The organism is Cupriavidus sp. 01L46, assembly GCF_056399905.1.
On the sequence record NZ_JBFTSF010000016.1, the window covers coordinates 1 to 47,710 of the forward strand.

Sequence of the window (47,710 nt, forward strand, 5' to 3'; positions counted from 1 at the left end):
AACTTGGCCTTGTGCGGCCGGTGTTACAGCCGGATGCCTATCGGCCTCCGGGCATTCTTCGCGCGACGGCCCGAGCGCCGCCCTTGGCATGATCGGCTTCGCCTGATCGCCCGCGCGCTGTACGGGCGCGCGCCCATGCCACGGGCGGACTACCGGTCCGCCCCCGTATCGCCCTGAACACCATGAATCCGATCCTTCGCGCCGGCACCGCGGGTGCCGCCTTGCTGCTTCCCTCGTTTGCGTTCGCCTGTGCCACCTGCGGCTGCTCACTCAGCGCCGATGCCGCCATGGGCTACTCCACAATGCCGGGCTGGCGCATCAGCTTCGACTACAGCTTCATCAACCAGAACCAACTGCGCCATGGGACAGGATCCGTCCCCGCCACGCAGGCTGCCGCAATCAACGACGCTGGCGGCGGCCAGGAGGTGGAGAAGCAGACAATCAACCGTTACTACAACCTGGGACTGAGCTACAGCCCGAATAGTAGTTGGAGCTTTAGCACTATTGTTCCCATCATTGACCGCAGTCACACCACGTACGGCAATGCGACTTCCGACCAGCTCACGCCGGACAACGTGAGTGGTGTGACCGCCAGTGGCCTGGGCGATATCAAGCTCATTGGCACCTACCAGGGATTCCTGCCCACCCGAAACCTGGGTGTGCAACTTGGCGTGAAGCTGCCCACGGGCGCCTACGGAGGCCAGAATGTCGCCACCGGCGCCACCGTGGGCCGCCGCCCGGTGTTCTTCTCGTCAGGCCCGAATGCGGCTGCTGGCCAGGCGCTCGACGCCAGCCTGCAGCCCGGTACCGGCAGCACCGACCTGATTCTTGGCGCGTACTATTACCAGCCGGTCAGCCAGAATTTCGATGCGTTCATCAACGGCCAATTCCAGGCGGCGGTGATGCAACGCCTGCACGACTTCAATGCGGACTATCGTCCCGGCAATCTCCTGACCGTGAGCACCGGCCTGCGCTACGTAGCCAACCCAAAGGTGGTGCCCCAACTACAGTTCAATTTCACTCGCAAGAGCGCAGACCAGGGTGCACTCGCCGATACCATCAGTACTGGAGGTAGCGTGCTCTACCTGAGCCCCGGGGTCACCGTCGCGGTGAGCGAGCACGTGCGCGTGTACGCCTTTGTGCAGAAGGCAATCTATAGCAATCTTCAGGGATATCAGCTCTTCCCTCGCTGGACTGGCAACTTGGGGGTGTCCTATGCGTTCTGATCTCTCGTCTCGTCGCGACTGGATCCGGAAGGCCGCCGCTCTTGCCTGCGGACCATCGCTTGCTGGCTGGCACGCATCGGCGAGCGCGGAGAGCCTGGCGGTGGGGCGGCCTGCGCCACCGCTGGCGCTGCGCACGCTCGACGGGCGTACCATCGATACGCGGGACCTGCATGGCCAGGTAGTCGTACTCACGTTCTGGGCGACGTGGTGCGGCCCGTGCCACACAGAGCTTCCTGTCTTGTCGGCCTATGCGGCGGCGCACGCCCGCGAAGGGCTGACCGTGCTCGGCTTCAGCCTGGACACGCCGGACTCGCTCGCCGATGTGCGCAAGATGGCTGCCAGCCTCGCCTTTCCGGTAGGGCTGCTGGGTAGTGCCTACGCGGGTGGCTACGGCCGGGTCTGGCGCCTTCCAGTGAACTTCACCATCGACCGCGCGGGGATCCTCGCCGATAACGGCTGGGATGATGCCAGCCCGGCCTGGACAGCCGAGCGGCTGGAGCAGGTCGTCACGCCTTTGCTGAAGCGGTAGCTGTCTGATCGAGATTAGCGCCAAGCGGTTATCCGTCCCACCATACCTTCACCCCATCCTCACCTCGATCTMGTCATAACGCCGCACCCGGTACACCACCATCGAGATCAGCCAGCTCAGCACGAACACGCCGATGATCACATAGCCGAGCATGCCGAAATGCGCGTTTAGCGCGCCGATCACGTCCCACAGCCCGCCTTCGAGCCCGAGCTTGTCGGCGATCAGCCCGAGTGCTTCGATGCCGCCGATGACGACCGCGACCACCACCGAGACCAGCGTGATGGTCATGTTGTAGTAGAGCTTGCGGATCGGCTTGGTGAAGGCCCAGCCGTAGGCGCCCAGCATCAGGATGCCGTCGGTGGTGTCCACCAGCGACATGCCGGCGGTGAACAGCGCGGGGAACACCATGATGGTCCAGAAGGGTACGCCCTTGGCGGCTTCAGCGGCGGACAGGCCGAACAGCGCGACCTCGGTCGCGGTGTCGAAGCCGAGGCCAAACAGCAGCCCCATCGGGAACAGATGCCAACTGCGGCTGGCCAGCCGGAACAGCGGGCGGAACAGCCGCGAGAGCACGCCGCGGTTGTTCAGCAGCAGGTCCAGGTCCTGCTCCTTGAGCGCTTCGCCGCGCTTGACCGCGCGGAAGGCACGCCACACGGAGATCAGGATCAGCAGGTTGAAGAAGGCCAGCAGGAACAGGAACAGCGCGGAGACGCTGGTGCCAATCATGCCGCCCACGGCTTTCATGTCGGCGAAGCGTGTTTGCAGCGCGGCGGCGGCAACCGCGATGCCGATCGACATCAGCGTGACCACGGTGGAGTGGCCGAGCGAGAAGAAGAAGCCGACCGTCACCGGACGCTTGCCTTCCTGCATCAGCTTGCGCGTGACGTTGTCGATGGCGGCGATATGGTCGGCGTCAACGGCGTGGCGCAGACCGAGCGTGTAGGCCAGCACGGCGGACGCCAGCAGCATGGGGTGGTCGCGGAACGCTGCCAGTGCCCACAGCCATGCCCCCACGTTGGCGGCGATCAGGAAGACATAGAGCGCAATGACCTTGCGGCGCACGTCGGCGTCTTGGTCGTTGAAGATGCTGGCTAGAAAGCGGAACATGAGCGGTCCGTGAAAGATCGGGGATTCTGAGTGGATGGACGCCAGGCCGGGACTCATGCCCGCCGGCGGCGCCCGCGAAACAACCTGCGCCAGCCAATCACCACGCCACTGACGCAGACTACCAGCCCGGCAACCGAAAGCAACCAGACCGTTGCGTCCCAGGCTGGGCGATGGCGCACTAGCCAGCCAAAGTCCCAGCTGTGCGCGGCATGGAACAGCCATCGGTAGGCGCGGCGGCTGCGGTCGCTGCGGCCCAGCAGGTTGCCGGTGTCCGGGTCGATGTACGCCCACGTCGCGCCATCGTCGTCAAAGCGCACGCGCAGCACCGGCAGCTTGCGCGGCTGGTGGTGGCTGTACCAGTAGGCGTCATCCTCGTGCAGCAGGTCGTGGCCGGCGACGGTGGCGTCCGGCATCAGCCGCGCGGCTGCCTGGGCCAGTGCCGCGGCCGTGAGCGCCAGCGGCGCGCCGGTGTCGGCGCGATAGGCTTGCGTCGTGGCCGCGGTCGCCACCAGCATGACCGGCACGCCGGCCTGCCAGGCCAGCTTGATTTCCCTTGGGGGCACGGCGGTGTTGGACAGCAGACCCGCCAGCGTCGCGCCATCGCCGGCGGGGAAGTGCGGCAGGGTTGCCCCGGCGTAGCGTTCCAGCGCTGGCTGCGCAAACGCCCGCCCCGCAAACCACTGGTTGGGGTTGACCGACAGCCAGCCGCTGGCCAGCCACGCCAGCAGGAACAGCGATGCGGCCAGCCCGGCGATATGGTGCCAGGCCATCCAGCCGTGATAGGGCGAGGTGCCGCGGGCGCTGCCATGCGCAAACCGGCGGCGCACGCGCAGCCGCAGCCAGCCTATCCAGACGCCGCTGACGGCCACGGCAATGCACACGCCGGAGGTCCACAGCACGACCTGCCGCCATAGCGGCGGGTCGGCCCGCACCGGCGTGAAGTACAGCCAGTGCGGCACCGAGCCGAGCCAGTTCCAGAACCGTTCGGCGCGGCTCGTGTCGCGCATCACCTCGCCGGTCCTGGCAGACACGTACAGCTCGGAGCCGGCCGCATCGTCCAGCGCAATGCGATGCAGCGGCCGCCAGGGATTGAGCCCGTTGGGCACGGTCCACTGGTCGCGCTCCGCGGTTTCCACCCAGCGCGCGCCCGCCGCACCGGAGAAACGGCGGGCGATAGCTTGCGCGGCGACGGCATCCACCTGCTCGATGCGCGCCGCGTCGCGGGCGGAGACGGTGTAAGGCTTGCCGTTCCAGTCGATCATCCGGTAGACCGGGTGCGCGCCCATCATCTCCAGGCGCAGGCTGCGCGGAAAGCGGGTGAGGCCCGCGCTGGCCATCGCGGCATCCGGCGTGATCCTTACCCCGGGCAGGTCCAGCGGCGGGAGCCCCGCGTGGCGCTCGGCGTCGGTTAGCGCGGGAAAGGCCACGTACATCATGACCAATCCCGAGAGAAACCACATGGCGATCAGCAGGCAGCCCGCGATCCCGGCCCAGCGGTGCACCAGGTAGAGCCAGCGGCGCGTGAAGCGCCAGCACGCTTCACGCCAGGACAGGGGTGTGCTTGCCATGCCGGGCCTAGAAGTAGAAGTTGGCCGACAGCTCGGCCGCGCGCGGCCGGCCCAGCAGCCACTGGCTGCCGCTGTTGCCGGAGGATTCGGCGTAGTCGCGGTTGAACAGGTTGTACACGCGCAGCGTCAGCGCCGTCTTGCGCGATACGCGCCATTGCAGCGAGGCATCCACCGCCGTGTACGACGGCATGGTGGTGGTATTGGCGTTGTTGGTGTAGCGCTTGCCCACGTAGCGCAGGCCGCTGCCTACCTGCCACTGCGGTGCGAAGGCCCACGTCAGCCACAGGTTGGCCGCCTGCTGCGCAACGCTGGTGGGCACATTGCCATTGCGCGAGACCAGCGCGCCGTTCACGCTTTCCGCGAAGTTGTCGTAGCGGGCGCGCAGCACGGTGCCGTTGGCTTCCAACCGCAACCCGCGCATGAGTTCCACGCTGACCGAGGCCTCCAGCCCGCGCGAGGATTGCTCGCCCACCTGCACCGCCAACGCCGGGTTGTTGGCGTCGCGTGTCAGCAGGTTCTTCTTGACGATCTGGTAGGCGGCAAAAGTCCACTCGCCGCGCTGGTTCCAGAACGATTGCTTGACCCCGGCTTCGATCTGCCGCCCGGCGGCCAGCTTGAAATCCTTCTGTGCGTCCGAGGTGGAGATCAGTGCGTTCAGCGGATCGGTGGCGGTGGCGTACTGCGCATACACCGACAGGGCTGGCGTGAATGCGTAGACGGTGCCCGCGCGCCACGTGACGTTGTTGAAGCTGCGGGTCCAGTCGTCGCCCGTGAGCAGGTTGCCGCGTTCCAGCTGGGCATGGTCCAGCCGCACGCCGCCAATCACCGACCATTCCCGGGTCAGCTTGAGGCGGTCCTCGCCAAACAGCGCGGCTTGCGTGGTGTGGGTGCGAAAGCGCGGCGACGTGACAACGCCTGGCGGGCTGAAGAACTGGCCCGGGTCGAACTGGTAGGCATTGACCGTGGATGCGCCGCCATAGGGCGAGTTGCTGCTATTGGTGTAGTTGATGCGGTTAACGTCGAACCCCACCATGGCGGTATTGGCCATGCCGAACAACTGGCCATCGATCTTCAGGTCGGCGCGGTTGCCCACCTGTTCCTGGTCGTGCAGGATCTCCAGGTAGTCGGTGCGGCGCACCTGGCCCGTCGCGGGCAGGAAGGTATAGGACTCGGCGTCGCGCCAGTGGCGCTGGCTGGTGAGGTAGTAGAACTGGTTGCGCACCGTGACCCGCTCGTTGGGCTGCCACTGCGCCGCGAGCCGGGTCCAGCGGTCGCGGTAGGTGATGTCGGCATCGCCAACGTTGTAGTTCTTCTTGCGCAGCGAGGTGTCCAGGCCGCCGCCCGCCAGCGGCGTGCCCAGGTATTGCATCGGGTGCTGGTCGGCATCGTCATAGGACAGCGTCAGGTTGAACTCGGGCGATACGTCTAGCCGCACCGCGGCCGACACCGCCAGGCTGCGCGAGTCGCCCCGGTCCACCCAGCCGCCGGAGCGGTTATAGCTGGCGTTGAAGCGGTAGGAGAGCGTCTCGTTGACTGCGCCGCCGCTGTCGAACGCCGCGCGTGCTGTTCTTTGCGTGCCGCCGGTGAGCTGCAGCTCGTTGGCGATCGGCGCGCGTATCGGCTTCTTGGGGATCACGTTGACCACGCCGCCGATCGCGCCTTCGCCAACCATGACCGAGGCCGCGCCGCGCAGCACTTCGATGCGGTCCACGGACCAGGTATCGAAGGGGAAGGTGACGGTGCCGGAGGCCACGTAGAGGCGCGTGCCATCGTACAACTGCATCACCGAGCCTTGGCCTGCGAAGCCGCGTGCCGCGAGCGCCGTGCCGCCGTTGCCGGGCGCGCCATTGGACGTGATGCCGGTGGCGCGGGTCACGGCCTCGCGCAGCGACAAATCGCCGCGTTCGCGAATGGTGTCGCCGGACAGGACTTCCACGCTAGCGGGCGTTTCCAGCGGGGTCAGGCCAAGGCGGCTGCCGGTGCTGGTGGGCTCGGACAGCGCGAGCCCGGGCGGCTGCGAGGCGCTGCTGACTACCACCGCCGGTAGCATCGTGCTGCCGCGCGACGGCTGCGATTGCGCTCGCTCCGAAGGTTGCGCATCGTCCGCCGCCCAGGCGGCATCGGCGCCGAGGCCGGCGAAGGCCCCCAGCGATAGCGCGAGCGCGCAACGATGCGCGAGCTGGCGCGGCTTGGGCGCATGACGACATTTGCGTGGCGTGACGGCCGCCGGCGAGGCGGTACGGGCAATGCGAGGGCGCGCGGACATGAACTTTCCATCATTGGCCGCGGGCGACCCCGCCCGGCGGCAATAAACGAACCAGCCGCGGACGAGCGCGCAGTGACTGCCAGACGCGTGGCCAGCCGTCTCACGCCTGGCCGCCCGTCCGCAGCCCCGGTGATSGGTCGAAGGCCGGTATCCGGGCTTGCAGGGGGACGCCTGCCGCTGGGGCGCGTCCGGGGTGCCGCCTTCCCGCGCGATGATGCGCAGTGGCTGCCGCGGCCTGTTGGCGCGGCGTGACACCTTTGTACCTGCTGACCGTTGCGGGGGCAGCACAGGATTAGCCGCGGCATGGCCGGCGGCGCACCTGTTTCCCGTTTAACCCCCGCCGCGCGCTGCGCGCCGGAGGCACCTTCGAACCCTTGGCAGTCCACTTGCAAGGCAATTGCAAGTCAATTGCAATTGCTGGGTGGAATGCGAGGCGCATTGTAGCCGTATTTGCGCTGCTTTCGGGGGCGGATGGCAGGCGTTTTCTTTGCACCGTGCGAGTGCGCTGGCGTTTCAGCCTGGCGCAACCTGTCGCCATTTTGGTGCTTCATGCGGCATTTTCTGCGCTTCGAGGCCTTTCGTGCCGTCCTGCCGCGCCTTTCGCTAAAGAAGGCGAGCCCGGCTCCGATATCCGGAGATGCCGCATGCCTCCTGCATGACTGGCGATTGCCCCGAGAAGCGAGTGCCATGAATCGTCTGACCCTGCGAAAAAAGCTGTGGATTCCCCTTGTGCTGGCCTGGCTCGGCCTGCTGTTGCTGACCGTGATGCATGCCTTCCAGACCCGCCAGCTGCAAATGGCCGATCGCCGCAGCGAGCTGGCTAATATCGTCGACATGTCGCTCTCGCTGGTGCGCGACTATGCCGAGCAAGCGCGCCAGGGCAAGATGTCCGAGGCCGATGCCAAGGCCCAGGCCACGGCCCGCGTCGCCGCACAGCGTTATGGCAAGGATGGCTACATCACCATCGTCGGCGCGGATTCCGTGCTGTTGATGCATCCCATCAACGCCAAGCTCAACGGCAAGAACATGAGCGACTTCAAGGACGCCAAGGGCAACGCCTTGTACGCCGATATCGCGGCCCGCGGCGCGTCGGCCGACGGCGCGGGCCACCTGGACTACTGGTGGCCCAAGCCGGGCAGCGACCAGCCCAGCCCCAAGATCGGCTACGTGGCGCGCTTCAAGCCGTGGGGCTGGGATCTGGTCGCCGGCACGTATATGGATGACGTGCAAGCGCAGTTCCGCGCCTCGCTCTATCAATCGCTGGGGCTGCTGGTGCTGCTGGGCATTGTGATTTCCGCGGTGGCTACGCTGCTGATCCGCAGCATCCAGAGCTCGGTGGGCGGCGAGCCCGCTACCGCCGCGGCCCTTGCCTTGCGCATGGCCAGCGGCGACCTCACGGCGCGCGTCGAAACTCACCCGGACGACCGCTCCAGCCTGATGTACGCCATTGGCCATATGCGCGACCAGCTCGCCGGCACGGTGGCGGGCATCCAGCAATCGGCCGATTCCATCACCTCGGCGGCCCAGGAGATCGCTTCGGGCAATAGCGACCTGTCGAGCCGCACCGAGCAGCAGGCGGCCTCGCTGCAGCAGACTGCCGCCAGCATGGAGCAGATCACCGCGACGGTGCGCCAGAATGCCGACAACGCCAAGGAGGCCAGCCAGTATGTGTCCGACGCCTCGCAGATCGCGCAGCAGGGCGGCAGCGTGGTCAGCCAGGTGGTGGACAAGATGCGCGGCATCACCGCCAGCTCGCGCAAGATCAACGACATCATCGGCGTGATCGACGGCATTGCGTTCCAGACCAATATCCTGGCGCTTAACGCCGCGGTGGAAGCCGCGCGCGCCGGCGAGCAAGGACGCGGGTTTGCGGTGGTGGCTGGCGAGGTGCGCAACCTGGCGCAGCGCAGCGCGGGCGCGGCCAAGGAAATCAAGACGCTGATCGTCGAGTCGGTGGGCCAGGTCGACAGCGGCTCGGCACTGGTGGAACAGGCCGGGCAGACCATGGCCGAGATCGTCAACGCGGTCGGCCGCGTGACGTCGATCATGGACGGCATCGCCTCGGCCACCGCGGAGCAGCGCACCGGCATCGAGGAGGTCAATCGCGCGGTCGCGCAGATGGACCAGATGACGCAGCAGAACGCGGCGCTGGTGGAGCAGGCGAGCGCGGCCGCCACGTCGCTGGAAGACCAGGCCGGCGCGCTGCACCATGCCGTGTCGGCCTTTCKCCTGTTGCCCGCCTGAGCGTTGAGCGCTGACCGGGCGCTCGGCGCGCCTGGCCCTACAGCAGCGATTTGCCCTGCGCGAGGATCTTGTCGCAGACCTGCTTGGTGACCTGCTCCTTGAGGCCGCCGCCGCTCAGGTCGAACTGCTTGCCATCGCTGCTGCTCAGGATGCCCTTGGCGCCGCTGGTATAGCCGGCGTCCGACGTGGGCGCGTTACCGCCGACCTTGCCCAGCAGCTTGTCTTTGACCGAGGCGGCGCCGCTGGCACCGCCAAGGTAGTTGTTCTTCACGCAGAACTCCAGGATCCCGGCGACATTGCCGGTACTGCCCGAACTCAGCGATTGCAGCGAGGGCATTCCACTCATTCCGCCCAGGCCGCTGCCCAGGCCGCTCAGGCCACCGGACGAACTCTCGGTGCCGCCCTGCGTGGCGCCTTTGAGCAGGTCCCCGAGCTGCGCATGCGCGGCTGCCACCGGTAGCAGCGCGGCGATCAGGATCTTCAGGGCGGTGGCGCGATAGTGGCTGGCGTTCATGCGGCATCCTTCTGGCGGGGCGGAAACAGTCTTCACTATAGTGCTTGCCGCAACGGCCATTGCCCTTCGCCGCAGTGACGCTTTCTTCTCTCCGCTCTAGCCGATTTGCATGACGCGCGCATTAAGCGACGCTTCGAGTATGCAACTGATTGTTCCGCAAGTCAGAATGTCGTATCAATGATACGAATTTTCCCAAGTGCATGTATCGATTTACCCAAAACCTGGTTTTGTCGTCTTTGCGTCACGGACTGTCGCTTCCGGCACCTGAGCCACCTGAGCCGCCTGAGGCAAGGCGCGCGCCCGGAACCTGCCTAGAACGAGCCGAAGGCGCCGCCGAGCGCGATGACCGCCGCCAGCGCCGCGATCGGGCCGATGATGCCAACCACCACGATATCGCGATAGCTTTCGCGATGCGTGGTGCCGCAAACCGCCAGCAGCGTCACCACCGCGCCGTTGTGCGGMAGGCTGTCCAGTGTGCCAGCGCCAATCACGGCGACCCTGTGCATCAGGGCCGGGTCGATGCCTGTTACCTCCGATAGCTGCAGGTAAGTGCCGCCCAGCGCCTGCAGGGCGATGGTCAGCCCGCCCGAAGCCGAGCCGGTCAGCGCGGCGAGCACATTGGTGGCCACCGCCAGCGATACCAGCGGACCGCCCTCGATCGACAACACCCATTCGCGCACCAGTGCAAAGGCAGGCAGGGCAGCCACCACCGAGCCAAAGCCCACCAGGCTGGCCACGCTGATTGCCGGCAGCACGGCGGCATTGGCGCCCGCGTCCATGCTCTCGCGCAGCTTGCCCAGGCGCTTGCGGTGCAATGCCAGCAGGCAGAGGATGGCCGCTGCCAGCGCCACCAGCACCGACCATACGCCCCCCAGCGCCGCCAGGCTGGTGCCGCCCCAGCGCTCGTTGGCCAGGTAGCTCGCGTTCCAGCGGGGCAACACCAGCAAGCTCATCGCCAGGTTCACGGCCACCACCATCACCAAGGGCAGGAACGCGCTCCACGCTGCCGGCCATTCGGCGCTGCGCGCGCCGTGGCGCGCTTCGGCGGGATCGAACGCGTTGGCCACCGTGGCGCGCTCGCGCACCAGTTCATCGCCGGCGGCGCGGTCGGCGGATTCCAGCGCCTCGTCGCCAAAGCCTTCGCCTGCGCGGCGCGCGGCGCGCTCCACGCGCGCGAGCCACCACAGCCCGATGGCCAGCATGATGGCGGACGCCAGCACGCCCAGGCCCGGCGCGGCAAACGGCGTGGTGCCGAAGAACGGCATCGGGATCGCGTTCTGGATGGCTGGGGTGCCGGGTAGGGCGGACATGGTGAAGGTGGAGGTGCCCAGCGCGATCGCCGCCGGCATCAGCCGGCGCGGGATCTGCGCGGCGGCGAACAGCGCTTGTGCCATCGGCGCCAGCACGAAGAAGGCCACGAACAGGCTGACACCGCCGTAGGTGACCAACGCGCCGGCCAGCACCACCGCCAGGATGGCGCGCGGGGGGCCGAGCTTGAKCGTCATCCATGCGGCGATGGCGTTGACGCAGCCGCTGTCATCCATCAGTTTGCCGAACAGCGCGCCGAGCAGGAACAACGGGAAGAACTGGGCAAGGAAGCCCGCGGCGCTGCCCATGAAGGTCTGGGTCCAGTGCGCCAGCAGGGGCTCGCCGGCCGTGGCCGCGGCCAGCAGCGACGCCGCCGGCGCCAGCACCAGGATGCTCCAGCCCCGGTAGGCCAGCCAGATCAGCAGGCCAAGGGCCAGCAGGATGCCAAGAAGGCCCATGGTGTCAGTGCTCCCGCAGCGGTTTTCAAGCCTTTACAGCATAGGTGACGCGGCGCAGCGAGCGGTGCGGCGATGCGCGCTATTGCGCCTGCCGCTCCAGCACCTCCCAGAGCGCCAGCAGGGTAGGGTTGCTGGCATGGGTGGCGCGATACGCGCAGATATCGAATGCCGAGCACCACGCGGCGTCTCCCGCCGGCACCAGCGTGCCCGCCGCGAGCGCATCGGCCGCGGTGGTGCGCGGCAGCCAGGCCACGCCGTGGCCCTCGCTGGCCATCTTCATCAGCAGGATTGCCATGTCGGCCTCATAGCAACGCTCCAGCGCGCGGCGTGGCGGCGCGTCTTCGAGAATCACCTCGACGATGCGGCCAAGCGTGGTGCTGGCCGTGTAGGCCAGGTGGGGAATCGGTTTGGCGCCGCTACTGCCTAGCGGGAACAGCGGGGCGCCGCGCGCATTGGGCGCGCACAGCGGCATCAGCACGTCGTGCCCCACCGTGAGGCTGCGGAATTTGTCCGGATCCAGCGAGACCGGCACCCGCGCATGGTTGTAGCCCAGCATCAGGTCGCAGTTGCCCTCCGACAGCGCCACCACGGCTTCGAGCACGTTGGCGGCCACGACCCGGGCATTGAACTGGCCGTAGCGCTTCTGGCATGCCTTGAGCCAGCCCGCCAGGAAGGTCAGCGACAAGGTATGCCCGGCGGCGATCTGGATGGCCTTGCCCGGCATGCGGCTTTCCTGGCGCAGCGTGGCACGTGCCTCCATCAGCAGCGTGAGTGCCTCGCGCCCGCTGGTGCAGAAGGTCTTGCCGGCCGGGGTCAGGTCCATGGGGAAGGTGTTGCGGTCGACCAGCACCGCGCCCGCCCAGTCTTCCAGCGAACGGATGCGCCGCGACAACGCCGACTGCGTGATATGCCGCAACTCGGCGGCGCGCGAGAAGCTGCGCGTCTTCTCCAGGACCAGCAGGTCGTCGATCCATTTCAGCTGCATGGGATGTGCCTTCGGAAGCGTCGGAACGGTGAGGGAAAGCTTGCCGCCAGCTTGGCCTGGCAAGGGCGCCAGGCCGTGGCCGCAATGCGTATTCCATTTTCGCATAGCTCTATGGCCGATCCGCATCCCGGTGGCCGCCKGGCGCGCCTAAAATCTGCGCTTCCCGTCAGTCAATATCGCCCCAAGGCGAAGCCAGATCCAGCATGACAGGGGCGCGCAAACAAGCCGGCAGCCAAAGCGGCTGGGCCCCGGAACGTTCCGACTCTACCTCGGCAGTTAACGTCTTCGACGCTATCCGGAGCAACCCTGATCATGTTTATCCCGTCGCTTTACCGTACCCGCCCGTTGCAGGGGCCAGCCCGTCTCTTCCGTGGGGGCAAGCGGGCACAAGCTGGCCTGCTGCTGGCGCTGGCCGCGGGCGCCGCTGCCACCACCACGCCAGCCGCCGCAGCGGATTACCCGGACCACGCGGTCCAGCTGGTGCTGTCCTTCCCGCCGTCCGGCGCCACCGATGTGCTGGCGCGCGCGGTGGGCCAGCGCCTGTCCACCGTGCTCAAGCAACCGGTGGTGGTGGACAACCGCCCCGGCGCCGGCGGGGCCATCGGCATGAGCTTCGCGGCCAAGGCCGCGCCTGATGGCTATACGCTTTACCTGGCCGCTGTCAGCAATGCCGCCATTGCGGCTGCAACGTATAGCAACCAGCCTGCCAGCCTCGCCCGCGATTTCGTGCCCATTGCCGGCATCGGCACCGTGCCGCATATCCTGGTGGTGCCGTCCTCGTTGCCGGTGCATTCGGTGCCTGAGCTGGTCGGCCTGCTCAAGGCGTCTCCCGGCAAGTACAACTTCGCCTCGCAAGGCTCCGGCACGTTGTCGCACCTGGAGTCGGAGCTGTTCAAGCTGCGAACGGGGGTGGACGTGRTGCACGTGCCGTACAAGGGCAGGCCTTTCGCGCTGCCGGACCTGATGGCGGGCCGGGCGAGCATGATGTTCGACAGCATTCCCTCGGCCCTGCCGCACGTGAAATCCGGCAAGCTACGGTTGCTGGCGGTGGCGTCCGATCACCGCCTGGGTTCCTTGCCCGATGCCCAAACGGTGACCGAGGCCGGCATCCGGGACTTCCGTGCCGACAACCTGTTCGGCCTGGTTGCGCCCAAGGGCACGCCGCCCCAGGTGCTCAAGCAGCTTTCCGCCGCGATGAAGGAGGTGCTGGCCTCGCCGGAGCTGGCCACGGCCATGGAAGCGCAGGGCGTGCAGATCAAGTACACCGCGCCCGAGCCGTTCGGCCGCATGATCGGCGACGAGATGCGCGCATGGGAGAAGGTGGCGCGCGCGGCCAACGTCAAGATCGAGTAGCCGCCGCGCAAGAACAAAACACAAACGCATCTGGCCGGCGCTGCCGTGCAAGCCGCTGGCCAGATTCCCCCAACCCTCCGAGTCTCGCAAAGCCATGACCAATTTCTGGAATTTCCCTTATCCCTCGCAACGCGTGCCCGTGCTGGCCGACAACGTGGTGGCCACCTCGCAGCCGCTGGCGGCCGCGGCAGGCCTGCGCATGCTGGCCCGTGGCGGCAATGCCGTGGACGCGGCGCTGGCCACGGCGATCGCGCTGACCGTGGTCGAGCCGTGCATGAACGGGATCGGCGGCGATGCCTTTGCGCTGATCTGGGACGGCAAGGAACTGCACGGCCTGAACGCCAGCGGACGGGCGCCGGCGGCGTGGACGCCCGAGTATTTCTCGCGCTACGCCAGCATGCCGCTCAACGGCTGGGACACCGTGACCGTGCCGGGCGCCGTTTCCGGCTGGCGCGCCACGTGGGAAAAATTCGGCAGCCTGCCGTTTGCCGAGCTCTTCGAGCCCGCGCTGGAATACGCGCGCAACGGGTTCCTGGTCTCGCACACCGTGCACCGCCAGTGGCAGGCGCAGGTGCCCGTGCTGATCGACAAGCCGGGCTTTGCCGACGCCTTCGCGCCGAACGGGCGCGCGCCGCTGCCGGGCGAGCGCTTCATCTGCACGGGCCAGGCACAGACGCTGGCGCGCATCGCCGAGACCAAGGGCGACGACTTCTATCACGGTGAGCTGGCCGGCCGCATCGCCGCGCATGCGCGCGCCACCGGCGGGCTGATCAGCGAGGCCGACCTCGCCGCTCATCGCGCGGACTGGGTCCAGCCGATCAGCATGTCCTATCGCGACCTGGAGTTGTTCGAAATCGGCCCGAACGGGCAGGGCATCGGCGCGCTGATGGCGCTGGGCATGCTGGAGCATTTCGATGTMGCGGCGATGGGCGTGGACTCCGCCGCCGCTATCCATGTGCAGGTGGAAGCCATGAAGCTGGCGTTTGCCGATCTGCACGAGTACGTGGGCGACCATACGGCAATGACCGAGGTGCAGGCCGCCCACCTGCTCGATCGCGGCTACCTGGCCAGCCGCGCCAAGGCCATCGACCCGGAGCGCGCGGCGGCGGCCGGCCCGGGCAGGCCCCACAGCGGCGGCACCGTGTACCTGACCACGGCGGACCGCAACGGCATGATGGTGTCGTACATCCAGTCCAACTTCAAAGGCTTCGGCTCCGGCGTGGTCGTGCCCGGCACCGGCATCGCGCTGCATAACCGTGGCTGGGGCTTCAACCTCAAGCCGGGCCACCCCAACCAGGTGTGCCCTGGCAAGCGGCCGTTCCACACCATCATCCCCGGCTTTCTGATGCGCAAGGGCGCGCCGCTGGCCAGCTTCGGCGTGATGGGCGGCTCGATGCAGGCGCAAGGCCACCTGCAAATGACCAGCCGGCTCGCGGATTTCGGCCAGAATCCGCAGGCCGCGTGCGATGCGCCTCGCTGGCGCGTGCTGGACGACAACGCCACCATCGCGGTGGAGTGGAATTGCCCGGCCGCCACGGTGGAAGGCTTGCGCGCGCGCGGCCACAAGGTGGACGTGGCGCCCCGGGGCAACCTCGAATTCGGCGGCGCGCAGATCGCGATGCGCCTGGAGGATGGCTACGCGGCGGCTTCGGACCATCGCAAGGACGGCTATCCGCTGGGGTTCTGAGCGCGCCCCTGCCTGCCGGCCGTCGGCACCGGAGTGGCGCGCGCGCCAGCCACGGCGCAAAAAAATACGCCGGTGCGTGGTCCAGGGCACATTAAACGGCCGTACCACGGGCCTACACTGGCGCCATCCCTTCGAGGAAGGCCGCCATGAACAAGCTAAGGTCCAGCCGTCTGCTCGATCGCATCTCGCCGTCCGTGCTGGCCGACCTGCGCCGCATGCGCGTCGCCGCCGAGGCCGAGCGTGCCCTGGCCGCACAGGCTGCGGCAAGTGGCGCGGGTGCCGGAGAATGCGGCAACAACCCGCTAAACGACGCTAATTATGTCGAAATGGCGTGCTACGACCCAAGGCGCGGCAAATTCGTGATGGAGCGCCGCAGCGCCGGCCCGCGCGTTAAATAGGCGCTCGCCCCGCCAATCTGAAGGCGGTGCCGCGCGCTCCAGGCCAGCGCCAGGCACGGCGGCGCTGGCGGTGGACTGCACGGCACCCCCCTCCAGCCTCCTTCTTCGGCTGGCGGCCGTGCCCATGGCCGGAGTTGGTATAATCGCCCACTACCCCAAACATGCCGCCTGGCGCTGCATGCCGGGCTGTGGCGACAAGCCAGGCCTAGGCAGTAAAGCAGCACGGCGGTCCAACGCGTGACGAGGAGTTACGTGGCCGGAACAGAAATCGCAGTGCAAACCGTCCCGCAAGCGGGCCATGCCGTATCGTCCGGCAGCTCATTCCATACCGCCCTCAAGATCCTGCCCGCCGCGCAACGCGAGGCGATGTTCGAGATCTATGGCTTTTGCCGTGCGGTGGACGATATTGCCGATGGCGACGGCCCGCGCGCCACGCGCCTTGCCGGGCTTGACGCCTGGCGCGACGATCTTGCCGCGTGCTACGCCGGCACGCCGCCGGCGGCATTGCGCGGGCTGGCTGCCCAGATTCAGCGCTTCGGCTTGCAGCAGGAGGATTTCCTCGCTGTCATCGATGGCATGGCCATKGACGTGCACGCGGATATCCGCGCGCCGGACAACGCTACGCTGGATCTCTATTGCGACCGCGTGGCCAGCGCGGTGGGGCGCCTTGCCGTGCGCGTGTTCGGCATGGAGCGCGATGCCGGCGTAGCGCTGGCGCATCACCTTGGCCGCGCGTTGCAACTGACCAATATCCTGCGCGATATCGACGAAGACGCGGAGCTGGGCCGTGTGTACCTGCCGGCCGAAGCGCTGCTGGGCGCGGGCGTGCCGATCGGCACGCCGCATGCCATCGTCGGGCATCCCGCCGTTGGCCGCGCGTGCCTGGAAGTCGCGCAGCAGGCGCAGGCGTACTACGACCAGGCATTCGCCATCATGAACGCGGCGCCGCGCCGCACGGTCCGTTCGCCGCGCATCATGGGCGAGGTCTACCACGTGATCCTGCAGCGTTTGCTGGCCCGCGGCTGGGCCAACCCGCGGGCGCGGGTTCGCGTGCCGCGCGCGCGATTGCTATGGATTTTGCTGCGGCATGGCCTCGTGTGAGGTGAATCCGCCGATTGACTGCCGCCCATGGCCGCTCGCGGCCGCGTGCGGCATTGCCGTAATTGCGTTGTTGAAAAGAGGACATCGAAACCGATGAGCCAAGTTGCACTATCCCCCAATTCGAATGAGCCCGCGCATGCCGCGCCCGCGCCGGACGAGTTGGAAGGCACGCTTGACCGCGCGCTAGACGCCTTGCTGGCCACCCAGCGGCCGGACGGCCACTGGGTGTTCGAGCTGGAGGCCGACGCGACGATTCCGGCGGAATACGTATTGCTGGTGCACTATCTGGGCGAGCCCCCGGATACCGTGCTGGAAGCCCGTATCGCGCGCTACCTGCGCCGCATCCAGAATGCCGATGGCGGCTGGCCGCTGTTCCATCAGGGCCGCTCGGACATCAGCGCCAGCGTGAAGGCGTATTTCGCGCTCAAGATGATTGGCGACGACACCGAGTCGGAGCCTATGCGCCGTGCCCGCGCCGCCATCCATGGGATGGGCGGTGCCGAGGCCAGCAATGTCTTCACCCGCACGCTGCTCGCGCTGTACGGCGTGATGCCATGGCAGGCGGTGCCGATGATGCCGGTGGAGATCATGCTGCTGCCGCTGTGGTTCCCGTTCCACCTGTCCAAGGTCGCGTACTGGGCCCGCACGGTGATCGTGCCGCTGCTGGTGCTCAACAGCCTGCGTCCCCAGGCCAGGAACCCGCGTGGCGTGGGCATCGACGAATTGTTCATCCGTCCTTGCCAGGCAGCCCGGCTGGCCCCGCGCGCGCCGCACCAGAAGCGCGTGTGGTTCGGCTTGTTCCGTGTGCTGGACGCCGGCTTGCGCGTGGCGGAGCCGTTGTTCCCCCGCAGCCTGCGCGCGCGCGCCATTGCCCGCGCCGAGAAGTTCGTGCGCGAACGCCTGAACGGCGAGGATGGCCTGGGTGCGATCTTTCCGGCCATGGCGAATGCCGTGATGATGTTCGACGTGCTCGGCGTGCCGCGCACCGATCCCGACGTGGCGGTGGCCCGCGCCTCCATCGAGAAGCTGCTGGTGGTGCATGGCGACGAGGCCTATTGCCAGCCGTGCCTGTCGCCGGTGTGGGACACCTCGCTGGCCAGCCACGCCTTGCTGGAGGTGGGCGGCCCGCGAGCCGAGGCGGCCGTTGAGCGCGGCTTGCAATGGCTGCGCCCGCTGCAGGTGCTGGACGTGCGCGGCGACTGGATCGTGCGGCGTCCCGACGTGCGTCCCGGCGGCTGGGCTTTCCAGTACGCCAACCCGCATTACCCGGACGTGGACGACACCGCCGTGGTGGCGATGGCCATGGACCGCGCGGCGCGCACCGGCGCAGCCGCGCCGGCCGTGGCGCCGGCCAGCCATCTTTCACGCTACGAGGAGGCTGTCAGCCGCGCGCGCGAGTGGGTGGCGGGCATGCAGAGCGGYAACGGCGGCTGGGGCGCGTTCGAGCCCGAGAACACGCATGAGTACCTGAACAATATCCCGTTCGCGGATCACGGCGCGTTGCTCGATCCGCCCACCGCCGACGTCTCGGCGCGCTGCCTGTCGATGCTCGCGCAACTGGGCGAGACCGCGGCCAGCAGCGAAGCCTTCCGGCGCGCCCAGCGTTACCTGCTCGACGAGCAGATGGCCGACGGCAGCTGGTACGGCCGCTGGGGCACGAACTATGTCTACGGCACGTGGAGCGCACTGTGCGCGCTCAATGCCGCCGGCATGGCGCCGCAAGCGCCGGAAATGCGCCGCGCCGCCGACTGGCTGATCTCGATCCAGAACGCCGATGGCGGCTGGGGCGAGGACGGCAGCAGCTACCGCCTCGACTACCAGGGCTACGAGACCGCGCCGAGCGTGCCGTCGCAAACCGCCTGGGCGGTGCTGGGCCTGATGGCCGCGGGCCAGGTCGACCATCCGGCCGTGGCGCGCGGTGTGGACTACCTCATGCGCATGCAGCAGGCCGACGGCCTGTGGAGCGAGGCACGCTTCACCGCGGTGGGCTTCCCCCGCGTGTTCTACCTGCGCTACCACGGCTACGCGCGCTTCTTCCCGCTGTGGGCGCTGGCGCGCTACCGCAACCTGCGCCGCGATGGCACGCGGGCAGTGGCGTGGGGGATGTGACCGCGCCAAGCTTGCCGCAACGCCATGCCGGTCCCACGCTGGTGGTGGCCGGCATGCGCTTCGAGGCCGGCATCGCCGCCGGCCCCGGCGTTGAAACCCTGCACGGCCTGCGCGCCGAAKCCTTGGCGCAAGGCCTGCKGCAACGCCTGGCGCGTCCCTGCGCCGGCGTGATCAGCTTTGGCGTGGCCGGCGGGCTGGATCCCGCGCTGTTGCCCGGCCGGGTGATCGTCGCCTCTGCCATTCATGATGGGAATCGATCGCGGCCCGTTGACGCCAGCTGGTCGCACGCGCTTTCGCTTGCCTTGCCCGAGGCCATCTCCGGCACGCTTGCCGGCGCTGACCAGGCAGTGACTTCGGTGGCGGCCAAGACGGCCTTGCATGCGGCCACCGGTGCGCTGGCGGTCGACATGGAATCGCACATCGCGGCGCGTGTCGCCGAGGAATTCGGGCTGCCGTTCGCCGCCTGCCGGGTGGTGATCGATCCCGCGCAGCGGGAAGTGCCGCCCGCCGCGGTGGCCGGCATGGGCCCCGATGGCAGCACCGATATCTGGGCATTGCTCAAGGCGCTGCTGGCGGGGCCTGGACAGGTGCCGGACCTGATCCGGCTGGGCAGGGATGCGAGGCTGGCCAGGCTTGCGCTGCTGGCCGCCAGGGGCAGGGTGGGGGTGGGGTTTGGCTTAGGCTTGGGCTTGGATTAAGGCCTGGGGCAGCCTGAAGCCTGCCTGGTGCTGCATGCAGCGCCAGACAGGGTCAAGCCAGGCTCAGGGCTTCTTCGCTTCGCCTTCCGCCGTCTTGTCTTCCGTGCCAGCAGGCGCGGGGGTGGCGGCCGGCGCCGCGGGTGCGCCAGGCGCAGGCGCCGCGTTTTCGGCCGGCGCGTCGGTATCCTCATATTCCGGCAGTTTCCCTCCACCGCCCTGGATCAGGTACTGCCTGCGCTGGCGGTATGCATCGCGCACAAAGCTGTACTTATCCAGCGCCGCCAGCGACAGCAGATCGGTCGCGCCAAGCGCATTGGTCCGTGCGTCCAGGAAGCCCAGGCCCCATAGGCCCCACTTCACGCCTTCATCGTTTACCCACGTGGTCGGGGACAGCTGGAAGTTCACATACAGCCCAACGCCGTCGCGGACCGAGCTGGGGCCGAACAGCGGCAGGACCAGGTACGGGCCGGCCGGCACGCCCCACACGCCGAGCGTCAGCCCGAAGTCCTGGGAGTGCTTGCTGATGCCGGCGGGCGTGGCGATATCGATCAGGCCGCCAATGCCCAGCACGGAGTTCACTGCCACCCGCATGAAGCTCTCCGCCGCATCCACGCCCTTGCCTTGCAGCAGGTTGTTGACCGTATTGCCGACGTCGGCGAGGTTCGAATAGAAATTGGTGACCGCGGTGCGCACCGGTTGCGGCGTGACGGCGCGGTAGCCCTTGGCCAGCGGCGTCGCCACGTACTCGTCCGCCTTGTCGTTGACCTTGAAGACAACGCGGTTGAGCGGCTCCAGGGGGTCGTCAGGGCTGGCTTGCGGGCCGCTGGCGCAGGCTGTGGCCAACAGCGAGAACGAGAGCGCCGGCAGGAGGCGAGAGAGGCGAGAGTTGGGGTGAGTCATTGTTCTATGGGGACGAGATATCAATGGGCCGGACCGGTGGGGGGGGCCGACCGCGCGCGCGGCCGCCCCATCAGGATCGGCTGAAAGAATACGGCACCGACCAGCGTGCATGCTAGCGCGAGTGCCAGCAACTTGCCCATGCTGGCCGTGCCCGGATGCTGGGACAGCCACAGGCTGCCGAAGGCGGCGGCGGTGGTGGCGGCGCTGAACAGCACGGCGTGTGTCAGCGGGGATTGCAGCAGTTGGGTCTTGCCCTCGCGCCACGCGATCACATAGTAGATCTTGAAGGCCACGCCGATACCGAACAGCAGCGGCAGCGCGATCACGTTGGCGAAATTGAGCGGAATGCCGAATACGACGCACAGCTCCAGTGTTACCAAGGCGGACACCAGCAGCGGCACCAACGTGCGCAGCACATCGCCCAGGCGGCGCAGCGTGATCCACAGCAGCAGCGTGATCGACAGCACGGCCCACACGCCGGCCTGTGCAAAGGCCGTCATGATAGTGTCGGCGGAGCCGCGGATCGAGATCGGGCGGCCAACCGCGGTGGGCTCGACGCGCTGGACGGCGTCGATAAAGCGCGTGAGCGCGGCGTCGCGCGCATCGTTGTCACTGGTGTTGGAAGCGTCTCCCGGCGTGGCCGCGACGGGAAGCTTGGGGCTCACGCTGACGAGCGCCTGGCCATCCGGGGCGACCCAGTCGCGCACCAGCGCCGGCGGCAGGGTTTCGCGGGCGATCGGCTGTGGCGCTAGTGCGTGCTGCAGGCGCGCCAGCGCCAGGCGCAGCGGCTGGGCAATGGCTTGCCCGGCGCGCTCGCGGGTGGCCGCGTCCGCGGCGGCCAGCTTTCGCAGCGAGGCTGCCAGGCGCGCCGCTTCGGCGGCACCCGGGCCGGGGTGCTCGTCCGCGGCCAGCGCGAGCTGGCGTGCCGCGTTCTTGAGCGAATTGACCAGCCTGGCATCGTTGGCAGGAGTGGCTGTTGTCTGCGTCAGCACCGGCATCAGGCTGGCCGAGGCGGCGGCGATCAAGGCGAGCCGCGCTGGCTGGTCGTCGGGGATGAAGGTCTGCAGCGTGACCGCGCGCGAGACTTCCGGCAGCGCCGCCAGGCGGGCAGCGGCGGCCTGCGCGGCGGCCAGCGAGGGCGCCAGCACGCTGACGTTGTCGGTGCCGGCCTGGGGCGCGTCCTTGAGCGAGAGCAAGGTGGCCATCGACTCGGAGTGCGGATCCTTGAGGTGCAGCGGATCGAAGTCGAAGCGCAGGTGCATCAGCAGCGGCGATCCCGCCAGAATCAGGGCGCCGGTTGCCAGCAGCACGGCCTTGCGATTGCGCTCGAAGAAATCGTCGGCGGGCGCCAGCCATTTAAAGCCTGGCACTTCGACCCGTCCCGCTTCGTCCTTCGGGCGGAACACGGCGATCAGGGCGGGCAACAGCGTGATGGTGGTGAGGAACGCCACCAGCATGCCCACGCCGGCGATCTGGCCCAGCTCGGCCACGCCGCGATAGTTGGTGGGCAGGAAGCAGAAGAAGGCCGCCGCGGTGGAGGCCGCGGCCAGCGCCAGCGGTACGCCGACTGCCCGTGCCGTGCTGGCCAGCGCGTCCGCGATGTCGGTGTGCACATGGCGCTCGGCGCGGTAGCGCACGCCAAACTGGATGCCGAAATCCACGCCCAGGCCGACAAACAATACGGCAAAGGCCACCGAGATCATGTTGAGCGCGCCCACCATGGCCAGCCCGAGGGCAGCGGTGATGGCCAGTCCGACCGCCAGGCTGGCCAGCACGGCCAGGATCAGGCGCTTGGAGCGCAACGCCAGCCACAGGATCAGGATCACCACCAGCACCGTCAGCGCGCCATTGAAGGCCGCGCCTTCCTTGACCGAGGCAAACTCGTCGTCGGCCAGCGCCTGCGAGCCGGTCAGGCGTACCTGGGCGGCGTAGCGCTGTGCCAGGCCCAGCTTGGTGGCCGTGGCGCGGATGGCATCGGCGGCATGCGCGCCGGCCTGCAAGCCAGCGTAGTCAAGCACGGGGCTGAGCGCGACGAACGCCGTGGCGGGATGGCMCGGGGCGGGCTCCTGGCTCGAATCCACCAGCCCGGTCCAGGACAAGGCGCCCGGCTTGCCAGCCAGTACCCGGTCGACCGTATCCGCGCTCTTGCCGAGCAGCGTGGCCATGTCGCCCAGCTTGACCTGCCCCAGTTGCAGCGGCAGCGACAGCGTGGTCGCCAGCGTATCGGAAAGGCCGCGCAGGGTCGGGTCGTGCGCCAGCGCGTTCAGCAGCGGCCGCGCCTCGGTCAGCTGCGACGTAACGTCGCGCAGCTTGGCGGTATCGACGAAGAGCAGGCCGTTGCGTTCGAAGAACTCGCCGCCACCGGGCTGGCTGACGGCGCGAAAGAGCTTGCCTTGCTTGGCGAGCGCGCCGGCCAGCTCATTGGCGGCGGCGTCCGCCAGCTCGGGGGCCGGCGCCTGCACCACCGCCAGGATCATCTGGTCGCGTTGGGGAAACGCGGCGCTGACGGCGGCATCGCGGCGCGCCCAAGGCTGGTCCGAYTCGAGCAGGCGGCTGATATCGGTATTGATGGCGAAATGGCCGGCCACATAGACGCYGCTGACGATGGTCAGCAGCAACGCCAGCGCGATGACGGGCCACGCGCGGCGGGTGGAAAACTGGACAATGCGGATGACCAACGACGTCAACATGGGCGATATAGGGAGCAGTAACTGTGTGGTGCGCGACGACGCGCGTAGTCAAAGGCGCAAAGCAGGGCGCAACGTGGCAGCCGCGAGTATAACGGGCCGGCGCGGTGTGGCGCTGCGCGGAGCGCGCGCGCCGGTACGCTATACTGCCCCGGCACGTGCGTGCGGACCGGGCTGCAGCCTTGCAGCGGCGCAGCACGGCGCGTTTCCTGTTTGATTTTCCTGGCAAATCCGCCGGGCATTGCCGGCGGCGAACCGACTGGCATTTTCAGGTCCAAATTCGCATGAAGAAACACGGTATTGCTTTCCAGGTCCTCGTTCCCCTCGTTCCGCTTGCCGCAGTGGCCATGGTTTGCCCCGCGCAAGCGCAAACGGCCGACAGGTCCTCGCCGGACCGCCTGGTACGCGCGGCGGTCGAGGGCGTGATCGGCACCATCCAGTCCAGCCCGGACACCCGCAACGGCGACCTCGCCAAGATCACCGCGGTCGTGCAGCGCCAGTTCCTGCCGTACACCGATTTTGAACGCACYACCCGGCTKGCGGTCGGCAGCGCCTGGCGCAAYGCCACGCCYGAGCAGCARAAGCAGCTKTACGAGCAGTTCCAGACSYTGCTGGTGCGCAGCTACGCGGTGTCGCTGTCGCAACTGCGCGAGCAGAACGTGAAGTTCAGCTACAAGCCGACGCTGGCCGCCAGCGGCGCCACGGATGTCGTGGTGGAGACGCGCGTGCTGAACAACGGCGATGAAATGCAGATCGATTACCGCCTGCAGCGCAGCGGCAACGGCTGGAAGATCTACGACATCAACATGATGGGCGCCTGGCTGATCGAGGTGTACCGCCGCCAGTTCGCCGATATCGTTGCGCGCAACGGCATCGACGGCCTGCTCAAGTACTTGGCCAACCACAACGCACGCCAGTCCGCCGACGCCTGAGCGCCTGGCCTGGGCCAGCGCATCAGCGACAGCGTCAGGCATAAAAGAAAAGGCGCGCTCCCGGTTACGCGCGGTACCCGGGAGCGCGCCTTTTTTGCCAGCCAGCCTTCGGTTTAGTGCGCAGCAGCTTTGCGTGCCGCGGCGTCGTTGGCTGCCTTGGAAGGCTTCGAGCGGCCGATCTCTTCGAGCTTGATCTCCACGTGCTTCGAGAACACGTACTCGGCCGGGCGCTGCTTGGTCAGGTCGATATCCGGTGCCATCGGGCCCGACGTACGCACGCCGCGCAGGCTCACGCCCAAGGCCTTGAGCGGGTGCGCGATGGTGTCCGCTACCGCGGTGGCCTCGAAGCCSCTATGGACCATGCAGTCGGCGCACTTCTCGTAGTGGCCAACGCCATAGGCGTCCCAGTCGGTGCCTTCCATCAGTTCCTTGAAGGTGTCGACGTAGCCTTCGCCGAGCAGGTAGCACGGACGCTGCCAGCCGAACACGGTGCGCGCCGGATTGCCCCAGGGCGTGCACTTGTAGGTCTGGTTGCCGGCCAGGAAGTCCAGGAACAGCGTGGACTGGCTGAATGCCCAGTTCTTGCCGGCGCGGCCGCGCGACAGGATGTCGCGGAACAGCTGGCGGGTCTTGCCGCGGTTCAGGAAGTGCTGCTGGTCGGGCGCGCGCTCGTAGGCGTAGCCCGGCGAGACGGTGATGCCGTCCACGCCCATGGCCTTCACGGAGTCGAAGAAGCGGGCGACTTTTTCCGGCTCGGCATCGTTGAACAGCGTGCAGTTGATGTTGACGCGGAAGCCGCGCTTCTTGGCCGCGGCGATGGCTTCGACGCAACGGTCGTACACGCCTTCCTGGCTCACCGAGCGGTCGTGCATCTCGCGGTCGCCGTCCAGGTGCACAGACCAGACGAAGTACGGGCTCGGCTCGTACTGGTCCAGTTTCTTTTCCATCAGCAGCGCATTCGTGCACAGGTACACAAACTTGCGGCGCGCAATGATGCCCTTGACGATGGTGGGCATGTCCTTGTGCAGCAGCGGCTCGCCACCGGCAATGGAAACCACCGGCGCGCCGCATTCGTCGACCGCGCCCAGGCACTGCTCGATGGACAGGCGCTGGTTCAGGATGGGATCCGGATAGTCGATCTTGCCGCAGCCATTACAGGCCAGGTTGCAGCGGAACAGCGGCTCGAGCATCAGCGCCAGCGGATAGCGCTTGTTGCCCGAGAGGTGCTGCTTGACGACATAGGCGCCCACGCGGGCAACCTGCAGAAAGGGAATGGCCAAAATGTACTTCCTTGTTATAGGGGCGCCCGGGCGTTAGCCAGCGGCGGTTTGCGGGTCCGGCTGYGGCGCGGCTTCGGCGGTGRCCGTGCCGGCTGCCTGCCGGCGCGGCGACGGATCGGCGAGCTCGGCTGGCAAGCGGAATTCGGCGTGTTCCTCGCGGCCTTCCATGACCGACACGTCCACCGGCCCGAGCTGGCGCAACGTGGCGATCACGTCCTTGACCATTTCCTCGGGGGCGGAGGCGCCGGCCGTGATCCCCACGACCTCAACGCCGCGCACCCACTCGGGGTTCAGTTCGCTGCCATCGGCAATCAAATAGCTGGGCACACCGCTCTCCGTGCCGATTTCGCGCAGGCGGTTGGAGTTGGAACTATTGGTGGCGCCGATCACAAGGATCACTTCCACCTGCTTGGAGAGCTCGCGCACGGCGCTTTGGCGGTTTTGCGTGGCGTAGCAGATGTCACGCGTATCCGGCCCGACCAGATTGGCAAAACGCCGGCTCAGGGCGGCAATTATATTACGTGTGTCGTCCACGCTGAGCGTAGTCTGGGTCACGTAGGCAACCGGGGTGTCTGCGGGCAGGTCGAGCAGCGCGACTTCCGCCTCGCTCTGCACCAGGATTACCTTGCCGGGAATTTGCCCCATCGTGCCCTCGACCTCCGGATGGCCGGCATGGCCGATCAGGATCACGGTGCGGCCACTGGCGGCGTACTGGCGCCCCTGGGTGTGSACCTTGATSACSAGCGGGCAGGTCGCGTCGATCGAGTGCAGCTGGCGGGTCCTGGCGTCGCTCTCGACATCCTTGGAGACACCATGCGCGCTGAAGATGGTGACGGCGCGGGTCGGCACTTCGTCCAGTTCTTCCACGAATTGCGCGCCCTTGCGTCTCAACCCTTCGACCACGTGCTTGTTGTGCACGATTTCGTGTCGCACAAACACCGGGGCTCCGTGTTTGACGAGGGCACGGTCTACAATCTCGATCGCGCGCACCACACCAGCACAGAAACCGCGGGGTTGAGCAAGAATCACCTGCATAAATATAGGCCCCCGACCCAGTCAACGGGTTCAGCATAAGTTGATATTCCGGAATCACTTTCCCGTCATACGGTGGTTACTATATACCGGTGCCGCAACCTTTGCCTGGCACCTGGCTACAGCCAGCAACACTTTGAGGGTTTTTCGGTGGTTGAAATGAGTTCAGGGGACTACGTCCTGGTAACGGGCGCATCCGGCTTTCTCGGCTCGGCAGTGGCGCGGCAAGCGCTGGCGCGCGGTTTTCGCGTACGGGCGATGGTACGCGCCGGCAGCCCGCGCCGCAACCTGGAGGGCCTGCCCGTGGAGATCGCCGAGGGCGACATGCGCGACGCGCGCGCCATGGAAAGCGCGCTCCGAGGGGTGCGCTACCTCTTCCACGTGGCGGCGGATTACCGGCTGTGGGCGCCGGATCCCGAGGAAATCGTGCGCACCAATGTGGCGGGCACCGAGACGGTGATGGGTGCGGCACTGGCTTGCGGGGTCGAGCGCATCGTCTACACCAGCAGCGTGGCTACCCTGCGCGTCGCGGGCGCCACTGCGCCGGTGACGGAAGAGGCCGCCATGGCCGGTCATGAGGCTATTGGCGCCTACAAGCGCAGCAAGGTGCTGGCCGAACGCGTGGTGGAGCGCATGGTGGCCCGCGACGGGCTTCCTGCCGTGATCGTCAACCCTTCCACGCCGATCGGCCCGCGTGACGTGCGGCCCACGCCCACCGGCCGCATCATCGTAGAGGCCGCCACCGGCAAGATTCCCGCCTTCGTCGATACCGGCCTGAACCTGGTGCATGTGGACGATGTGGCCGAAGGCCATATGCTTGCGCTGGCGCGCGGCGTGACCGGCGAGCGCTACATCCTCGGCGGGCAGGACGTGGGCCTGCAACAGATGCTGGCCGATATCGCTGCCATGACGGGGCGGCGTGCCCCAACCATCCGCTTGCCGCGCTGGCCGCTTTACCCGCTCGCCTACGGGGCGGAGGCGGTGGCGCGCATGACCGGCAAGGAGCCCTTCCTGACGGCGGATGGCCTGTCGATGTCGAAGTACCGGATGTTCTTCAGTTCGGAGAAAGCCCGCCTGGCGCTAGGCTACCAGGCGCGGCCATATCAACAAGGGCTGGGCGAAGCGCTCGACTGGTTCCGTAGCGCCGGCTACCTGGGCTAACGGGTTAAGCCCCGACGGTCAGCCCCGTTGGGGGGCCTGCGCGCGTCCCTTCCACTGGCCGCCTTTGCGCAGCCAGTAGCGGCGCGCGGAGTCGACCGTGGCGCCGAGGTAGAACAACGCCGTCACCGGCAGCAGTGGTGCCAGCCAGAGCGGCTGGCGGTATTCACGCAGCATGGGCACGTAGGCCAGCGCCATGGCCAGCCAGGCGGCCCATGCCGGCCACAGCCGCAGGCCGCCGCCGAGCGCCAGCAAGGGCGGCGCCAGGTAAGTGAGGACCATGCCAGCCACTGCGCCGGCCAGCAGCAGCGGCGAATAATGCAATTGGGTGTACGCGCTGCGGGCAATCATGTCCCACAGGCTGCGCCAGTCATCGTAGGGGCGCACCGAAATGCTGTCGTCGGCCAGGTCGAGGCGGATCGAGCCGCCTTGCTTGATGCAGGCAGCCAGGCTGCAGTCATCGATCAGTTCGCCCCGGATCGCCGCAAATCCGCCAATGCGGGCCAGTGCGGCACGGCGCGCCAGCATGCAGCCGCCGGCGGCCGCAGCCACGCCGCTGCGCGGATTGTTCACCCGCGCAAACGGGTAGAGCTTGGCAAAGAAGAACACAAAGGCCGGGACGATCAGGCGTTCCCACCACGATGCGCAGCGCAGCCGCACCATCAACGACACCAGGTCCCGCTGCTCGTGCGCGGCACGCGCCACCAACCGGGCCAGTACGCCGTTGCCGTGGTGGATGTCGGCGTCCGTCAGCCATACCCAGCCGGCTCCGGGCGCTGCCTTGTCGGCGGCGGCGAGGCCTTCGGACTGCGCCCAGACCTTGCCGCTCCAGCCGGCCGGCAGGTCGCGCGCCGTGATCACGGTCAGCGCATCCGCCTTGCCCAGCGCCACCGCGGCGCTGCGCGCGATGTCGGCGGTGCCGTCGGTGCTATGGTCATCCACTACCACCAGCCGCAGCGCTGCGGGATAGTCCTGGCCCAGCACGCTGGCCACGGCGCCGCCAATCACGTCCGCTTCGTTGCGAGCCGGGATGACGGCAACCACCTCAGGCCATTGGGCGGGCGCGGGCGCGGGGCCGGGCTTGCGCACTCGCCAGAAGCCGGCACGGCCGGCAAGCAGCACGCACCAGATGGCGAGCGAGATCAGGGACAACACAAACATCTCAAAAAACTCCAGGACAGGATGGGTAGGGCAGCGACGGCGTCAGCGCATCACGCATCAGCGCAACAGGCGCCGGGCAAGCCGGGCAAGCTTGGGCACGGTTTCAGGGCGCAGCAGGCGCGGATCGTAGCCGGCCATGCGGCGGTCGTTCTCGGCCAGGCAAAGCTCGATCATCGCCCGCGGCGACAGGGCCTMGGCTAGCGAGGACGTGCTGTTCATGGGGAAATTGGCGTCCTTGGCCACGCCGTCGGCATCGATGCCGCGCGCAATGCCAACACGCTCCCAGATCAGGAAGGCCCACACCCGCATCACCTTGAGCGTGTAAAGCGGGCGCCGCCACCAGGGCAGGTTGCGGCGATACCAAGCCGCCCAGTTCACGAAGAACAGGATGTGGCGGCCTTCCTCCTGGATGACCGGCTCGAACGTTTCCACCAGTTCCGCGGGGAAGAAGCCTGAGCGCTTGGCCGCGGCAAACAGGCCAAAGGCAAAAAAACTATCGATGCACTCGCTGTAGCCGGTGACCAGCCAGCCCCACTCCACGTCAGCTGGCGGGCGGTACTCAGGCTCGGGTGCCAGGGCGATGCCGTAGGCTTCTACCAGTTTCGACAGCACCACCTTGTGGCGCGCCTCCTCGCCACCATCCATTTCCAGTGCGCTGCGCAGCAGGGGGGTGGTCACGGTATCGGCGAAGGCCTGCACCCGCACGGAGGCACGGCCTTCGGTCTGTACCGCGATATCCCATATCGGCAGCGAGGTCACCCGGTGCAGGGCATCCGGGTCAAGCCTGGGCCAATCGATAACCGCGGGTTTGTAGGGGTTGTGGGTTTGCAGCAACATATTGCAGAACATGCGCAAATGCTGCGGCGAGCCGATGCGAACCGGCCCGGGCTCGGGGTCGGTCCAGTTGCGCATGGCATGGTCGGCCTGGTCGATCTCGGCCTTGGCGAGGGCAGCGACCACGGCGGCGGCCTTGGCCTCGGTGCTCGGTTCGCTGGTCCTGCTGGGCGTGGCAAGCGCGTCTGACATCCTGCTCCCCTGGCGGTTGATGGTCCGGGGGTGATTCTAGCGTGGCTGGCGCGCTTGCGCGTGCCGGACACGCATCACGGCGCGCGCAAGGTACTGCATAGAAAGGCAACGGGGGACCGCTTGCGCGCTAGTGCGATGCCGGCAAGGCGATGTTCGCCAGCCCGAGGCCCGCACGCCATGCCCCCGGCGGCATGCCGAAGCGCTGGGTGAAGCTGCGCGTAAAGGTGGTCTGGTCGGGAAAGCCTAGCGCCAGCGAGATATCCGCCAGCGGCTGGGCCCGGTCCGCCAGCAGGCGCGCGGCCTGGTCCAGCCGCAGGCGCGTCTGGTAGCGATGCGGCGTATCGCCAAAGGCGTCGCAGAACAGGGTGTGGAAGCGCCGCACACTCCAGCCGAACTGTGCCGCGAGCTGGTCGGCCCGCAGCGGCGCGTCMAGGCGCTGGCGCAGATAGGCGTCGATTTGCGCCAGCGGAAAATGCGTGGGCTGGGCGCGTCCGCCCACGCCCAACGCCTGCGCCACGTCGGCGGCAAGGGTAGCGGCCAGTTGCCAGTGATGTTGCCGGGAGCCGGCTGCCTGAGGCAGCGTAGCCAGGCGCCGCACGCGCTCGCTCCAGCCGCGGGTGATGGCAAACGCCGTGGGCCGGTCCATCAGCGCGGCCGGCAACGCGAGCGAGCCCGGCGGAATATCCAGCACCAACTGCCGGTTGCCGGCCAGCCCCAGGAAGTCGTGACGCTCCCCGGCGGGCACGATCAGCCCGCCGCAGGGATCGAGCCGGTGCAGGTGGCCGCCGATTTCCAGCTCGCAGGCACCGTCCAGGCCGAACAGGACCTGATGGTAGTCATGGCGATGCCACTCCCGCTCTGGCTGGTAGACGCGGGTCTCCACCAGCGGCGCCGGCCGGCCCGCCTGCGCTAGCTGCACAGCATCGTCATCGTGCGGCGGCATGGCTGGTTTTGCGAGCGCTCCCGGCGCCCTGGCCGGTCTGGCATAGCCAGACCCCAATGCCGGCAACGAGCAGGCCCAGTAGCTGCAGGGCCCCGAGCTTGTCGCCAAACAGCAGCCAGGCCTGCAGCGCCGCCAGCGGCGGCGCCAGGAACATCAGCGACGCGGCGGTGGCAGCCTGCCCGCGCCTGACGATGCGCACCAGCAGATAGGTGCCCAGGCCCGACAACACTAGCGTGGCCCAGGCCAGCGCCGACCAAAGCGCCATGCCCGGCTGCCAGTGCGACTCGCCCAGCAGCCATGCCAGCGCGCCGGCCACCAGGGCGCCTCCCACGTTCTGCCAGGCCATGCTGGTGCGCAGGTCGGCGGCGGCAATCGAGGTTTTCTGCAGGATCGTGCCCATGGTGATGGAGAGGATGGAGATGACCGCCACCAGCACCACCCACGGCGAAACGGGGCTGGGTGCGCTGGCCAGGGTGGCGGGTGCCACCACCAATACTACGCCCAGGGAGCCCAGTGCAAGCCCGCCCCAGGCCTGCCGGGACGGAAACTCCCCCAGCAGCGGGATCGCCAGCAGCGCGGTCAGCAGCGGTTGCAAGGCACCAAGCAAGGCCATGGCCGACGGCGCAAGGCCATGTGCGATGGCCCAGTAACCGCCACCCAGGTAGCTGCCGTGCAGGAGCGCGCCCGCCAGCAAGTGCCGCGGCACTTCGCGCAGCGCTGGCCAGCGCGCTCCGCCGGCCACGGCCACGGCTGCGAACAGTACGGCCGCCAGGCAGAAGCGGGCCAGCAGGAACAAGCTGGGCCGGGCCACCGGCACGATGGCCCGGCCCACGATGAATCCGGTCGACCAGATCAGGACAAAGGCCAGGCTGGACAGCCAGGCGGCTGAGGCTGGGACGCTGAGGCGGGATGAGGGCATGGTGTTTCAGCGCGCCGGCGGCGCGCGCGGGGGCGGCAATGATCGACAATGGGCTGCAGGCTAGCCGCCTGATGCCTTCCTGTCTTGGCAAATCCGGCAACGCGTGGCCGAACCGTCGCGGCGTCGGTTTATAGTCTGGCGCTAGCCCCGACTGCCATGCAGCACGCTGCGTGCCGCGCAAGGCAGCCCGGCATTCGTCAACCTACGGTCCTCTATAGCCATGTCCGAACCCCTGTTGGAACGCGTACTCCTCACAAACGATGATGGCATCGACGCCCCCGGCCTGGCCGTGCTCGAAGCCGTGGCGGCAACGCTGGCACGCGAGGTCTGGGTGGTCGCGCCCGAGCATGACCAAAGCGGCACCTCGCATTCCCTGAGCCTGCACGCGCCGCTGCGCATCAGCCAGCAAGGCGAACGCCGCTTCGGCGTGAGCGGCACCCCTGGCGACTGCGTCGTCATGGCCGCCCGGCACCTGATGGCCGACACCCCGCCGAGCCTGGTCCTGTCGGGCATCAACCGTGGCGCCAACCTCGGCCTAGAAACCGTGTTCTCCGGCACCGTCGGCGCCGCCATGACCGGCGTGTTGCTGGGCATCCCGGCCATTGCGCTGAGCCAGGCTTTCACCGATCGCAACGCGGTGCGCTGGGAAACGGCGCGCGCGCTGGCGCCCGGCGTGATCCGCCGCCTGCTTGCCGCCGGCTGGAACCAGCAGGCCTGCCTGAACATCAACTTCCCCGATGTGGAGCCCGGGTCCGCCGGCCCGCTCACCGTCACCCGCCAGGGCGTTGGCCTCGTCAAGGATCTTGCCGTGCGGGCCCATGTCGACCCGCGCGGCATCCCGTATCACTGGCTGCAATTCTCGCGCGGCCCGCAGCCGGACACCGACGACAGCGAGGCGGTGGTGGTCGGCCKGGGCGCTATTTCGGTGACGCCGCTGCGTTTCGAGCGCACCGACGAGGAGGCGGCCGCGGAACTGGCGGGGCGCCTTTGAGGTGATGACCGGCGGTGCCGCCCGGGGGCGGCACCCTGCCACACGGCGCCCGCGTCGCTCTCCGCTGCCTCGATGATCGGCCATTACCTGGATCCTGCGCTGGCATTTCTCTCCCGCACCCGTCTGATAGCATCTCTGTTCGAGGGAATCCGGCGTTTGCCTTCACGCCGGAAGATCGGACCATCACGGCATGGTTTTCCTTGATCGGAACCGACGAAAGCACTTCACACAGATAGCAAGATGGATCTCGATTGGAAGCAACGTACGCAGCAGTATATCCAGGCCCGGCGCCAGCATCCGGCTTGGCAATTGCTTGCAGCGCGCAGTTCACCGCTGGTTCTGAGTTGTCTGCAGACTCTGTTTGAGAGGAGTCACKACGGAATCGTCTTCGAAGAGGCGCAGCAGGCCTTGGCGGCACTGCTGGAGCAGCATGCCAATAGCGATGAATTCGGCGTCGACGCTGACGACTGCGCGGCAGCAGCGCGCAAGGAGTTGCGCGCCTGGATCCGGCGCGCGCTGGTGATCGAGCGGGAGGGGCGTCTGTATGCTACGGATGCGCTGGAGGAAGCGCTGAGGTTCGTAGCTGGACTCGAAGGCCGGCTGATGACATCAACCGCATCGCGCTTGTCCATCGTGCAACGGGAGATCGAGAATCTGGAGTCAAGCCTGAATCCGGACCCGCGCAGCCGCGCCAGATATTTGCAGCGCAAGATCGCCGAACTTGAAAGCGAACTGGCTGCGGTCAACGCAGGTGAGGTCAAAGTACTGAGCGATGCCGAGGCAGCCGAGGGCATTCGCGAAATATTCAACCTGGCCACCAGCTTGCGGGGGGACTTCCGGCGGGTGGAGGACTCCTATCGCGAGGCGGACCGGCGGCTGCGGCAATCGATCGTCAGCGAGCGCAACCACCGGGGCGAGGTTGTCGACAAGCTGCTGAATAGCCACGATGGCCTGCTGGAGACGCCGGAAGGCAAGGTGTTTCATGGTTTTCAGCAGCAGTTGGGGCGCTCGGCGGAACTGGATGCGATGAAGCATCGCTTGCGTTCGATCATCAGGCATCCAGCCACCCGGTTGGCCTTGAATTCGCAGCAGCAAGGTGAGTTGCGCTGGTTGATTATTCGCTTGGTGGACGAGTCGGCAGCGGTGATTCGTGCACGCGCACGCAGTGAGCGTGATGTCAAGGGGTTCCTCAAGCCGGGCCTGGCTGCCGAGCATCATCGGGTTGGAGAACTGGTCAATGACATTCTGCAGCAGGCCCTGGCGGTGGACTGGGGCAGTGCTGCGGTACGCCGCCAGGCCGGCCCTTTGCCGCCAGTCGCCATCGCGGTGTCGGGGCTGCCACTAGTGGAGCGGCTTCGCTTCAAGGCCAGCGAGGACGATGAGCAGCAGGGCCTCGAACTTGGCGCCCGCGGCATGGATCCCACGCTGATCGATGAGGATTTCTGGGATGCGTTCGATAGCCTTGACCGCCAGGCATTGATCGAGCGGACGCTGGCCTTGCTGCAAGAGAGCGGGCAGGCCATGGGCATTGCCGAGCTGGCGCGGCATCTGCCGCCGACCCATGATCTGGAGTCGATTGCGTTGTGGCTGGGCATGGCGAGGGAGGCTGACGCCCCGGTGCATCCGCAGCGCGAGAGCGTAGATGTGCTTGGCCGTGACGGAATTGCCCTGCGTTTCCAGGTGCCACAGGTGGAATTGGGCGCCGAACATCTGCGCGGCTTGGACATGGAGATATAGCATGGCGAGCATTTTTGATGACCTGACCGCGGCGGATGAGTCCGCCGCAACCGTGGATTCGTCTTCGCGAGACAGTGAAGAAGAGGTTTCGCTCCCATCCTCCGCGCAAGCCGGGGCAGAGGGTGGGCTTGCCATTACCCCGCGCCAGGTCAAGGATGCCTGCCAGGAGTTGCTCAAGCTCGGCTTGCTGGAGGCCGCGAGAAAGCCCAATCTCTATCGTATCGCTATCACCCATGCGGCCGATATCGATCGCATCCTGGAGCCGCTGGACCTGGCATTGAAGATCGACGACGTGCGAGGGCTGGCCTTCCTGGTGGTGTCACAACCATTGTTCGCGCAGGCGGAGGACGAGTGGTCGCATCCTCTGGTGCGCCGCCAGCGCCTGACGCTCGAACAATCACTGCTGGTGGCCTTGTTGCGCCAGCACTATGTGGCGCATGAGCAGGAGGGCGGGATTGGGGCCGGAGATGCCCAAGTGGCGCTGGAAGACCTGCTGCCACAGGTGCAGCTCTACCTGGGCAACCTGGGCAGCGACGCGCGCGAGCAGCAGCGTTTGCGCACCTTGCTGGAGAAGCTAAAGCCGCATGGCATTGTTTCCGAGGTCGATCCACACGATCAGGTCTCCATCCGGCCCATCATCGTCCATCTTGCCAATCCCGAGAACCTGCAAAGCCTGTTGCAGGCCCTTAGGCTTGCAGCGCAGCCTGCGGGTGGCGACGATAGCGGCGCGTCGAGCGATCCGGAGGATGCCGTATGAAGCCTCCCCCAGGGCATCCATCAATCGAGGAGTTGCTGCCCTGCGCGGCGTATGTGCTGACGCATCTCGACGTCTACAACTGGGGGCCGTTTGGGGGACGGCACCATGCCGAGATCGATATCGAGGGTACCGCCATCATCGGGCAAACCGGCAGCGGTAAGACGACGCTGGTCGATGCCCTGATGACATTGATCGCGGCCCAGCCGCGTTACAACCTGGCCTCGACCGGCGGGCATGAAAGCGATCGCGATCTGGTGTCCTATGTACGCGGCGTGTCCGGGGCGGGACGAGGTGGCGATACCGACCATATTGCCCGGCCGGGCAAGACCGTGTCGGCGRTCGCCGCAAGCTTCGGCAACGGCAACGTGCGCTTGACCATTGCCGGCATCTTTACGTTGGAGGGGAGTAGTTCGGCGGCCGCCGACCTTGACAGGATCTGGTTGATTTCCCGGCAGGAGCAGCAAGGGCTGGACGAGTGGCTCGAAGTGCATCACGCCGGCGGCAAGCGCGCATTGAAGCAGCTTGGGCGCGAGCTTGCCGATCTGCAGGTATTCGAGAACAAGAAGGCTTATGTCGCGCAACTACGCMGCTTCTTCGAGGTGGGCGAGAACGCTTTCACCTTGCTGAATCGTGCCGCCGGCCTCAAGCAGTTGAACAGTATCGACGAATTGTTTCGCGAGTTGGTGCTGGATGACCGCTCGGCGTTCCAGCGCGCGGCCGAAGTAGCGTCCGAGTTCGACGACCTGGCGGCGATCCATCAGGAGTTGGAGATTGCGCGCAGGCAGCGGGAGTCCCTGCTGCCGGTCGAGAAGGGGTGGCAGTCGCGCGGCGAGTACCGTCAACAACAAGATGTCCAGCTCGACCTGATTGCCATGCTGCCGGTCTGCTATGCGCTGCGCGCCCACCAGCTCTGGCATGGGCGCGCCGACGATCTAACGAGGCAGATCGGATTTTGCACGCAGCGTGTCGATGCGCTGTCCACGGAGATTGGTGAGCAAGAGGCGCAGGAGCAAGCTTTGCGTGACCGCTACCTGCAGACTGGGGGCAGCAACGTCGAGTTGCTGGAGGAGCAAATAGAAAGACAACGCAAGCACTGCGAGACGCTTCAACGCTATGCGCGGGACTATCAGCAACTGATGAGGTCTTTGGCGCTCGATGTCACCTTGACAGTCGAGGCTTTTGGAGAGGGGCAGCGGCAGGCTGGCCAGCAGAAAGTCCAATATGAAGAGTCGCTTGCAGGGCAGGAAGGCGAGGCTTTCGCGCTCGGGGTCAAGGTCGAGGCCAGTAAGGTGGTTGTCTCGGAAGTGATGGAGTCCTTGCGGCAGGTCCGGGCACGACCCGGCTCCAACATTCCGGGGCCATATCAGCAATTCAGGAGCGAACTCGCCGCGCATCTCGGTCAGCCTGAGGATGTCTTGCCGTTTGTCGCGGAGATGGTGGAAGTGCGCGCGAATCAAGCCCAATGGAGAGGTGCCATTGAGCGCGCCATTGGGGGGCATCGACTTCGTCTGATGGTGCCGCCACAAGTGATGAAAACGGCGTTGTCGTGGGTAAATGGCCGCGATAACCGGCTGCACGTTCGCTTGCTGGAGGTGAAGGAGCCGGCGCCAGCCCCTGGCTCTTTTGAGGACGGATTCACCCGGAAGCTGAATTTCAAGGACCACGCATACGGGGAAGCGCTCAGGCAATTCCTGAACGAGATCGACCGTCATTGTGTTGCCTCACCCGAGATGCTGAAAAGTACCCCACACGGCTTGACGGCGCAGGGCTTGATGTCAGGCAAGACTGGCTTTTTCGAGAAACAGGATAAGACGCCTCTCCATCAGGGGTGGATGACCGGTTTCGATAACAAGGACAGCCTGGCGGAGCTGGAAGAACAGTTGCGTCAGGCTACGGCGGCGCTTAAGCGGCATGAGGAACTGTTCGAGTTGGGCAAGGTGGCAGTGGGTGAAAGCCGCGTACGCCTGGGCCTGCTTGAGCGCTTGCTGGGTCTGCAGTTCCAGGACATCGACCTACCCGCGGCAGAAGGCGACCTTGCTGACTTGCGGCGGCGCCTGATTGATCTGACCGATCCGGAGTCGGATACTGCGAGGGCGCAGCAACGATGGCAGGAGGCCAAGACGCTGCTGAGGCAAAGGTCTGAGGCATGGCAAAAGGCTCGCATGGTTCAAGTCGCTTTGCAGAAAGACCTCGAGGTTGCGATAGCACAGCGGGAACGCGCCTACCGACGTAGCGGCGAGGGGTTGAGCGCTGAGCAGCTAGCGCTGGCACAGCAGCATTTCGACCTGTCCGGCGTGCAACAGGTCGATGCGCTGGAGGAGCACGAGGCCGGGGCGGAAGGGCGATTGCGTGAGCAACTTCGACGGATCGCCGAATCGCTTGTTCGTTGCGAGAAGGATCTGATTCGCGCTATGGGACAAGCGAAGCGCGAGGATACCGGCGCTCTGTCCGATGTCGGCACCGAACTGGAGGACGTGCCGCAATACTTGGCGCGCCTGAAGCTACTGAACGAAGAGGCCCTGCCAGAGAAGCTGCAGCGCTTCCTGAACTACCTCAACCAGTCCTCCGACCAGGGCGTAAGCCAGTTGCTCGGCAGTATCGAGAACGAAGTGGCGATCATCGAGGAACGCATCGAAGATCTTAACAACACCATGCGCCGGGTCGATTTCCAGCCCGGGCGGTATCTGCGGCTGGATCCACGCCGTGTGGTTCATGAGAGCTTGAAAACGCTGCAGCAGGCGCAGCGTGCGCTACGCTCGGCGGCATTGCAGGACGATCAGGGCGAAAGCCACTTCCGGGCCCTGGCGCAGGTGGTGACGCTGTTGCGAGAAGCCAGCGAGCGCCGGACTACGGTTGGCGCGCGTGCGCTGCTGGATCCGCGCTATCGCCTGCAGTTTGCCGTGTCGGTGATCGAGCGCGGCACGGGCGCGGTCATGGAAACCCGCACCGGCTCGCAGGGCGGAAGCGGCGGCGAGAAGGAAATCATCGCCAGCTATATTCTGACAGCCTCGCTGAGCTATGCCCTGTGCCCGGATGGAGGGAGCAAGCCGCTATTCGGCACCATCGTGCTGGATGAGGCATTCTCGAAAAGCTCGCAGGCAGTGGCCGGGCGGATTATTTCGGCGCTGCGGGAGTTTGGCCTGCATCCGCTGTTTGTCACACCGAACAAGGAAATGCGTCTGCTGCGCGCACATACCCGCTCCGCGATCCTGATTCACCGCAGAGGGCAGCAGGCCACCATGACATCGCTGAGTTGGGAAGAGCTGGATGTGCTCGCTCGCTCTAGACAAAACAGCCAAGATGAAGTCACCGGATGAGTTGGCGGCGAAGCTCGCCAGGCATTGGCAATCCGCGGATATGCGCGTGGCTCGATTGCTCCAGGCTGATAGCTGGCCGCTGAGTCTGTCGATAGGCAGGCCGAGCGCAAGGGCTTTTGCCGACGAGACCGGCCTGGTCAGGCGGCATGTGCAGCGCTGGCGTGAGATCCAAGTCGGAACGGTTGTCTGGCAGGATGTGGCGTACCGAGCCGGCAATGCGCCGGTTGAAGTGCCGCAGAGTTGGGAGTTGCGCACGCCGTCGGAATGGGTCTTAGCCACAGGGGATGCAGCGATCCAGGCTGAGTATCGGGCGCTTGGCCAGTTGGTACAGGCTGTCGATCCGCTCTTCCATCCATTGATCCTGCGCCAACGCCGCCTTGCGGTAGACCGCCCGGCCGGCGACGTCGCCAAGGCGAGCGAGGTCGCCCTGGCCTTGACGCCTGGCTGTGCGGGGGGACGGCCGCTGCGGGCATTGACCGTCTGCAATATTGATAGCAAGTTCATCGAACGCAATCGCGCCTTGTTGATCCAGATGCTCGATGTGCGCTTTGACGGACTGCCGAGCGAGCTCGGGCTGGAGTCCTTCCTGGATGCAGCCGATGATAGCGATCATTGGCTCCTGTTGGTGCCGCTGGCGCCTGGACTGCTGCCGYTTTCGCAGCAGCGCGTGCGCGTCAGCGAGCTTGGCCTGTTGCCGGAGTCCGTCAGCCATATCCTGGTCGTGGAAAACGAGCGCTGCCTGCATCAATTGCCGGCGTTGGCCGATACCGTCGCCATCCTCGGTGCGGGTTTGAACCTAGGCTGGATGCGAGCCGAATGGCTGGCGCACAAGCATGTTGCCTATTGGGGCGACATGGACACCTGGGGGCTGACGATGCTGGCCAGGGCACGGCAGGCCCTGGCCGATGTGACTGTCGTGCAGATGCATCGAGCCTGCTTCGATCAATACGCTGTAGGGTTGGCTGTGGCGGAGCCTGTGCCGGCCGGTGTCGAGCCGCCGGAGGGCCTCACAGTCGTTGAAAGGGACTTCTATCAGTATTTGCGCCGGCAGGAGCGCGGGCGCATCGAGCAGGAGTTCCTGCCGCCAGATCTGGTAGTCGCGGCGCTAATCGCGTGGCACGGGGGCGCGCTGGATTGACCTATTGCGCGGCCCCCTCAAGCTGTCCCAAGGGACAGCCCTGCCGCAAACGGATTGCGAACACGCAATCCTTCTTCGATCAGCATCCCGTCCTGCATATCCTCGGAATACAAGATCTCGCAGTCGGACAACAGCGCCGCCGCTATGATCATCGCATCGTAGACGCTGAATCCGTAACGTTCGGCAATCTGCCTGCCTTTCTCATGTGTTTCCACTGTGAGCGGCTCCACGGGGCACAGGGACTGAATCAGTCTCACAACCTCGCTCACTTCTGGCCACGGCATAGCCAGCTTGCGGCGAGCCACGTTGGTGATTTCGTTCAAGACCTGCACGCTGATTCTGCCCCCGGCCTGGACGACGGCTTCGGCGCGATCCGCTTTTGCCGTGTCGGCGGACAATAGGTACAACAGTACGTTGCTATCGATAAACGCCCTACGCGCGGTCATTGATATCGTCCCGGTCAAACTTGAAATCTGCCGGCAGGCGCCCGCGGAACTGCCGTAGTTTCGCCAGATAGTCGGCGCTGCCGGGTTTCTTCCTGACCTGGAAAACCCGTTCGTCGGCGATCACGACTTCAATGTCGTCGCCTTCGTGCAGCTCCAGCGCGTCCACCACGGAGGCGGGCAGACGGATGGCCAGGCTATTTCCCCATTTGCTGACTTGCATGATCTGTTTCTCCCATGGCACTCGAGGATGATATACGTTGTGAAATGTATATCCTCGCATGAGGGGCATCAAGGGGTAGTCAACTTTGTGGCGTACTATCCCTTTTTTCTTTCTTTTCGCGCGACGCGGCTAGAGCCGTCCTTGTCGCATGCACTCTAGAGATTTGATAATCTGCCATTACATGCCGATTCAATCAAACCAGATTTGAATGTACTCCCTAGACGACCTGAAACTCTTTGTCCGCACCGCCAAGCTTGAAAACCTCTCCGCGGCCGCGCGTGAACTGGGCCGGACCGCCGCCACCGCCAGCGCCGCCCTGATCCGCCTGGAGCAACGCCTGAGCGCGCGGCTGTTGGCCCGCACCACCCGCCGCATGCGCCTGACCGAGGAGGGGCGGGTGTTCCTGGAGGCAGCGCGCAAGGCATTGGCGGCGCTGGAGGAGGGCGAGGGCGCACTGGCTGAGCAGCGGGAGGAACTGGCCGGGCCGCTACGGTTGTCGGCACCCGCCGACCTGGGGCGCGCCTTGCTGCGTGGCTGGCTGATCGAGTTCCTGCAGGCGCGTTTCGCGGCGTTCGACGCGGACTATCCTTTCCCGGGCTAGCCGCGCCAGTGCACGCTTGCGTCGTGGCTACTCATTGACGGCAAGCTCGCCGCCGGCAAGCACGGCCCCTTTGCCTGCGCCGCTGCTGGCTCGCCACGCGGAGTACGTGACCCMGGTCAGCAGCAGGGCTGAGAGCACGACGAAGACGCAGCTGATCGGGCGATGCACGAACACCATCATGTCGCCGCGCGACAGCAGCAGCGAACGGCGGAAGGTGCCGCTGTTCACGTCGGTACCGACACAGCCGCAGATCAGGCCGAACAGCGTCATCGCCACGCCTTTCAACGGGGACCCGCGCGACATGGTGGAGCCTGCCAGCAAGCCCAGCAGCATGATCGAGAAGATCTCCGTGGGTCCAAACTTGAACGAAATCTCGGTGAACAGCGGCGAGGCGAAGATCATCACGATGATGCCCACCGACGCGGCGAAGAATGAGCAGATCATGGTGATGCCCAGCGCCGTGCMGCCCTTGCCGGCGCGCGTCATTCAGCGGCAGCAGGATGGCGATGGCCGACAGCGCGCCCATGCTTGCCTTACCGCGACGCCATCGCGGGCGTGAGCGGGTGTCGAGACTCTAGGAACGGCATCTTCCAAACGGCTTTCCGACGGCTTCCAATCGGCTTTCGGAGCAGCGAAGTTGAAGAGAACTCCTCGTGGCTACGCGTAATCCCTAGCGCTGAAAATCCATGGAGCAGGAAACTTCTGCGCCGGATCTCAAGCGATGCTGCAGCCAAGTGGTGCACTGTTCACGCGCTGCCGGCGACCCGCGGAAATCCATTTGCATCACGTTGTGCTATATCTCGCCGGATCGCTGCAGCGCCAGCTGTCCGCGCGATCGTGGGGCGTGCCTGGATGATTGCAATTGCAGTCATCCAGGCATGCAGACATACGGCCATGCAAAGCGACATCAAGCTTTCACATAAGGCATCGATAATGCGCTCAGCCGCCACGGGTGCGGTTCATGGCGTCTATCGCATGGTTGCCCGCGGCTGGCGGAAGACTGCCTCATCCATCCATAAGACAGAGAAAATCAGTGAAGAAAGCTCTCCTTGCAATGACTGCCGCGGCTGCTGCCGCAGGCTCCGGCGCAGCGTTCGCCCAAACCTCCTCGTCCGGCGTCACGCTGTACGGCATCGCCGACGTTGGCATTGAAGTCATCAACCACATGCCGGCCTCCGGCTCCGCGGGTGGCACCGTCACCCGCATGAACTCCGGCAACCTGTCGGGTTCGCGCTGGGGCCTGCGCGGCAGCGAAGACCTGGGCGGTGGCCTGAAGGGTATCTTCGTGCTGGAAAGCGGCTTCGATATCGATACCGGCGCTTCGGGCCAGGGCAACCGCCTGTTCGGCCGCCAGTCGTACGTGGGCCTGCAGGGCAATTTCGGCGCCGTGACGCTGGGTCGCCAGCAAAACGCGCTGTACGACCTGTTCGGCGCCTATGACCCGATGKCCGTTGGCCCGCGCTACTCGCTCAACAGCGTCGACTCGCTGTTCAATGGCCGTGCCGACAACGCCTTCAAGTACACGGGCAAGTTCGGCGGCCTGACGGCTACCGGCTTCTACAGCACCGGGCGCGATGCCACGGTGACCAACGGCAGCGAAGTGCCGGGCGAAAGCAAGGTGGGCCGCAACTACGGCGCGGGCCTGGCCTACGCCGTTGGCAGCTTCTCGGTCGGCGCCGCGTATGACCAGTTCCAGGGCTCGTCGGTGGCACTGAAGGACCGCAGCGCCAAGCGCGCGGCCATCGGCGCGTCCTATGCCTTCGGCGATGCCAAGGTGTTTGCCGGCTACCGCTGGCTGCGTGACGACGGCACGGCAAGCGCCACGGCCACCGTCACCCGCAGCAATGTGTACTGGGCAGGCGCGCAGTACAAGTTCACGCCTGCGTTCCAGCTGACTGGCGCGGCGTACTACACCGACATGAAGAACAGCGGCGCGGATTCGTGGATGTACGTGCTGTCGGGTGACTACTCGCTGTCCAAGCGCACCGATGCCTACGTGAACATTGGCTACGTGAAGAACAAGTCGGGCTCCACCCTGGGCCTGAACGGTGCCGGCACGGCACTGCCGGGCGCGAACCAGACCGGCGCCACCGTCGGCGTGCGTCACCGCTTCTAAGCCGCTTCTAAGCGGTAACTGAGCGGTAACTGAGCAGCACTTGGGCGGCATCCTGCGCACGGAGGATGCCGCCAACGATCATATCGACCTTGCTGATGCGCGAGGATCGCTTGGCCGGTCAGATCGACCGGCCTTTTTTCTCTTCTTCGCCGAACCGCGTGAAGTGAGCCAGGCTGCCGTCGCCATAGACGCGCTCCACCTTTGACACCACGACGTGATAGCCGTCATACCATTTGCGGTACTGGCGCTTGGCGTCAAGGTGCCGTGGATGGGCAGCGAAGGCCCGCAGGGCTTCCTGATCCCGCCAGTAGTAGCTGGCGTTGGCCAGCTTGCCGTCGGGCGAGCGCCAGGATTCGGCCCCCAGGAAGCCGGCGATGCTGCCCGCCACCTCGTCAATGACCGCGCTCAGCCGCTGGAACTCTTCGTCGATCTTGCCGGGCTTGTAGATAAAGGCTGCGATGTACATCTCGTGTTGTCTTTCTTGTATTGTCTTTTCAGTATAGGGATGGAAGTGCCCGCCATCTTCGCCGGCTAGGACACCTTCGGCATGGCAAGCAGCCTCAGCGCCAGCAGCGCCAGCACCACGGCAAGCCCGTATTTCTGGAACACGGCGGCACGCGGGTTGCGGCTCAGGAACCGCCGTGCCGACCCGCCAGCCGCGCCMAGCAGGCCGTGGAACACGGTGCTGATCGCCGTCAGCACGCAGCCCAGGACAATCAGCTGCCGGGCCACGCTGCCCTTGCCCGGGTCCACGAACTGCGGCAGGAAGACCATGAAGAACAGCAACGCCTTCGGATTCAGCAAGCTGTTCAGCGTAGAGCGGAAAAACACCGATTTCAACGAGGCCTGCCGGGTCACCGCGCCCAGCGGCAGCAGCGGGCGGCGCAGCGCTTTCCAGGCCATCCACAGCAGGTACAGGGCTCCCGCATAGCGGATCAGGTCGAAGGCCGGGGGCCACGCGGCAATCACGGCGGTGATGCCGGTTGCCGTCAGGACGGTCAGCACGAGATCCGCCGCGGCGATGCCGAGCGCGGCCGCCGCGCCGCCGCCGAGGCCGTAGGTGACGCCGTGCGCCATGACGAAGGCCATGTTTGGCCCGGGTGACAGCAGCAGCACCATCACGGCCGCGGCGAACACCKACAAGGTAGCGAATTCGATCATGCCCAGGTTTCCAGAAAGCTCCGCGGAGCCCTTTACGTTGTCGAGGCTGATAGCGTAATCTTTGTGTCTGATACAAACAAAAAATTGTTCTAGATACAAAGAACGATCCGACGAAGGCGCGCAGGCCAAGGCATGATCCCAGCCCGGTACAAAACCATCATGGACGAGATAGCGGGGCGCATCCGCGAGGGGGTGCTGCCGCCAGGCACGCAATTGCCGACCGTTCGCGTCTTGATGAAGCAGCATGGCGTCGCCCTGGCCACCGCATCGCGCATCTACCGGGAGCTGGAATCCATCGGCCTTGTCGTTGGCGAGACCGGCCGGGGCACCTTCGTGCGCGACACCTCGCTGCCGCGCGGCCTGGGCCTGGAGCAGCACCCGGTGCGTTTCGGCGCGGTCGATCTCACCTTCAACTATCCGTCCTTGCCCGGCCAGGCCGACATGCTGCGCGACGGCCTGCGCACCATCGCGGCCTCGGGGGACCTCGATGCGCTGCTGCATTCGGCGCCCCAGGGTGGGCGGGCGCACGAGCGGCAGACCGCGGCAAGGCACCTGCGCAACCGGGGCATCCGGGTGGGCGGGGAGCAGGTGCTGATCGTCAATGGCGCGCAGCAGGGCCTCGCCGTGACGGTCATGGGCCTGCTCAAGCCGGGCGATGTCCTGGCTGTGGACGCGCTGACCTATCCCGGCATGAAGATGCTGGCGCAGGCGCACCGCCTCGGCCTGGAGCCGGTGCCGCATACCGTCGCGGGCATGGATCTGGACGCGCTGGCCGCGCTTTGCCGGCGGCGTCCGGTGCGCGCGGTCTACGCCATGCCCACCATGCACAACCCCCTGGGCACGGTGATGCCGGAGGAAGGCCGCTTGCGCCTGGCCGCGCTGGCCGACCGGCATGATTTCCTGATCGTCGAGGACGGCGCTTATGCCTTCCTGGCGGAGCCGGCACCCAAGCCGGTCTTTACCTATGCGCCAGGGCGCACGGTCTATGTGTCGGGCTTGTCGAAGAGCGTGGCTTCCGGCTTGCGGCTGGGGTTTGTCGTTGCGCCGCTGGCCATGGTGCCGGCGCTTGAGCGCGCCATTCGCGTGTCGACCTGGAACACCCCGTCCCTGACCGTGGCGCTGGGTTGCCACTGGATCGAGGCCGGCCTGGTTGACGGGCTCGAGGATCGCAAGCGCAAGGACGCGCGGCGGMGCCAGAGCCTGGCGCGCCGCGTGCTGCGGGGGTGCGCCATCGCCGCGCACCGCTCGTCCTACTATCTCTGGCTTTCTTTGCCCGAGGACCTGCGAGCAGATCGCATTGCCGCGGACCTGGCGCGCGAGGGCGTCCTGGTGACAACGGCGGAGCCGTTCGCCGCGACGCCCAACGTGCCGCATGCGCTGCGGCTCGCCATCGGCTCCATTTCGCTTGAAGCCCTGGAGGCGGCGCTGGCGAAGGTGCGCAGGGCGGTGGCCGGCTGATACCTCCCCCCTTTGAGGCTGGCAGCGGCCCGCCGTTGCGTGTTACGCATACCTCACCGGGCGGGCGGATATCGGGCTGGGCCGCGGGTTGCGCCGGAGCGGTGACCCTGGCTGCCACGCTTTGTCCTGCCATGACGCCAATGATGCCGGCCTATAGTGGAACGGGTGGGGCGGGGCCGGCGGCTGCTCCGCGGTCTGTGCCCTTCCGCTAACGCATCAAGGGGAAACATCATGTTGATAGCCAGATGGCAGATCGATGCCCGCTTTGGGCACAAGCAAGAGGTCATCGACCGGTTGCAGGGCTGGGCGCGCGAGATCGCGCCGCAGGTGGGGCTGGTGCGCGGGCGCCTGCTGACCGGCTCGATCGGCGCGCTGGAGGCGACCGTGGTCCACGAGTGGGAAGTGAGCGACCTCGGCGAACTGGACCGTGCGTGGAGCCAGCTCGCATCGATTCCGGCCCATGCGCAATGGGGCAAGGAACTGGAGCCGTTCGTGGTCTCCGGCACTGCTCGCTGGGAAATCTATCGCGTTGTCTGAACCCGAAGTCCTCTCCCGAAGCCCGCGGCCATTTGCGCATGGTGGCTGCCATGGCATGCGAGGATACGAAGCCGAGTGCCCACATGGGCGACTTCTCCCACGACCCTCGCGCGTGATGTGTGCCGTGGCGATCGTGGCGGGCGACAAGCCAAGGCTCCCAAAGGCCAAGGCTCCCAAAGGCGCATCCCGGCAAATCACGCTTGGCCGGCGCCCCGGCTGTCCCGAGCAGGTTGTGCGGCAGTGCAGCAACCGGTGCGGCGACGGGGCCGGCTTGCCATTGTCCGGGCCGGCGCGAGTGCGCCTGCGTAGTTGTTCCCATTGTCTGTCCCCGGGCTTTCCATTAGGCTGGCCGTCCAGCTTCCCGCACTTCCGGCGCGCGCGCCATGCCGCCGGTCACTGGAGATGCCCTGATGCCCGCTGTGCAGAGCCTGCCGCAGAATATGACGCGCACGACCAATATGACGTTCGATCAATGGCGCGAGGCCATCGATACGCGTTTCCTGCCGCTCGAATATTCCCGCCAGGCGCGCGGGCCGTTCCATTGCAATGTCAGCTATGCGCGCTTCGGCGCGTGCGCGGTGGCGGACATGGAGGTTGACGCGCATCGCGTGGCGCGCGAGCGCCGGCACGCGGTGGCTTCCGATGCGGGTTTCTTCAAGATTTTCTGGCAGCTGAGCGGGCGCAGCCGGGTGGCGCAGCGCGGCAACGAAGCGTCGCTGGAGCCGGGCATGTGGTCGATCTACGATACCGCGCAGCCCTACAGCATCGACATGGYGGAGCGTTGCCGCGTGCTGGTGCTGCTGGTGCCGCAGGAGCGCGCCTTCGGCTGGCGGCAGGCGGCCACCTGCCTGGGCGGACGGGCGCTGCGCGGCGAGGGCGCGGCGCGCATCGCGGTGTCGGCGCTCGGGGCGCTGCTGCACGACACCTGTGCGGGCCACCTGCTGGACCAGCAAGGCCAGGTGGTGCTGCAGGATTCCGTCGTGTCGCTGATGGAGACGGCGCTACAGGGCGCGCACGCACCGTCGCCCGCGGTGATAAGGGACGGCACGGACGCCGCCATGGCACGCCATCTGGGCGAAGCGCGCATGAACCGCATCGCCGGGTTCGTCGACGCCCATCTGCACGATCCGGCGCTATCGGCGCAAAGCCTGGCGGTGGTCCTGAACGTCTCGCGCCGCACGCTGTATAACCTGTTCCGCGAGTTCGGCCAGACGCCGCATGCCTATATCCTCTCGCGCCGGCTGCGGCAGGCTGCGCTGCGCCTATCCGGCGGTGGGGAGGGCGGGCGCAGCATTACCGAGATTGCGTTTGCGCTGGGGTTTGCGGATGCCGCGCATTTCAGCCGGGTGTTTCATGAGCGGTTCGGGATGAGTCCGACGCAGTGGCGGCAGCAGAATGCGGGGGGGGGGGGGGTTGCTTTGCGGCATTAGATGGGGGGATGGGGGGCTTGGCTGCAACTGGAACTGCAACTGCAACTGCTTAAAGTCAAAGGCAACTGCAGTTTCACCTCCCCTGCGGGGCGGCGACCTACTTTTTTGTCTTGCCAAAAAAGTAGGCAAAAAAGGCGCGCCGGATGGGGCGACTACCTCCTCGGGATTCGGCGAAAAGAGCGGCCGGGACCCAAACTCGCATCGCCTTAAGG

At 66.6% G+C, this 47,710-nt stretch carries 39 protein-coding genes, 1 pseudogene and 1 riboswitch; of the genes and pseudogenes, 21 read left to right on the forward strand and 19 right to left on the reverse strand.

Annotated elements, in window-relative coordinates; genetic code table 11:
- The first annotated feature begins 182 nt into the window (after positions 1–182).
- Both AC1DS3_RS04875 and AC1DS3_RS04880 read left to right on the forward strand, forming a co-directional pair.
- The gene (locus AC1DS3_RS04875; RefSeq protein WP_441638295.1) at positions 183–1,226 is read left to right on the forward strand and encodes a transporter; all 1,044 of its coding nucleotides are present in this window, start codon (positions 183–185) and stop codon (positions 1,224–1,226) included.
- On the forward strand, positions 1,216–1,755 hold the full coding sequence (locus tag AC1DS3_RS04880) for a TlpA disulfide reductase family protein (protein ID WP_441638297.1): 540 nt from the start codon (positions 1,216–1,218) through the stop codon (positions 1,753–1,755). Before AC1DS3_RS04875 ends, AC1DS3_RS04880 begins: the two co-directional genes overlap by 11 nt.
- A 48-nt stretch (positions 1,756–1,803) precedes the next feature.
- Here the strand turns inward: AC1DS3_RS04880 and AC1DS3_RS04885 are convergent, their stop codons facing one another.
- Genes AC1DS3_RS04885 through AC1DS3_RS04895 form a run of 3 tightly spaced genes read right to left on the reverse strand, consistent with a single transcriptional unit; the run spans position 1,804 to position 6,696 of the window.
- On the reverse strand, positions 1,804–2,862 hold the full coding sequence (locus AC1DS3_RS04885; RefSeq protein ID WP_477126767.1) for a HoxN/HupN/NixA family nickel/cobalt transporter: 1,059 nt from the start codon (positions 2,860–2,862) through the stop codon (positions 1,804–1,806).
- Positions 2,863–2,915: 53 nt separating this feature from the next.
- Positions 2,916–4,430 (reverse strand): PepSY domain-containing protein, encoded by a 1,515-nt coding sequence (locus AC1DS3_RS04890; RefSeq protein WP_441638301.1) that lies wholly within the window; start codon positions 4,428–4,430, stop codon positions 2,916–2,918.
- 7 nt (positions 4,431–4,437) lie between these two features.
- Positions 4,438–6,696: a TonB-dependent receptor gene (locus tag AC1DS3_RS04895; RefSeq protein ID WP_441638303.1), complete on the reverse strand. Its 2,259-nt coding sequence runs from the start codon at positions 6,694–6,696 to the stop codon at positions 4,438–4,440.
- A gap of 125 nt (positions 6,697–6,821) precedes the next feature.
- A riboswitch (cobalamin riboswitch) is annotated at positions 6,822–7,079 on the reverse strand.
- 304 nt (positions 7,080–7,383) lie between these two features.
- Here AC1DS3_RS04895 and AC1DS3_RS04900 point away from each other — a divergent pair.
- The gene (locus AC1DS3_RS04900; RefSeq protein ID WP_477126768.1) at positions 7,384–8,940 is read left to right on the forward strand and encodes a methyl-accepting chemotaxis protein; all 1,557 of its coding nucleotides are present in this window, start codon (positions 7,384–7,386) and stop codon (positions 8,938–8,940) included.
- Between the two features lie 37 nt (positions 8,941–8,977).
- Here the strand turns inward: AC1DS3_RS04900 and AC1DS3_RS04905 are convergent, their stop codons facing one another.
- The 3 genes from AC1DS3_RS04905 to AC1DS3_RS04915 form a co-directional block, all read right to left on the reverse strand.
- Positions 8,978–9,454 carry a YjjA family protein gene (locus AC1DS3_RS04905; protein WP_441638307.1) on the reverse strand — a complete coding sequence of 159 codons (477 nt, stop codon included), beginning with the start codon at positions 9,452–9,454 and terminating at the stop codon, positions 8,978–8,980.
- 311 nt (positions 9,455–9,765) lie between these two features.
- Positions 9,766–11,220, reverse strand: coding sequence for a GntP family permease (locus tag AC1DS3_RS04910; protein ID WP_477126769.1), 1,455 nt, complete (start codon positions 11,218–11,220; stop codon positions 9,766–9,768).
- Between the two features lie 79 nt (positions 11,221–11,299).
- Positions 11,300–12,205, reverse strand: coding sequence for a LysR substrate-binding domain-containing protein (locus AC1DS3_RS04915; RefSeq protein ID WP_477126770.1), 906 nt, complete (start codon positions 12,203–12,205; stop codon positions 11,300–11,302).
- A gap of 312 nt (positions 12,206–12,517) precedes the next feature.
- Here AC1DS3_RS04915 and AC1DS3_RS04920 point away from each other — a divergent pair, with 312 nt between their 5' ends.
- From AC1DS3_RS04920 to AC1DS3_RS04945, 6 genes are all read left to right on the forward strand, one after another.
- A complete protein-coding gene (locus AC1DS3_RS04920; RefSeq protein ID WP_477126771.1) occupies positions 12,518–13,558 on the forward strand; it encodes a Bug family tripartite tricarboxylate transporter substrate binding protein in 1,041 nt (346 codons plus the stop codon).
- Between the two features lie 94 nt (positions 13,559–13,652).
- Positions 13,653–15,245 carry a gamma-glutamyltransferase family protein gene (locus tag AC1DS3_RS04925; RefSeq protein WP_441638315.1) on the forward strand — a complete coding sequence of 531 codons (1,593 nt, stop codon included), beginning with the start codon at positions 13,653–13,655 and terminating at the stop codon, positions 15,243–15,245.
- Positions 15,246–15,391: 146 nt separating this feature from the next.
- Positions 15,392–15,643: a hypothetical protein gene (locus AC1DS3_RS04930; RefSeq protein ID WP_441638317.1), complete on the forward strand. Its 252-nt coding sequence runs from the start codon at positions 15,392–15,394 to the stop codon at positions 15,641–15,643.
- Positions 15,644–15,895: 252 nt separating this feature from the next.
- The gene (hpnD, locus tag AC1DS3_RS04935) at positions 15,896–16,744 is read left to right on the forward strand and encodes a presqualene diphosphate synthase HpnD (RefSeq protein WP_477126772.1); all 849 of its coding nucleotides are present in this window, start codon (positions 15,896–15,898) and stop codon (positions 16,742–16,744) included.
- Positions 16,745–16,837: 93 nt separating this feature from the next.
- A complete protein-coding gene (shc, locus tag AC1DS3_RS04940; protein WP_441638321.1) occupies positions 16,838–18,853 on the forward strand; it encodes a squalene--hopene cyclase in 2,016 nt (671 codons plus the stop codon).
- Positions 18,850–19,551, forward strand: coding sequence for a phosphorylase (locus tag AC1DS3_RS04945; RefSeq protein WP_477126773.1), 702 nt, complete (start codon positions 18,850–18,852; stop codon positions 19,549–19,551). The genes shc and AC1DS3_RS04945 overlap by 4 nt, the downstream gene beginning before the upstream one ends.
- Before the next feature lie 63 nt (positions 19,552–19,614).
- Here AC1DS3_RS04945 and AC1DS3_RS04950 read toward each other — a convergent pair whose 3' ends face one another.
- Complete coding sequence (locus AC1DS3_RS04950) at positions 19,615–20,451, reverse strand: MlaA family lipoprotein (protein WP_441638325.1); 837 nt, start codon at positions 20,449–20,451, stop codon at positions 19,615–19,617.
- A 20-nt stretch (positions 20,452–20,471) separates the two neighbouring features.
- Complete coding sequence (gene hpnN / locus AC1DS3_RS04955; RefSeq protein ID WP_477126774.1) at positions 20,472–23,141, reverse strand: hopanoid transporter HpnN; 2,670 nt, start codon at positions 23,139–23,141, stop codon at positions 20,472–20,474.
- A gap of 281 nt (positions 23,142–23,422) precedes the next feature.
- On the opposite strand from hpnN, the gene AC1DS3_RS04960 reads away from it, so the two are divergent.
- Positions 23,423–24,070, forward strand: coding sequence for an MlaC/ttg2D family ABC transporter substrate-binding protein (locus AC1DS3_RS04960; RefSeq protein ID WP_441638329.1), 648 nt, complete (start codon positions 23,423–23,425; stop codon positions 24,068–24,070).
- A gap of 113 nt (positions 24,071–24,183) precedes the next feature.
- Here AC1DS3_RS04960 and hpnH read toward each other — a convergent pair whose 3' ends face one another.
- Both hpnH and ispH read right to left on the reverse strand, forming a co-directional pair.
- Positions 24,184–25,350 carry an adenosyl-hopene transferase HpnH gene (gene hpnH / locus AC1DS3_RS04965; RefSeq protein WP_477126775.1) on the reverse strand — a complete coding sequence of 389 codons (1,167 nt, stop codon included), beginning with the start codon at positions 25,348–25,350 and terminating at the stop codon, positions 24,184–24,186.
- 33 nt (positions 25,351–25,383) lie between these two features.
- A complete protein-coding gene (gene ispH, locus AC1DS3_RS04970; RefSeq protein WP_477126776.1) occupies positions 25,384–26,385 on the reverse strand; it encodes a 4-hydroxy-3-methylbut-2-enyl diphosphate reductase in 1,002 nt (333 codons plus the stop codon).
- A 156-nt stretch (positions 26,386–26,541) separates the two neighbouring features.
- Here ispH and hpnA point away from each other — a divergent pair, with 156 nt between their 5' ends.
- Positions 26,542–27,543, forward strand: a complete 1,002-nt coding sequence (gene hpnA / locus AC1DS3_RS04975) for a hopanoid-associated sugar epimerase (protein ID WP_441638335.1) — start codon at positions 26,542–26,544, stop codon at positions 27,541–27,543.
- 18 nt (positions 27,544–27,561) lie between these two features.
- Here the strand turns inward: hpnA and AC1DS3_RS04980 are convergent, their stop codons facing one another.
- From AC1DS3_RS04980 to AC1DS3_RS04995, 4 genes are all read right to left on the reverse strand, one after another.
- Positions 27,562–28,701 (reverse strand): glycosyltransferase, encoded by a 1,140-nt coding sequence (locus tag AC1DS3_RS04980; protein ID WP_441638337.1) that lies wholly within the window; start codon positions 28,699–28,701, stop codon positions 27,562–27,564.
- 57 nt (positions 28,702–28,758) lie between these two features.
- Entirely contained in the window at positions 28,759–29,727 is a 969-nt protein-coding gene (locus AC1DS3_RS04985) for a ferritin-like domain-containing protein (RefSeq protein ID WP_477126777.1), read from the reverse strand.
- Between the two features lie 127 nt (positions 29,728–29,854).
- Complete coding sequence (locus tag AC1DS3_RS04990) at positions 29,855–30,670, reverse strand: helix-turn-helix transcriptional regulator (protein WP_441638341.1); 816 nt, start codon at positions 30,668–30,670, stop codon at positions 29,855–29,857.
- A complete protein-coding gene (locus tag AC1DS3_RS04995) occupies positions 30,654–31,589 on the reverse strand; it encodes a DMT family transporter (RefSeq protein WP_441638343.1) in 936 nt (311 codons plus the stop codon). Before AC1DS3_RS04995 ends, AC1DS3_RS04990 begins: the two co-directional genes overlap by 17 nt.
- Positions 31,590–31,809: 220 nt before the next feature.
- On the opposite strand from AC1DS3_RS04995, the gene surE reads away from it, so the two are divergent.
- The 5 genes from surE (at position 31,810) to AC1DS3_RS05020 (ending at position 39,529) form a co-directional block, all read left to right on the forward strand.
- The gene (gene surE, locus AC1DS3_RS05000) at positions 31,810–32,580 is read left to right on the forward strand and encodes a 5'/3'-nucleotidase SurE (RefSeq protein WP_477126778.1); all 771 of its coding nucleotides are present in this window, start codon (positions 31,810–31,812) and stop codon (positions 32,578–32,580) included.
- A 240-nt stretch (positions 32,581–32,820) separates the two neighbouring features.
- Positions 32,821–34,317: a DUF3375 domain-containing protein gene (locus AC1DS3_RS05005; protein ID WP_477126779.1), complete on the forward strand. Its 1,497-nt coding sequence runs from the start codon at positions 32,821–32,823 to the stop codon at positions 34,315–34,317.
- Position 34,318: 1 nt separating this feature from the next.
- A complete protein-coding gene (locus AC1DS3_RS05010) occupies positions 34,319–35,074 on the forward strand; it encodes a DUF4194 domain-containing protein (RefSeq protein ID WP_441638349.1) in 756 nt (251 codons plus the stop codon).
- Positions 35,071–38,391: an ATP-binding protein gene (locus AC1DS3_RS05015; RefSeq protein WP_477126780.1), complete on the forward strand. Its 3,321-nt coding sequence runs from the start codon at positions 35,071–35,073 to the stop codon at positions 38,389–38,391. The genes AC1DS3_RS05010 and AC1DS3_RS05015 overlap by 4 nt, the downstream gene beginning before the upstream one ends.
- Positions 38,342–39,529, forward strand: coding sequence for a Wadjet anti-phage system protein JetD domain-containing protein (locus AC1DS3_RS05020; RefSeq protein WP_477126781.1), 1,188 nt, complete (start codon positions 38,342–38,344; stop codon positions 39,527–39,529). The genes AC1DS3_RS05015 and AC1DS3_RS05020 overlap by 50 nt, the downstream gene beginning before the upstream one ends.
- 17 nt (positions 39,530–39,546) lie before the next feature.
- Here the strand turns inward: AC1DS3_RS05020 and AC1DS3_RS05025 are convergent, their stop codons facing one another.
- Both AC1DS3_RS05025 and AC1DS3_RS05030 read right to left on the reverse strand, forming a co-directional pair.
- The gene (locus tag AC1DS3_RS05025; protein ID WP_441638354.1) at positions 39,547–39,975 is read right to left on the reverse strand and encodes a PIN domain-containing protein; all 429 of its coding nucleotides are present in this window, start codon (positions 39,973–39,975) and stop codon (positions 39,547–39,549) included.
- Positions 39,962–40,195, reverse strand: a complete 234-nt coding sequence (locus tag AC1DS3_RS05030; RefSeq protein ID WP_174428675.1) for an AbrB/MazE/SpoVT family DNA-binding domain-containing protein — start codon at positions 40,193–40,195, stop codon at positions 39,962–39,964. The genes AC1DS3_RS05025 and AC1DS3_RS05030 overlap by 14 nt, the downstream gene beginning before the upstream one ends.
- A 208-nt stretch (positions 40,196–40,403) precedes the next feature.
- On the opposite strand from AC1DS3_RS05030, the gene AC1DS3_RS05035 reads away from it, so the two are divergent.
- The gene (locus tag AC1DS3_RS05035) at positions 40,404–40,796 is read left to right on the forward strand and encodes a LysR family transcriptional regulator (protein ID WP_441641573.1); all 393 of its coding nucleotides are present in this window, start codon (positions 40,404–40,406) and stop codon (positions 40,794–40,796) included.
- Between the two features lie 198 nt (positions 40,797–40,994).
- Here the strand turns inward: AC1DS3_RS05035 and AC1DS3_RS05040 are convergent.
- Positions 40,995–41,282 (reverse strand): annotated as a pseudogene (locus tag AC1DS3_RS05040) (tripartite tricarboxylate transporter permease); the annotation flags it as partial.
- Positions 41,283–41,829: 547 nt separating this feature from the next.
- Between AC1DS3_RS05040 and AC1DS3_RS05045 the strand changes: the two are divergent.
- Entirely contained in the window at positions 41,830–42,912 is a 1,083-nt protein-coding gene (locus AC1DS3_RS05045) for a porin (RefSeq protein ID WP_477126782.1), read from the forward strand.
- Positions 42,913–43,030: 118 nt separating this feature from the next.
- Here the strand turns inward: AC1DS3_RS05045 and AC1DS3_RS05050 are convergent, their stop codons facing one another.
- Positions 43,031–43,378, reverse strand: a complete 348-nt coding sequence (locus AC1DS3_RS05050; protein WP_441641575.1) for an antibiotic biosynthesis monooxygenase family protein — start codon at positions 43,376–43,378, stop codon at positions 43,031–43,033.
- 65 nt (positions 43,379–43,443) lie between these two features.
- Entirely contained in the window at positions 43,444–44,073 is a 630-nt protein-coding gene (locus AC1DS3_RS05055; RefSeq protein WP_477126783.1) for a LysE family translocator, read from the reverse strand.
- A gap of 132 nt (positions 44,074–44,205) precedes the next feature.
- Here AC1DS3_RS05055 and AC1DS3_RS05060 point away from each other — a divergent pair, with 132 nt between their 5' ends.
- The 3 genes from AC1DS3_RS05060 to AC1DS3_RS05070 all read left to right on the forward strand — a co-directional run bounded on the left by AC1DS3_RS05060 (position 44,206) and on the right by AC1DS3_RS05070 (position 47,498).
- On the forward strand, positions 44,206–45,531 hold the full coding sequence (locus AC1DS3_RS05060) for an aminotransferase-like domain-containing protein (RefSeq protein WP_477126784.1): 1,326 nt from the start codon (positions 44,206–44,208) through the stop codon (positions 45,529–45,531).
- Positions 45,532–45,762: 231 nt separating this feature from the next.
- Entirely contained in the window at positions 45,763–46,068 is a 306-nt protein-coding gene (locus tag AC1DS3_RS05065) for a hypothetical protein (protein WP_441641578.1), read from the forward strand.
- A 410-nt stretch (positions 46,069–46,478) separates the two neighbouring features.
- Positions 46,479–47,498, forward strand: coding sequence for a helix-turn-helix domain-containing protein (locus AC1DS3_RS05070; RefSeq protein WP_477126785.1), 1,020 nt, complete (start codon positions 46,479–46,481; stop codon positions 47,496–47,498).
- The last annotated feature ends 212 nt before the right edge of the window (positions 47,499–47,710 follow it).

Coding starts and splice junctions, on each gene's coding strand:
- AC1DS3_RS05035 (WP_441641573.1), top strand. CDS start 40,404: ATGTACTCCCTAGACGACCTGAAACTCTTTGTCCGCACCGCCAAGCTT.
- AC1DS3_RS04875 (WP_441638295.1), top strand. CDS start 183: ATGAATCCGATCCTTCGCGCCGGCACCGCGGGTGCCGCCTTGCTGCTT.
- AC1DS3_RS04995 (WP_441638343.1), bottom strand. CDS start 31,589: ATGCCCTCATCCCGCCTCAGCGTCCCAGCCTCAGCCGCCTGGCTGTCC.
- AC1DS3_RS04895 (WP_441638303.1), bottom strand. CDS start 6,696: ATGTCCGCGCGCCCTCGCATTGCCCGTACCGCCTCGCCGGCGGCCGTC.
- AC1DS3_RS04950 (WP_441638325.1), bottom strand. CDS start 20,451: ATGACTCACCCCAACTCTCGCCTCTCTCGCCTCCTGCCGGCGCTCTCG.
- AC1DS3_RS05065 (WP_441641578.1), top strand. CDS start 45,763: ATGTTGATAGCCAGATGGCAGATCGATGCCCGCTTTGGGCACAAGCAA.
- AC1DS3_RS05025 (WP_441638354.1), bottom strand. CDS start 39,975: ATGACCGCGCGTAGGGCGTTTATCGATAGCAACGTACTGTTGTACCTA.
- hpnA (WP_441638335.1), top strand. CDS start 26,542: ATGAGTTCAGGGGACTACGTCCTGGTAACGGGCGCATCCGGCTTTCTC.
- AC1DS3_RS05010 (WP_441638349.1), top strand. CDS start 34,319: ATGGCGAGCATTTTTGATGACCTGACCGCGGCGGATGAGTCCGCCGCA.
- AC1DS3_RS04905 (WP_441638307.1), bottom strand. CDS start 9,454: ATGAACGCCAGCCACTATCGCGCCACCGCCCTGAAGATCCTGATCGCC.
- AC1DS3_RS05050 (WP_441641575.1), bottom strand. CDS start 43,378: ATGTACATCGCAGCCTTTATCTACAAGCCCGGCAAGATCGACGAAGAG.
- AC1DS3_RS04890 (WP_441638301.1), bottom strand. CDS start 4,430: ATGGCAAGCACACCCCTGTCCTGGCGTGAAGCGTGCTGGCGCTTCACG.
- AC1DS3_RS04880 (WP_441638297.1), top strand. CDS start 1,216: ATGCGTTCTGATCTCTCGTCTCGTCGCGACTGGATCCGGAAGGCCGCC.
- AC1DS3_RS04980 (WP_441638337.1), bottom strand. CDS start 28,701: ATGTTTGTGTTGTCCCTGATCTCGCTCGCCATCTGGTGCGTGCTGCTT.
- AC1DS3_RS04915 (WP_477126770.1), bottom strand. CDS start 12,205: ATGCAGCTGAAATGGATCGACGACCTGCTGGTCCTGGAGAAGACGCGC.
- AC1DS3_RS04930 (WP_441638317.1), top strand. CDS start 15,392: ATGAACAAGCTAAGGTCCAGCCGTCTGCTCGATCGCATCTCGCCGTCC.
- AC1DS3_RS05030 (WP_174428675.1), bottom strand. CDS start 40,195: ATGCAAGTCAGCAAATGGGGAAATAGCCTGGCCATCCGTCTGCCCGCC.